49 protein-coding genes and 7 pseudogenes (1 of these 56 running past the window's edge) are annotated in these 57671 nt (G+C 55.7%); 20 read left to right on the top strand and 36 right to left on the bottom strand.

Annotation, left to right across the window (positions count from 1 at the left end):
* Positions 1-123, top strand: the final stretch of a protein-coding gene (locus EGH21_RS24285; RefSeq protein WP_220620537.1) for a DUF5797 family protein. It extends 2634 nt beyond the left edge of the window; the window shows 123 of its 2757 coding nt (coding positions 2635-2757); its start codon lies beyond the left edge, outside the window; it ends in the stop codon at positions 121-123.
* 187 nt (positions 124-310) lie between these two features.
* Here the strand turns inward: EGH21_RS24285 and EGH21_RS21910 are convergent, their stop codons facing one another.
* From EGH21_RS21910 to EGH21_RS21900, 3 genes are all read right to left on the bottom strand, one after another.
* On the bottom strand, positions 311-1138 hold the full coding sequence (locus EGH21_RS21910; RefSeq protein ID WP_220620536.1) for an IS5 family transposase: 828 nt from the start codon (positions 1136-1138) through the stop codon (positions 311-313).
* A 417-nt stretch (positions 1139-1555) separates the two neighbouring features.
* Positions 1556-2431: a DUF6036 family nucleotidyltransferase gene (locus EGH21_RS21905; RefSeq protein WP_220620535.1), complete on the bottom strand. Its 876-nt coding sequence runs from the start codon at positions 2429-2431 to the stop codon at positions 1556-1558.
* Positions 2432-2493: 62 nt separating this feature from the next.
* Positions 2494-3534: a helix-turn-helix domain-containing protein gene (locus EGH21_RS21900; protein WP_220620534.1), complete on the bottom strand. Its 1041-nt coding sequence runs from the start codon at positions 3532-3534 to the stop codon at positions 2494-2496.
* 479 nt (positions 3535-4013) lie between these two features.
* Here EGH21_RS21900 and EGH21_RS21895 point away from each other — a divergent pair, with 479 nt between their 5' ends.
* Complete coding sequence (locus EGH21_RS21895) at positions 4014-4370, top strand: DUF8165 family protein (RefSeq protein ID WP_220620533.1); 357 nt, start codon at positions 4014-4016, stop codon at positions 4368-4370.
* 55 nt (positions 4371-4425) lie between these two features.
* A complete protein-coding gene (locus EGH21_RS21890; protein WP_220620532.1) occupies positions 4426-4695 on the top strand; it encodes a DUF8110 family protein in 270 nt (89 codons plus the stop codon).
* A 59-nt stretch (positions 4696-4754) separates the two neighbouring features.
* On the opposite strand, the gene EGH21_RS21885 is transcribed toward EGH21_RS21890, so the two are convergent.
* The gene (locus EGH21_RS21885) at positions 4755-5798 is read right to left on the bottom strand and encodes an HNH endonuclease (RefSeq protein WP_220620531.1); all 1044 of its coding nucleotides are present in this window, start codon (positions 5796-5798) and stop codon (positions 4755-4757) included.
* A gap of 219 nt (positions 5799-6017) precedes the next feature.
* Between EGH21_RS21885 and EGH21_RS21880 the strand changes: the two genes are divergently transcribed.
* The gene (locus EGH21_RS21880; protein WP_220620530.1) at positions 6018-6824 is read left to right on the top strand and encodes a DUF8081 domain-containing protein; all 807 of its coding nucleotides are present in this window, start codon (positions 6018-6020) and stop codon (positions 6822-6824) included.
* A gap of 553 nt (positions 6825-7377) precedes the next feature.
* On the opposite strand, the gene EGH21_RS21875 is transcribed toward EGH21_RS21880, so the two are convergent.
* The 4 genes from EGH21_RS21875 to EGH21_RS21860 all read right to left on the bottom strand — a co-directional run bounded on the left by EGH21_RS21875 (position 7378) and on the right by EGH21_RS21860 (position 9635).
* The gene (locus tag EGH21_RS21875) at positions 7378-8244 is read right to left on the bottom strand and encodes a hypothetical protein (RefSeq protein WP_220620529.1); all 867 of its coding nucleotides are present in this window, start codon (positions 8242-8244) and stop codon (positions 7378-7380) included.
* A gap of 173 nt (positions 8245-8417) precedes the next feature.
* Positions 8418-8723 carry a hypothetical protein gene (locus tag EGH21_RS21870; RefSeq protein ID WP_220620528.1) on the bottom strand — a complete coding sequence of 102 codons (306 nt, stop codon included), beginning with the start codon at positions 8721-8723 and terminating at the stop codon, positions 8418-8420.
* Positions 8720-9034 carry a PadR family transcriptional regulator gene (locus EGH21_RS21865; RefSeq protein ID WP_220620527.1) on the bottom strand — a complete coding sequence of 105 codons (315 nt, stop codon included), beginning with the start codon at positions 9032-9034 and terminating at the stop codon, positions 8720-8722. Before EGH21_RS21865 ends, EGH21_RS21870 begins: the two co-directional genes overlap by 4 nt.
* 400 nt (positions 9035-9434) lie before the next feature.
* A complete protein-coding gene (locus tag EGH21_RS21860) occupies positions 9435-9635 on the bottom strand; it encodes a hypothetical protein (RefSeq protein ID WP_220620544.1) in 201 nt (66 codons plus the stop codon).
* Between the two features lie 675 nt (positions 9636-10310).
* Here EGH21_RS21860 and EGH21_RS21855 point away from each other — a divergent pair.
* From EGH21_RS21855 to EGH21_RS21845, 3 genes are all read left to right on the top strand, one after another.
* Positions 10311-10697: a MarR family transcriptional regulator gene (locus tag EGH21_RS21855; protein WP_236035756.1), complete on the top strand. Its 387-nt coding sequence runs from the start codon at positions 10311-10313 to the stop codon at positions 10695-10697.
* 150 nt (positions 10698-10847) lie between these two features.
* Positions 10848-11138: a hypothetical protein gene (locus EGH21_RS21850; protein WP_220620526.1), complete on the top strand. Its 291-nt coding sequence runs from the start codon at positions 10848-10850 to the stop codon at positions 11136-11138.
* Entirely contained in the window at positions 11135-11386 is a 252-nt protein-coding gene (locus tag EGH21_RS21845) for a hypothetical protein (RefSeq protein ID WP_220620525.1), read from the top strand. Before EGH21_RS21850 ends, EGH21_RS21845 begins: the two co-directional genes overlap by 4 nt.
* Before the next feature lie 543 nt (positions 11387-11929).
* Here the strand turns inward: EGH21_RS21845 and EGH21_RS21840 are convergent.
* Positions 11930-13096: a right-handed parallel beta-helix repeat-containing protein gene (locus EGH21_RS21840; RefSeq protein ID WP_220620524.1), complete on the bottom strand. Its 1167-nt coding sequence runs from the start codon at positions 13094-13096 to the stop codon at positions 11930-11932.
* 138 nt (positions 13097-13234) lie between these two features.
* On the opposite strand from EGH21_RS21840, the gene EGH21_RS21835 reads away from it, so the two are divergent.
* On the top strand, positions 13235-13711 hold the full coding sequence (locus tag EGH21_RS21835) for a YbaK/EbsC family protein (protein WP_220620523.1): 477 nt from the start codon (positions 13235-13237) through the stop codon (positions 13709-13711).
* 1673 nt (positions 13712-15384) lie between these two features.
* Here EGH21_RS21835 and EGH21_RS21830 read toward each other — a convergent pair.
* The gene (locus EGH21_RS21830) at positions 15385-16899 is read right to left on the bottom strand and encodes an aldehyde dehydrogenase family protein (RefSeq protein ID WP_220620522.1); all 1515 of its coding nucleotides are present in this window, start codon (positions 16897-16899) and stop codon (positions 15385-15387) included.
* A 206-nt stretch (positions 16900-17105) separates the two neighbouring features.
* Here EGH21_RS21830 and EGH21_RS21825 point away from each other — a divergent pair, with 206 nt between their 5' ends.
* On the top strand, positions 17106-18305 hold the full coding sequence (locus tag EGH21_RS21825) for an iron-containing alcohol dehydrogenase (protein ID WP_220620521.1): 1200 nt from the start codon (positions 17106-17108) through the stop codon (positions 18303-18305).
* 280 nt (positions 18306-18585) lie between these two features.
* Positions 18586-19104: pseudogene (locus EGH21_RS21820) on the top strand (transposase); the annotation flags it as partial.
* 273 nt (positions 19105-19377) lie between these two features.
* Here EGH21_RS21820 and EGH21_RS21815 read toward each other — a convergent pair.
* From EGH21_RS21815 to EGH21_RS21805, 3 genes and pseudogenes are all read right to left on the bottom strand, one after another.
* A complete protein-coding gene (locus tag EGH21_RS21815) occupies positions 19378-20193 on the bottom strand; it encodes an IclR family transcriptional regulator (protein WP_220620520.1) in 816 nt (271 codons plus the stop codon).
* A 41-nt stretch (positions 20194-20234) separates the two neighbouring features.
* Positions 20235-20496: pseudogene (locus EGH21_RS21810) on the bottom strand (IS5/IS1182 family transposase); the annotation flags it as partial.
* 151 nt (positions 20497-20647) lie between these two features.
* A complete protein-coding gene (locus EGH21_RS21805; protein WP_220620519.1) occupies positions 20648-21802 on the bottom strand; it encodes an MFS transporter in 1155 nt (384 codons plus the stop codon).
* Between the two features lie 291 nt (positions 21803-22093).
* Here EGH21_RS21805 and EGH21_RS24840 point away from each other — a divergent pair.
* Positions 22094-23350, top strand: a pseudogene (locus EGH21_RS24840) (MgtC/SapB family protein).
* A 78-nt stretch (positions 23351-23428) separates the two neighbouring features.
* Here EGH21_RS24840 and EGH21_RS21795 read toward each other — a convergent pair.
* The 7 genes and pseudogenes from EGH21_RS21795 to EGH21_RS24835 form a co-directional block, all read right to left on the bottom strand.
* Positions 23429-24157 (bottom strand): glycerophosphodiester phosphodiesterase, encoded by a 729-nt coding sequence (locus EGH21_RS21795; RefSeq protein WP_220620518.1) that lies wholly within the window; start codon positions 24155-24157, stop codon positions 23429-23431.
* A 534-nt stretch (positions 24158-24691) separates the two neighbouring features.
* Positions 24692-25816: an ABC transporter ATP-binding protein gene (locus EGH21_RS21790; protein ID WP_220620517.1), complete on the bottom strand. Its 1125-nt coding sequence runs from the start codon at positions 25814-25816 to the stop codon at positions 24692-24694.
* 4 nt (positions 25817-25820) lie between these two features.
* Positions 25821-26582 carry a carbohydrate ABC transporter permease gene (locus EGH21_RS21785; protein WP_425433326.1) on the bottom strand — a complete coding sequence of 254 codons (762 nt, stop codon included), beginning with the start codon at positions 26580-26582 and terminating at the stop codon, positions 25821-25823.
* Positions 26583-26709: 127 nt separating this feature from the next.
* On the bottom strand, positions 26710-27603 hold the full coding sequence (locus tag EGH21_RS21780) for a carbohydrate ABC transporter permease (protein WP_220620515.1): 894 nt from the start codon (positions 27601-27603) through the stop codon (positions 26710-26712).
* Between the two features lie 54 nt (positions 27604-27657).
* Positions 27658-29067, bottom strand: a complete 1410-nt coding sequence (locus tag EGH21_RS21775; RefSeq protein ID WP_220620514.1) for an ABC transporter substrate-binding protein — start codon at positions 29065-29067, stop codon at positions 27658-27660.
* 128 nt (positions 29068-29195) lie between these two features.
* Positions 29196-29872 (bottom strand): annotated as a pseudogene (locus tag EGH21_RS21770) (IS6 family transposase).
* A 235-nt stretch (positions 29873-30107) separates the two neighbouring features.
* Positions 30108-30308 (bottom strand): annotated as a pseudogene (locus tag EGH21_RS24835) (PhnE/PtxC family ABC transporter permease); the annotation flags it as partial.
* Between the two features lie 146 nt (positions 30309-30454).
* On the opposite strand from EGH21_RS24835, the gene EGH21_RS21765 reads away from it, so the two are divergent.
* The gene (locus tag EGH21_RS21765) at positions 30455-31723 is read left to right on the top strand and encodes an MgtC/SapB family protein (RefSeq protein ID WP_220620513.1); all 1269 of its coding nucleotides are present in this window, start codon (positions 30455-30457) and stop codon (positions 31721-31723) included.
* A gap of 95 nt (positions 31724-31818) precedes the next feature.
* A pseudogene (locus EGH21_RS21760) lies at positions 31819-32190 on the top strand (transposase); the annotation flags it as partial.
* Here the strand turns inward: EGH21_RS21760 and EGH21_RS21755 are convergent.
* The 6 genes and pseudogenes from EGH21_RS21755 to EGH21_RS21730 form a co-directional block, all read right to left on the bottom strand.
* Positions 32183-33186 (bottom strand): annotated as a pseudogene (locus EGH21_RS21755) (IS630 family transposase). The pseudogenes EGH21_RS21760 and EGH21_RS21755 overlap by 8 nt on opposite strands.
* Positions 33187-33470: 284 nt before the next feature.
* Positions 33471-33767, bottom strand: a complete 297-nt coding sequence (locus EGH21_RS21750) for a hypothetical protein (protein ID WP_220620511.1) — start codon at positions 33765-33767, stop codon at positions 33471-33473.
* Positions 33768-34851: 1084 nt separating this feature from the next.
* On the bottom strand, positions 34852-35445 hold the full coding sequence (locus EGH21_RS21745; RefSeq protein ID WP_220620510.1) for a hypothetical protein: 594 nt from the start codon (positions 35443-35445) through the stop codon (positions 34852-34854).
* Between the two features lie 107 nt (positions 35446-35552).
* Positions 35553-36494 (bottom strand): NmrA/HSCARG family protein, encoded by a 942-nt coding sequence (locus EGH21_RS21740; RefSeq protein ID WP_220620509.1) that lies wholly within the window; start codon positions 36492-36494, stop codon positions 35553-35555.
* Between the two features lie 142 nt (positions 36495-36636).
* A complete protein-coding gene (locus EGH21_RS21735) occupies positions 36637-37011 on the bottom strand; it encodes a winged helix-turn-helix transcriptional regulator (protein WP_220620508.1) in 375 nt (124 codons plus the stop codon).
* Positions 37012-37137: 126 nt separating this feature from the next.
* Positions 37138-37725 (bottom strand): SDR family NAD(P)-dependent oxidoreductase, encoded by a 588-nt coding sequence (locus EGH21_RS21730; RefSeq protein ID WP_220620541.1) that lies wholly within the window; start codon positions 37723-37725, stop codon positions 37138-37140.
* A gap of 786 nt (positions 37726-38511) precedes the next feature.
* On the opposite strand from EGH21_RS21730, the gene EGH21_RS21725 reads away from it, so the two are divergent.
* Both EGH21_RS21725 and EGH21_RS21720 read left to right on the top strand, forming a co-directional pair.
* Entirely contained in the window at positions 38512-38949 is a 438-nt protein-coding gene (locus tag EGH21_RS21725) for a helix-turn-helix domain-containing protein (protein ID WP_220620507.1), read from the top strand.
* A gap of 819 nt (positions 38950-39768) precedes the next feature.
* Complete coding sequence (locus EGH21_RS21720; protein ID WP_220620506.1) at positions 39769-40656, top strand: hypothetical protein; 888 nt, start codon at positions 39769-39771, stop codon at positions 40654-40656.
* Positions 40657-40763: 107 nt separating this feature from the next.
* Here the strand turns inward: EGH21_RS21720 and EGH21_RS21715 are convergent, their stop codons facing one another.
* Both EGH21_RS21715 and EGH21_RS21710 read right to left on the bottom strand, forming a co-directional pair.
* Positions 40764-41729 carry a metallophosphoesterase gene (locus tag EGH21_RS21715; RefSeq protein WP_220620505.1) on the bottom strand — a complete coding sequence of 322 codons (966 nt, stop codon included), beginning with the start codon at positions 41727-41729 and terminating at the stop codon, positions 40764-40766.
* Positions 41730-41925: 196 nt separating this feature from the next.
* Positions 41926-43113: an orc1/cdc6 family replication initiation protein gene (locus tag EGH21_RS21710; RefSeq protein ID WP_220620504.1), complete on the bottom strand. Its 1188-nt coding sequence runs from the start codon at positions 43111-43113 to the stop codon at positions 41926-41928.
* Positions 43114-44127: 1014 nt separating this feature from the next.
* Here EGH21_RS21710 and EGH21_RS21705 point away from each other — a divergent pair.
* Together EGH21_RS21705 and EGH21_RS21700 are read left to right on the top strand one after the other, a co-directional pair.
* Positions 44128-44379: an AbrB/MazE/SpoVT family DNA-binding domain-containing protein gene (locus EGH21_RS21705; RefSeq protein ID WP_220620503.1), complete on the top strand. Its 252-nt coding sequence runs from the start codon at positions 44128-44130 to the stop codon at positions 44377-44379.
* Positions 44380-44814, top strand: coding sequence for a PIN domain-containing protein (locus tag EGH21_RS21700; RefSeq protein WP_220620502.1), 435 nt, complete (start codon positions 44380-44382; stop codon positions 44812-44814).
* A gap of 37 nt (positions 44815-44851) precedes the next feature.
* On the opposite strand, the gene EGH21_RS21695 is transcribed toward EGH21_RS21700, so the two are convergent.
* Complete coding sequence (locus tag EGH21_RS21695) at positions 44852-45775, bottom strand: MarR family transcriptional regulator (protein ID WP_220620501.1); 924 nt, start codon at positions 45773-45775, stop codon at positions 44852-44854.
* Positions 45776-45912: 137 nt separating this feature from the next.
* On the opposite strand from EGH21_RS21695, the gene EGH21_RS21690 reads away from it, so the two are divergent.
* Both EGH21_RS21690 and EGH21_RS21685 read left to right on the top strand, forming a co-directional pair.
* Positions 45913-46236 (top strand): DUF6788 family protein, encoded by a 324-nt coding sequence (locus EGH21_RS21690; protein ID WP_220620500.1) that lies wholly within the window; start codon positions 45913-45915, stop codon positions 46234-46236.
* Positions 46237-46614: 378 nt separating this feature from the next.
* Positions 46615-49785 (top strand): PAS domain-containing protein, encoded by a 3171-nt coding sequence (locus tag EGH21_RS21685; RefSeq protein ID WP_220620499.1) that lies wholly within the window; start codon positions 46615-46617, stop codon positions 49783-49785.
* Between the two features lie 185 nt (positions 49786-49970).
* Here the strand turns inward: EGH21_RS21685 and EGH21_RS21680 are convergent, their stop codons facing one another.
* The 4 genes from EGH21_RS21680 to EGH21_RS24905 all read right to left on the bottom strand — a co-directional run bounded on the left by EGH21_RS21680 (position 49971) and on the right by EGH21_RS24905 (position 52158).
* The gene (locus EGH21_RS21680; RefSeq protein WP_220620498.1) at positions 49971-50363 is read right to left on the bottom strand and encodes a DUF7344 domain-containing protein; all 393 of its coding nucleotides are present in this window, start codon (positions 50361-50363) and stop codon (positions 49971-49973) included.
* Positions 50360-50569: a hypothetical protein gene (locus EGH21_RS21675; RefSeq protein ID WP_220620497.1), complete on the bottom strand. Its 210-nt coding sequence runs from the start codon at positions 50567-50569 to the stop codon at positions 50360-50362. Before EGH21_RS21675 ends, EGH21_RS21680 begins: the two co-directional genes overlap by 4 nt.
* Before the next feature lie 90 nt (positions 50570-50659).
* Positions 50660-51211 (bottom strand): HTH domain-containing protein, encoded by a 552-nt coding sequence (locus tag EGH21_RS21670; protein ID WP_220620496.1) that lies wholly within the window; start codon positions 51209-51211, stop codon positions 50660-50662.
* A gap of 794 nt (positions 51212-52005) precedes the next feature.
* Complete coding sequence (locus EGH21_RS24905) at positions 52006-52158, bottom strand: DUF7837 family putative zinc-binding protein (protein ID WP_483867070.1); 153 nt, start codon at positions 52156-52158, stop codon at positions 52006-52008.
* A 342-nt stretch (positions 52159-52500) separates the two neighbouring features.
* On the opposite strand from EGH21_RS24905, the gene EGH21_RS21665 reads away from it, so the two are divergent.
* Complete coding sequence (locus EGH21_RS21665; RefSeq protein WP_220620495.1) at positions 52501-53097, top strand: hypothetical protein; 597 nt, start codon at positions 52501-52503, stop codon at positions 53095-53097.
* A 184-nt stretch (positions 53098-53281) separates the two neighbouring features.
* Here EGH21_RS21665 and EGH21_RS24830 read toward each other — a convergent pair whose 3' ends face one another.
* The 3 genes from EGH21_RS24830 to EGH21_RS21655 form a co-directional block, all read right to left on the bottom strand.
* Complete coding sequence (locus tag EGH21_RS24830) at positions 53282-53647, bottom strand: DUF7344 domain-containing protein (RefSeq protein WP_425433325.1); 366 nt, start codon at positions 53645-53647, stop codon at positions 53282-53284.
* Positions 53648-55450: 1803 nt separating this feature from the next.
* Positions 55451-56956 carry a phosphoenolpyruvate carboxykinase (ATP) gene (locus EGH21_RS21660; RefSeq protein ID WP_220620494.1) on the bottom strand — a complete coding sequence of 502 codons (1506 nt, stop codon included), beginning with the start codon at positions 56954-56956 and terminating at the stop codon, positions 55451-55453.
* A gap of 422 nt (positions 56957-57378) precedes the next feature.
* Positions 57379-57671, bottom strand: a 293-nt coding sequence (locus EGH21_RS21655; protein ID WP_268899102.1) for a phosphate acyltransferase, incomplete at its 5' end; no start/stop codon positions are given.

Genomic DNA, 57671 nt, shown 5'->3' with positions numbered 1-57671 from the left:
GACTCCGGAAAAGACGTGCATCGCTATCTTACCTCAACGCTCGACGAATACTTTTACCGGGATGATTCCGTGCGGATCCGAGCAACTCCCGAAGCAGAGCGCCTCGTCAATTCACAAACCTGAGACCCTACAGTCCAAGTGAGTTGCGCCGGCCACAAGGAACGTTCGGGCGTGACGAAGCAGCAACGTCGCGCCGGTTGTCAGCGGTGATCGAATCTGTATCATCGTTCAGCAATGTGACAATCTGGTCGTGCTCCTTGTGCGATTTCTAATCGCTGGGCCGTGGTGAATCGCCAGACGTGGCTTGATTTCACAGTTTCACTGCCTTCTTGGTTTTGTAAACCGCACACATCAGGACGAGTTCTCGGAATTCGCCGTACCAAGTTCGCGCACGTACAGCATCGCCGAGCGTGCGCTTGATCGTCGAGAAAATGGTCTCACACATCGCTCTCTGGCGGTATCGAGACCCATCGACCCGCGCGTTGTGCGCGTGATCGATGGGCCGGAACTCACGATGCTTTATCAGCGGTCTCACGCCCTCTTCGTGGAGTTTGTCGCGTAACTCCATCCAATCGTAGCCTTTGTCAGCGGCGAGACTGGCGAGGTTGTCCGCGTTGCGGCGGGCGACCTGCCAGCCGAGCTGTGTGTCGTGGCGTTTCTCGGTCGTACAGTGAACGTCCAGAATGGCTTGGCTTTCTGTGTCGACGAGAGCTGTTGTTTTGAGCGTCTGAACTCGGTAATTCGTCCGGCGGCAGTAGTGTTTGCTGGCGTTTTCGCGGTCGAAGAACGTCGCGTCGATAGCAGCGTGTTCGCTCGGCTCGTGCAGCTGCGCCGACAGGCGCAGCAGCACTCGCCAGAGTGCTGTCTTGATTCTGTCAAACCACTTGATTAGCGTGGAGTGGTCTGGGAGATCGGTCGCTTCGAGGCCGATCTCCCCGAGAATATGCGGCATCTCGCTCAGCAAATCAAGTGCTTCTCTGTAGGATTTCTCCAGGTAAACCCGCAGACAGTGCAGCGACACTACCGCATACTCAGCGAAGCAGCCACCCCCTCCGGGGGCGGCGACTTCGCCTCGCTCACCAACAGCATTTTTAGCTAACTGAACGACTTTGCTCGTGAAGCGGGAGATCTTCGACATAGAGCATCGGCGGTTTCCCGCTTCATCTTCCTAGTTCTGATGGTCGAGGCCGACGCTGTCTAGCGATTCACCAGAGCCTACTGAACTCGACACGGTCTCGAAGATACTCGACCTCAAGCAAATCCTTGACTCGGATATAGTCTGGCCGCGAGAATTCGTGGGTCCCGCCTGACCGTTTATGATTCGAGTACCAGTTACTTGACTCGCCAAAAAGATCACTGATCTCGCCCATATTCAGTCCGCTTGCTGTTCGAAGCTTCTCTAACTGGCTGATATCTGTCTCACGAACCTCATACGAGTCCCGACTGGCAATCGTGACAGCCTTGTTCTGAATCTGGCGTTCACGTTTATTCACCATCTGCTCTGATTGGCGAGGTGACAATCAATTAATGCACCGGCTGTCCAAGGCGGGAGACATTACTCCTGCTCTTGGAGTGGATCGGTCACGAAAACGACCTGTCCACTATTCACTTCGACTAATCCCTTCTCTTCAAGTCGTGTGAGTCCGGCGCGTAGCTGTTCCTCGGTCGAATAGGTGTCTGGTGCAAACTCGGCGATGAAGCTCGCCTTCTCGACTGACTCTCGGCTTCGGAGTTCGTAGAAGAGAGCCCGTTCGGCATCAACGAGATCTGCCAACCGCTGCACTTTCTCGACAAGATCGTTCGGCAACCCTTCGATGTCTGTAAACGTCGATTCGAGCTGGAAAATCGGATGCTTTTTTGCATCCTGTACAATCCATTCGTATTCGTCGACACCGTAGTTTAGCGGCAATTGGTCGTCGATTTCTGCCGCGAGTACGTCGAAGTCGATTCCACGCGCGATCAGTGCTTCCACGTCGTTTCGGTCATCGTCCCGCGGTGTCATCGATTTGAATAGCGTTATATCGACCCAACTGAGTCGATACACGGTCAAGCGTTCACCCTCGAATACAGACTCGGAACGTGTTTGCATACCCTCAGAGAGCGACAGCTTCGACATCACCTGCCGGTCGAAGAGATCGATGTGGCCCTCGTTGTATTTGAGAACACTCGTAGCGCCCAGCGAGTCATAATCCGGTTCGGTGTGTTCCTTCGGCTCGAAGCCAAGTTCGAGCAGTGTTGCTCGGATACGCCGGTAATATTCGTTTGTTGGCGTGAGCAAATCGATATCTTTGGTAGCCGGTTTGACTGTTTCGAGCGCCATCGCACCACCCCCAAGAAGATAGACAACCGCCTCTTGTTCCAGCTGTCCGTCGATCTTCTCTAACGTCTCCATAATGTCGTCCCGACTTGAGTATCGCTGCTCGTCGCTCATCGTCTGTTTTCTCTGCATAGATGTTGAAAAGAGTACTGTTGACCTGACATCGGCCCGGTTCGCTACGATTCCCCCGTTTCTTCCGGCAGCTGGCTGACCGCTCGCTCAACATCGAGATCGTACTGTGTCCCTGTATCTACTACCCGCTGCCACGAGGGAAACGAACTCGACAGATCTGTCGGCAGTACGTTACTGTCACCACGCTGTTCGACAAACGTGACCAGCGCCTCGATTTCACGTTCCATACCGTAGATGCTTGCTGTCTCCTGCAGCCCCGTTAGTGAAATCTCCCCTCGCATAACCCCATCGAGTACGACAAGAATACAAAACCGGACTAATCGATGCTCGATACGACGGCAAAGTGCGTGACAGACCGCTTCTGCTGGGTGCACTTGCAGGTCACCGGTCTTCTCAGCGGTATTTCTGTAGAGTAGAGGGGCATCAGCGACGGTGAAATCAAATCCGAACTGTGGGAATGCAGCGAGTCCGGTAACTGTCCACTCAGTGTCGTCCACGAGTTCATCGGCCAGCCCCTTCGTCGACTCACCTGGAACGACCAGTGCCTCACAGGGGGCCGCCCAGACGATCGTGGCATCTGGAAAGACGGGTTTGATCTCAACTCGCTGTGTGTGGCGGGCGACAGCCTCTGCAAGTCTGCCGAGTTTCTTATATTCGGATTTCAATTCGTAATGTCCCCGATCTGGCTTTGTGACGAACTGTCGTCTGACTAATGTCGAGAGGAGCTGTTGTACACGAACACGGCTGAGGTCGACACGCGTAGCAATCTCTGAGGGACCAAGTGGTTTCTCTACCCAATAGAGAACCGTTAGTAGAGACGGCGTCAAAAAGTCTGGAAGGTCGACGTGTGGAACGGAGTCTGCAGCGGTATCGAGTGCTGTCGCGACGTCGCTTTGCTGACGCCGGTAGAAGATTTTCGACCCCTCCGTTGTTTCGAGTCGTTCTACAAGCTCCTGCTCACGAAGTGTCGCAACTCGTCGCCGAACTGTTCCGGATGCGAGCCCTGTTCGCTCACTGATCTCAGAACCCTCCAGCGACTTCTGTCGAAGACTGGAGAGGATTTTGAGATCGCTCTGCTGGAGCACATGTAAAATTTGGATCGGACTGTATATAATAGCTGTGAGCCAGGTTTTACAAACCTCTTTTTGATTGGCTATGGCGATGGGAGATATCTTTTGATTCTGATACACCGAAACAGTGGCTGTGAACCGCCTCGGGGTCAAGCGCTGAGGCACTCGCCATGCTTATTTTTGCAGCGACTGCAGATACGCATCTCAAGCGTTGGATCGACGAAGCTGGGTTCCATTCACCCACCCGCGAGTTTGAGACATTCCTTACCGATTGAGACTATTTTCACTCCCCCATTCCTGAACGAAGACGCTGTTCAATGTGTTCGACAGAGTGGGTTGCGAGTTCCGCCGCGGTGCAGTCGTAGAGATCGCGGAGGATATCGGCTTGTGGGGGAGACAGGGATAGTCAAAATGGGGGCATGCGGTGAGGTAGTCACGAACCGAGGCACCCACCACAATATTAATGACCATCGGGCATATATTTGAATTCGAATATGCTCAAAGGGCATTTTGAGTCGGCGGGAGCGAGTATCGAGTACGGTGCTGCTGGCTGTCTCTTCCCCGTCGAAGAACTGGATGCGACAGTGCTCCAGTACCGAGATGCTCAACTCGCGCTCGATGATGTCGATGGATCTGACGTCATCGTCGTCGCCCCGACGAGCCTCGCAACCAGTTACTTCCTCACCCAGTACGCACTTACTGCGATCCCCATCGACAGTCTCTCCACCGCTGTCCGGACACAGATCGACGCTGCACTTGACGTTCGCCTCGACACGTTCGAACTCATTCAAATTGGTAAGTGGAACAGTGACAGCGCAAATCATTCACTCGCAGAATTCGCGGACGCCTGACCGCTAACGCTTGGACGTACGGATACAGACAGCCTCCAGCAGTACACGACGACCAATGACCGAGACACTCGCCGACAGATACCCGGAAGCTTCCCCGTACATCCAGCAAGCCGTCGACGAACACGGCGAAGACTGGGTGCTCGAACACTATTACGAGCAGCTCTATCCGCTCGGGCAGGTGATGGCGATGCCCGAAAAGGACGAACTTCCGTTCTACGACGCGGACGAGCACGACACGCTGACAGAAGAAGAACGGGTGGAAATGTACCGAGCGTGGGCACAATACCGGGAGAACCTTCGTACCGGGACGAAACCTGACGAGTGACTCCCCGCCCTACATTTTTCTCAGCGGTAGGTCTTGAGTGAGTCGGCAGTCCTCACAGATCACAACCACGACAGACCTGTGTTGAGCTCCTCGAGAAAAGAGGGCTGAATCTGTACGTTGGGTGGGAACGATAGCTCCTCTCCCGCTCTTTCCGAAATAGTTTCCCGTAGGAACGGGTGCGCTGGATCGAACGACGGGCTCGTTCGGATACGATAGTCGCTGTCGATGGTGAACAGCGCGGCGTCGAATGCCCGGTGGTGCAGCGAGTTCAACACGAGGACGTTCTCCGGGTGCTCGGCAAGATCAGGATGCTGGCTTCGCGGGAGGATGTGCGCTAGGTCCAGGAGATCGTCTTCTTGAATCCCGGTCATGGTGCAAGTATGGCCATAGCGATCAAACGTTTTTTCGCGAAAGGCGTCACTGACGACAGTTTCGGTGGTTTCGTAGCGTCGGACTCGGCCACTCTGGTCAAGGGTTTCGCCGGTTGGCCACTGGGCGACCTCTCCGGTCTGGATCCAGTGCTGCCAGACGTCAGGTGCCTCGCTATCGTCGTTCTGCTGAGCGCGCTCGTGGAGCCACGTGACCGGGACAGCGTTGGTATTGAGTATGGAGAAGTGGAACTGGTAGTTCGGGATCTGCGTGCCGCCCTCAGCATGGTACGGCCCGACTTCGAAGTGGTCTGGGACGCAGAGCCCACAGAACTCGACGACGCCTGATTCAGGTTTGCGGAAGACGAGGACAGGTGGGACGTCCTCTCGCCGCCCGGCCGCGGCCCTGTCGAAGGCAGTCTTGATTTTCTGGTTCTGTGCGGACTCGTCGTAGGGGTTCGAGGCCTTTGCGTCGCCCCAGTAGCTGATGTAGCCGGCGTTGACCGCGAGCGTGTCTTCCCATGGGTCATCGTGCTGGGAGACGCCACTATCGTTCGAGACAAGTACCAGCGCCGCAGGCGTATCGGACCGATCCGCTCCGAGATCACGGATACCGCCGGTGTTCTTGATACCGCTGTCGAGGGGGCCACGAATCCACCGCAAGAACTGGTCGTCTGAGTTGCGGTAGCTCCCCGTGTCTCGGTATTGTTGGCCGACCTGGAACGCATGTTGCATGATACCGCGGCGTTACCGCCCTCAGTTAATAAATGCCAGCGTGACAGGCCCTATGCGCGCGCAGCAAACGCATGTCCGGCGGGTTTGAAAGATTCCTCTGCATGGAAACCGTTGAGGCGTTCGTCGACGAGAGACGGAACATTCACGGCGACGCGGAGGGCTTCAAGAGAACAGAGTGGTTCGGTCTGACGTGGCGAGGCCATACTGGAGGACGTTCCGATGACTAACAACGAACAAGAGACATTTCAACTGCGGTTCGAGGACGGGGCCCTCGTCGAAGACCCGACAGCTAACGAAACGACCAGCGCCGACCATACTGCCGACCCCATTGAACCAGGAGCCCGAACAGGCTACACTGTCGAAGCGAAAGCTGGTGCACTCGAGGTGAATGCACAACTTCGGGCGGTGACCGAATCGCACGGAGGTATTCTTGCATTCGGGTCGAGACACCACGCAGAAGCGTACGCCGGTCAGTTGTCGGCGTCGGACGGGTCGCTCAGAATCCAAGCCGTTCCTGAGAACGAACCAAAAGACATCGACGCGTACCTCCTCGCCGATCATAACCCGTCAATCAAGGAACCGGCCGACGTCGACGGGGACACGTGGACGTTCGACGTCGGGGCAAACCTCTACGGTGCGCTCGGCGAGGCAATCCTCTTAGAATCACCAAAGCCACACGCACTTGTCTACTTCGTCCGGCAAGACCTGGACATCGACGAGGATAACCTCGAGTGGGGACTGAACGTGGATGTCAATCGCGGCCGACTGCTCTCGGTCGATTGTTCGGACGGGAAAGAACGGTGGACGCCGGACTGTGTCGTTGAGGCCAAGGACGGGTGGGACGGTGCGCTGCTGGAGCGGTACTACTGTGAAATCAAGACCGGCGGGGCGTCATTCGAGCGGTCGCAGGTCGAATCGATGGAAGCACTGGCTAGGAATGAACGCATCCTGAAGATTCGGGTCAGCATTGAGGAGCTACCCGATCAATATTCGCTCCGGATTCGCGAGGTAGCACCATCACAATAGAACGCCCTGTTGAAACCGTCAGTAACCGATAATGGGCGCGCTGAATACAGCGGATACAGTCATCGCAACCCCGAACATGGGTAGACTGGAGTCAGGCGATTATTCACCGGTTTGATCGAGGGAGTCGTTCTGTACGAGATAGCTGCGAAGGACGGCGTATGCAGTGCTGGGGGATCTGGGCATTCAGTAATCACCCGGAGAGGAACCCACTTCGGGGAAGTGGCTATTGACCTCAAATCGATCAGCCTGTTTAACCAACAAATCGGAGAATGCTCTCTAGCTGTTGGTTAAGGTAGCCAGACATGCCATCGACCGTGCTCTAGTGAAAACTGCAGGCTGGACACTGCACACGTCACAGCTGTTGTGACGGGGAGATTTAGCATGAGAGCGTTGCGTGCGTTACGAACACACGCACCGACTCTGTACAGAAGGAGGTGCTGCCGGTTGCTGTAGCTAGCATAGCCGGGCGTCGGCGGCGGCAGGGCACGTGCCACCGCGTCCACCTGCAGTGAATGTGTACGGTTACCTGACTATCCAGTCACTGTCACAGGGCTCAGGCGGGTTCCCCCGTCACAACGGGCGTGACACCACCGATGGACGCTTTCTGGTCTGAACCGTCGATCAGGTCTAACCCAACGTAGCGCTTCTCCAACAGCCCTTCAGCGGTATCCATGTCCATCGCGAGGATCAATGTGGCCTCTTGCGTACTGTCGATGCAGCGGCGTTTCTCGACGAGGTCGGCCCCACCGAGGTCGATAAGGGTATCCCAGACACGAGCGACCGTCTGTCGATGAGGTTGGCGTCCTAATGTGCCGACGAGGGCCGTCTCGACGTCGTCTTTGGTCATGAACACGCCACTGCCGTCAGTCCGTTCGGTGGCGAACTCCGGCCAGGCTTTGGCGACCTTGATGGCGCGGTAGGTGTTCTGCCGGTTCGACTCTTCGACGAACACGTTCTTGACTTTGGTCTCCCGGCAGTTGGCGAAGAAGTCCAGCGGCGATGAACTCGGCTCGGCCCCAGACTGGTCAGCATCTGTCGGATCTGTGTCGGCGTCCATCTGGGCCACACGAGCGATGGCGCTTTTCGCAATCTCGTGTGTCTCTTCTTGCTCCTCTTCGAGGTCGTCCAGTCGGGATTGGTTGGTCGCCGCCTGACCGCTGGCACTGGTCGCGATTTCGTGGGTCTTCTCTCGTTGAACTTCGAGTTCCTCGACGCGTTCCTGCAGGTCCTCGATGGTCCCGACGAGTGTCTCACAGAGCTGCACGACGAGTGGGTTGACGTCCGCGTCGTCGAGGGCAGCAAGCAAGTCCGCGGGGTCGTCGTCGCTCTGGCTGATATCCATCCCGAGCTGCTCGGCGAGCGCACTGTCTCGGTCGTCTGCGTCGGTACTGTCGTCGTCGCTTGTCGTAGATCGTGGCATTGTAACCACAGTGCCCGTCCCGGAATCGAACCGGGCGTCCCGACCACGGTACGGGCGACGGTCTAGTGCGGGTACTTGCCCCCATTCGGCACAGCGCCGCGGCTCGCGAAGCTAACAGAGTCGCTGCGTGCTGACTCGCGACCGCCGTGGGAATCCCCGCTCGGACTGTCTGGTCAGTTCACCGGTGCTGGCGACGAACAGCCCTGAATGCCCGGCCCACCTCGGTGGCGATAGTCCCGAACAGGCACTTCGAGCGTGCGGAGGTCCGCACGACGAACGGCTTCGGTGAGCCGACGTCGGCGTGGTCGGTCACCGATAGACGCGGCTATCCGGAGGACAGTCTCGTGGGCGAGGTCCGCGAGGAGGGTCCCAGTGATGGTCTGGGCGTCGTCGTTCGTCGCACAGACGAGGAGCCACGGGTCGGACTCGTACGTCTTTAGAACGACCACTTCGCCCACTTCCGGCAGTGTCGTCGTCATCGCCGTCGCCTCCCCTGCAAGGCGTCGGATGGACAAACTGCCTGCAGGTCGCGAGCGTGTCGGTAGAGGACGGTGCGGCCGGCGTCAGTCAGTCGGTACGCGTTCGTGCGCTCGTCGAGTTGCTCGGGGGAGAGCAAGCCCAATTCGGCGAGTTGGCTGAGGTTCTGGTAGAGCCGACTGTGGTTGATCGGGTCGGCGTACCGGTCGTCGAGATAGTCCTTGAGCGCGAGGCCGTAGGGTTCGTCGTCGACGGCGGCGATCGCTTCCAGCAGGTCGCGCTGGAAGCCGGTCAGGTCGTGGTAAGACGTCATGCCAAATCACCATCGTCAGCATCTCTATCGTGTCCACCGACTGTGAATAGCCGGCCGTCGTCTATCTCGATAAGTTTGCCAGCGAGATGGCCGGATTGAGACGGTGCTCTGCGCTCGCGCTCGATAGGCTCAGCAAAGACAGCGAGGCAGTCCTGACAACAGTAGTCGTGTTCAGCACCGCCGGCATCGATGTCGGACCCGACACACGTTGACGAGTGCGGTGCGGGTCGGTCTGTCGCCATCGTTTCTGTAGAACGAACCGGGGTAGAGCGTCCGGTTTCCGGCCGCTTATCAGTAACTGGCGTGGAGGTGGAGACCGGTCGGCGGACGAGTACTTTGTCACCCCCAACGCTCCACCGGCGACCGATTCCCCATTTCGTCTCTTTGGTGCCATCTTTGGTCACGTGTGTAGCACCTCCCGTCGTTGGAGTGTGACCTCCGTCGGCTCGGTGACCCGGCGGTACAGGTCGTACTGATTTTCGACAATCGCGAAGTCGCTACTCCATCCGGTGTAGTGAGCGAGGCTGCCGCGGTAGCGCAGCAGCAACTCGTCGGGTAGCTCGGCACTGTGTGGGTTCGCACGCGGTTCGGCGTCAGCCATCAGGCACACTCCCCGTTTCTCGGACGGCCGCTGCCAGTCGGCACGTATCGCGTCTGTGTCCGGATGGCGAGTGTGTGGGTGTCAGATTTGGACCAAGCCTTTTCCGTGTGAATTTCTGACACACGTCTCGGGCCCCGGTCGTTTCGTTCTCCCCCCGCCATGGCCCAAAGCCCACCCCCCGGGGTCCTGCCATGTCGCTTTGTCATCGTCGCTTGAAGCCAGCTCCAGTCGTGCTTATCCAACTGGTGGGCGAGTGGATAGGGAAGACTAGTTCGTGTCGGTGATTGAAAGTCGGTTTTCGCGATGTGAGTTTCGTCTGCGAGGCACTGTGGCGGGTTTGCAGCTGTCTCAGGCGATGACCGAATGTTGACCGAAAGTGACCGAAAGAATCGTCGTCTGGTGGTTTGAGAATCGGCGAATCGTGACCGAAAGCGCTGGTGCTCGGTGGGCATGGTGGCATGGTGGGTAGTCAACGGGCGATGCGGCGCGGCCGGTGGCGAGGTTTCAAGCCTCCCCGTATCGAGTGCGTTCATGCGGTGCGTTACCGACGCGGCGCCCGTGTTCAGGCACGGCGTCGCACTCGGTTTTCCAACGACGCCCAAGGAGCGACGCGTCGGCCGTGCTAAGACTGTGCAGTGCGCAACCACTTAGTAGTTTGCGTCTATTGGTGCAGTTATGAACCACATGGCGTCTGATAGCACCAGTAGGGGAGAAGAGAGTATTACCGGGATAACTAATAAAACAGCGGGCGATGGCGGTGATATGCCCCCGGAGGAACGCCGGAATGTAGTTCTTGAATTCATGGCAGAGCACGGGATAGCACTCCCTCCAAAGGCGATATTCCGGGGACTTAAAATCGAGAGGGGAATTACATTCAGCTACCGAACCGTTCAGACGATTCTATCTGAGCTTGAGGATCAAGGTCTAGTTGCGAGAGTTGACAAGGAATCTCTTGACGAAGGTAACATTCAACCCATCCCAGAGGATGAGGCCGGAAAGCGGGCATACTACATGATTACGATGGATGGGCGTCGTGAAGCCGGAGCTTCCAACGGCGACTAATACCACTATTCTTCGCCAACAAGCGAAATTACTAAGTGGGCGTAAGCCCTGAGTATCAACTGAGAACGCACGCGTCGCTGGTCGATTTCCGCCGTTCAGGAAATCGCCCCGGTGTTGGAGCACCGAGGCGCGTGGGTTCTTGGACAACCCATGTCGAAATCCGAAGTCAACCCTCAAGAACGTACCGCACGCGAACTACTCACCCAGCGTCCGCTTTTCCTCGGCGTTGACGGCGTCGGTGATACCCATTACTGGGACAGCTACGACAAAGCCGTGGTCGTAGTAGCAGGCGACGACGCCGAGAAAGTCAAGTCGGCTGATACGCGCTTCTGGATGCTCGGTGAGTGGTGCGAATACACTCGTGAGGAGCGCGGTTGGGACGAAGGCCCACATGTCGGTGGGTCACTGGTCGGCGATCTCGTCCGAGGTGTCGACGCGTGAGTTGTACCGTCGAAGAACGGAAGCGGGTACTGTGGGCTGCGCGGGCGATTCGGGATTGTGTGCCGACGGTCGCCGTCGACGTCGTCGCGCCGAACGCGAGTCAGTACGACGCGTGGACGCTCGACGCCGTGTTGTGTGACGCTGAGGGCATACCACCCGAGGTGTTACGGGAGTTGGCGCTGGTGGGATTGACGCTCAGGCCAACGCCGTCGCAGCCGGAGTATCAGCACGTGGCGGCGACGGTGTAGAGAGGCAGGGAACTAACCGACAGACTTCTGCATACGGCCCAGACGTTCTTCGCCGAACCCGTATAGAGTGGTATTCGCTTGGAGAGGGGCGACACTGCAAACGAGGAACCTCATTAGATACCATCATTGGTCGTAAAATAACTGGTTCAGCACGATGGCGGTGGCGGTGATAGTTTCTTCAAAAAACTCGATTTCGCGGGAGGTAAAGCTACGGCGTGTGTATAACGTATCCAAAATGTAACTTGTTTTCTTGCTATTAACTCACGTCGTCGATGGTGGATGGCAGATTATTCCGGCAATCCCTCCGAATACAAGGTGTACTGGTTTGCACGGGACCTGATCGCCTCCAGTTACGGGAGTTACGCCAAAAAAGAAAAAGCAACACTCAAAGAGCTATCATCCGACTCGTACAGTCCCGAAGGCAACTGAGTTTCTCCTCCTGAGCCACCAATCGCGCCATAGTCTCTGGCTGGTGTCGAATCTTAACCAGTGAGCACAGGTATGCCCCTCTGTTCCATCCGCGCAAACCACCACCCGGTACCTTCACCGCGAGGCGTTCTCGATCGACCGTCGGAGCCACGGCTCGAACGCGACGTCACCCTCGATATCGTCGCCTTGCCCGACCTCTTCTCCATCAGGATTGCGTCGACCATCGGGCCCACCTGGTCCACTGGCGTGGCCCCACCAGTTGTCCGTCGCATCTAGCGTGGTGTCGTCACGATTGAACGCCCCCAGGCGCGTGTTCCCCGCAATGTCGTTGAAATCGACGGTCGTCTCATCAGCTGCCACCTTGACCTCGATTCCCAGGTTGTTGTCTTCGATCACGTTCTCGGTAGCCAGATAGCTCGTCCCGTCAGCCTCCACTTCGAACCCGACGCCGTCGAACTGTGAGTTCGGATCCGACAACACATTCCTCAGTTCGTTGCCGATTACCTCGACATCCTCGGGCACCTTGTCGTGGTTCCCAGTTCCCCGAATGACGACACCGAATCCGTAGGCAGTCACCTCCTCAGCAATGTCCGTTGCGACGTTGTCCTCGACGACGGCACCGGTGACGTTCCCCTGGATGCTGATGGCAGCAGCGCCCCCAACGTCCTCGTTGCGTATGTTCTGTACCAGATTCTGGCGTACCGTCGGATCCTCGATGGCATCACCGTCGCTTCCACCGAAGATGTTGATCCCGTCGACGCCGTAGAAATTACCACCAGGGTCGTCCCGCTCGAAATCCTGAACGACGTTGTTCGCGATGATGACATCGTCGGGCGTATTGCTGGCCCTGACAGCCTCGGAGGTCGTAGTACCCGTCGCCGCCGGTGGCGTGACCTCGAACCCGTCTAGCACCGTTGCATCAGCGCTGAGGATCACCTGCCCTTCGATAGTCGCCTCGTCGTTACGGTCGCCGTCACCAGGTGTCCCACTGTTGGGGCCATCGAGTGTGAGTTCCTCGACGTCGACTGTGACATCCTCGTCGTACGTGCCCGCTTCGACACAGATCGTGTCGCCAGTACTCGCACTGTCTATCGCCGACTGGATGGAGTCACCATCACTTACAGTCGCGTCGCAGTGTTGACTCGCGCCTGAGAGTCCGGCATACGCTGTACTTGCTACGACAGCGCCGCCGAGTGATTGCAGTACTGTCCGTCGTCGGAACTGATGGGTATCTCGGGTCATAGGTGGTTGAGACCGCCCGTGCTCGGGCGGACCGTACATATCGGTGTCACGACTGGGGCATAAATAACTGTAGGCAAGCTAATCATTAAGTGGGCCTCAGACGAAGAGACGCAGTTCGACACGCAGATGCACGACGGCCCCGGAGTGGTTTTCACCCGGGGGGACAACAGACTCGCCATGCACCCGAGTGCCGAGACATTGGCCGAGCGAGCGCGCGAGCAGTACGGCGTCGAGATAGACGTCCACGAGTTTCCTGAAGGAACGAAGACAGCCGCCGACGCTGCTGCTGCGGTCGGTTGCGAACAGGCCCAGATTGCCAGCAGCATCGTCATGACCGTTGACGGTGACGTAGTGGTGGTCGTGACCAGCGGTGCCAACCGCGTGAGCGAGGCGAAACTCGCCGCCCACTTCGGTGTCCCGGAGGATGCGGTGTCGATGGCCGACGCCGGCCGGGTCAAAGACCAGATTGGCTGGTCGATCGGCGGCGTCCCGCCGTTCTGCCACGACACGCAGGTTCCAGTCCTGTTCGACGAGACTCTGACAGAGTTCGGCACCATCTGGGCAGCGGCCGGCACGCCTGAAGCGGTCTTCCCGATTGCACCGTCCCGGGTTCGGGAGTTGTCGGCGGCGACGGTCCTGGACATCGCCGAATAGGCTCCCGCCCCCAAACGTTGTAACGGCGGCCGCAGAATATCAACATATATAACAATTCGACTCATGACCTGGAACGTCGACCAGTCGGCGAACAGTAGCGGCCGAATCAAGGGTCGGGCACACCTCACCACCAAAATCGATTCTGGACGGAGAGGATAGATACGATTATTATTGTAATCGGTGTGCACTGAGGATGAATGCGGACTATTTGGTCGAGTGACTGTCGCCTACCATAGCGACTCAAGAATTGGTCGACAACAGTCCGCAGACACCTCGACAATCACGCTTAGGGTGGACCGATTCCGAGTTGCTCTCCCGACAGTTGCCTCACCACTTCGATCCGACGACCTGTTGTCATTACGATCCCTTACGCGCTCTGAAAGCACAAACATAGCGCTGACCACTCCGCGCGGCATCCGGGCTGTCACGCCCATGACTCGGCTTCTTTCGCACACGGACCAGTCACAAGAACGTGCTCTGTGGCACAGAAATCCTCTCGGTCTCTTGCGCCCCATATCTTAATTCACGCTCTCATGGAGTAGCAGCGTTTCCATCGAGTCAACAGAGCCAGCATTTCATGTTCTGTATCGCTTTCTTCAGCGCTTCGACAGTGTCGAGGCTCTTTTTGCTGACGTTGAGGAATGCGTATTCTTTGAGGAGGCTTCGGACGCACCGGACCGATAGTGCATCTGTATGCTCCAGATCTTGGATTTACGTTTAATATCTCCACATTACGAGTTCGAATATTCCATATCTATATATTTGGGAGGTCAATATGAGATTTCGAGGATGGTTTTCCAACATATAGGCTCAAAATGGCACAATATGTCTATAGGTATCTGTAATATATCTACGTCTATTATATAGTTAGATATATGCGACGTATAGATTTGTAACAGCATCCTGTACCTCAATGTCTATGAACCATCTCGAGAGAGTTCGGCTGAGTCGAACTAAGGAGATAGTCATAAACTGAGGGTAGAAGTGAAATGTTTGTTCGCAAGTGTACCAAGACAAGCGGATAAGCTAAGCTCGTGTAGTAGTATGTGAGACCACTCCAAAAGATAATGCGAGTACTCATGTTATCCAAGACTTCTACTCGATCAACAGAGTTTCGATAATCCGAACTCAAGAGAATTATTGTGGCGACATCAGGACTGCCACTTAGTTTGGAGTAGTTCCAACCCCATTCTTGTAAAACGCTGGAGAACCAGTATAACCCGATGGAAGTCGATTACATGCGATGATCCGGGTGGATTCAAAACGCTGTCCGGGGGCATGCAGGCTCAAATATCGGTTCGGTAGAATCGAACTTTCATATAAACATTGATTAAGAACTGGTACACATAAATGCCTGCTAACACTGTGACCACCATCACAGTATAGCTAGTATTTCACGAGGATATTTGCAATTCGAGGTGATACAGTCCCTGCAGGTAATAGTAATAACCCTCGACAAAAAGAATGGGAGAAAAGCGAGTCATCATTCTTCCATCTCTACTGGCGTGGTAATATTTGAAACTTCAGAAGTGTCGTAATCGACCAACGAGAGCCCAATAATTGAAAAAGACTACCCCGGTACTCTGACCGACGGCGGACACTGCTGAGAGAAGGCATCGAAAGAAAAAATGAGAGCGCCACAGATCATCTTCCTGTTTTTTACGATAGACTGGTTACAACGAGGGTTCGTCGAGATTAACGTAGACGCTTTTGGTCTGCTGGTAGTGGTCAATCGCTTCGAGACCGAGGTCCTTCCCGAAGCCGGATTGCTTGAACCCTCCGTACGGCGCTTCAGGTAGGATCGGGCCGTACTCATTAACATACACCAATCCAGCCTCCAGATCGTCTGCAGCCTGGTGGACAAGGGAGGTACTTTCTGTGCCGATCCCTGAAGCCAGCCCGTACTGCGTGTCGTTTGCGATCTCAATCGCTTCGTCGTAGTCCTCGAAGGTGATGATGGTCTGAACCGGTCCGAATATCTCTTCTTGTGCGATTTCCATATCGTTTGTTACGTTCCCGAAAACGGTCGGTTCGATGTACCAGCCATCAGATAGTTCGGGATCATCGGGACGGCCGCCGCCACAGAGCAGCTCTGCCTCTTTCTTTCCGGTTTCAATGTAATCAGTGACTGCTTCGAACTGGCTTTCGGATGTCAGCGGCCCCATTGTCGTCTCTTCGGATAGCGGATCCCCGAGAACGTACGATTCCGCTTTTTGAACGAATCGCTCGGTGAACTCCTCGGCGATCGATTCGTGGACGAGCGCGCGGGAGAAAGCGTCACAGATTTCGCCGGTGCTGTAAAAAATGCCATTGGCAACCGCGTCGACAACCTTGTCGAGATCCGCATCGGGGAAGACGATAAACGGAGACTTCCCGCCGAGTTCCAGCGTCACCGGAGCGACACGGTCGGCTGCCGCCCGCATGACTCCACTCCCGACCGTGGTACTTCCCGTGAAGGAGATTTTTTGAACGTCTTCATGCTCTACCAGTGCTTGGCCAGCCTCACTTCCCCGTCCAGTGACGACGTTCAAGACACCGTCGGGGAAGACATCTTTTGATAGCTGTGCAGCACGGATTGTCGTCAGTGGCGTGTCGCTGGCCGGCTTCAGTACACAGGCGTTGCCAGCTGCGAGTGCCGGTCCGAGTTTCCATGCGGCCGCCCACAGGGGATAGTTCCAGGGGACAACCTGACCCACGACGCCGAACGGCTCGTGTTTTGTATACAGGTGTAAATCGTTCGCGGCCGGCACTTCACTGCCCCGTTGCGCTCGACAGACAGACGCGTAGAATTCCAGTGTGTCGATAGCGCCCTCAACCTCACCACGGGCCTGCGACATCGGCTTGCCACAGTCCAGACATTCCAATAGCGCGAGTTCGTCAACATGGTCTTCTAGTCTGTCGATCCACTCGAACATGAGTGCAGATCGGTCACGTGGAGTTGTCTCCTCCCACTCTTGATCAAACGCGTCCCAGGCTGCGTCAACGGCTGTGTCGACATCCTCGGCGTCACACTGTGGGACATCGACAATCGGCTCATCGATTACTGGATCGAGAACGCTTATTAGATTCTCTCCTGCGTATTCCGCACCGTCGATCCATGCCGCAAACTTGCGATCGGCCGTCGCATCTTCGTGTTTACTGATGTGGCTATCGAAAATACTACTCTTGTTTGGTGGTTGTTCACCCATAGCAAAATGATCAACCCGGGAGTCAATAAAATTCCCGTTTTTTCTGCCAGGATATCGTCTGTCTGTTAAAAATGACACTCATTTTGCCGAATCCAACAGTCTTTATAATGCGCCTGTCGGTCACTAGCATGGATGCGACAGAATAGCATTTGCCATTCAAGTACTGAGGCGTATGGGAATCAGATGCCGACCCGGGGGATGTTCCAATGAGCCTCGGCGGATATACACTCTCGTTCCCCATCTGGGTTGAGTTCGGGAACGGCAAGAGCGACAGAGCTGGTGAAATCATCGATGCCAAGGGATGGGAGAGCGCTCTCATCGTGACCGATCAGGGAATCCGTGAGGCCGGTATCCTCGACGGAATCGAGGCATCGCTTGAAGCCGAAGGCGTCGAATACGATGTGTATGATGACGTGGAACCGAACCCGACGGTTTCGATGGTGTCCGACGCAGTGGATGTATTGAACGCGGGCGGGCACGACGTGGTCGTCGCTGTCGGTGGTGGAAGCGTCATCGACACTGCGAAGTGCGCGACACTAATGACTACAAATTCGGGTGAGCTCTCTGATTACGAAGTCAATACGCCCGACGACGTCACCGCCGGTAACATCGAAAACCACACCCATCCGCTCATCACGGTCCCCACGACCGCTGGTACGGGAAGCGAAGTCGACTACTGGGCAGTCATTACCTCTGAGGAGCGCCAATTCAAGATGGCAATCGGCCAACCACCATTGTACCCTGATGGACCGTACCTCGGAGCCGAGATATCACTTGTCGATCCCGAACTGACTGCGTCACTTCCGCCACGGCAGACTGCTGCGACCGGCTTCGACGCGTTCTCCCATGCGCTGGAGAACCACGTTGCTGCGGGCGCGCCCGAACTGGTCAAGCCCTACACGCGCCACGTTATGGAACTCGTCCCAGAGTATCTCCCTGATGCCTACGAGACGGGTGATATGGAAGCGCGCGAGCAATTACTGTTCGGTTCTCACATGGCGGGCTTCTGCGAAAACTTCGCAGGGTTCGGTGCGATCCACTCCCTTGCCGAGGTTACAGGCGGAATGTATCCGGAAATTCCACACGGCGAAGCCATTGCCGTCTTCACGCCGCCAGTGATGCGATACAACCTAGAGAAGCATCCTGCTAGGTACGCCAATGTTGCTGACGCGATGGGGCTCGATATTTCTGGGCTCTCGGATGTCGAAGCCGCTCGAGCAGGTGTCGAGGCCGTCGAAGAACTGATAGACGAAGTAGATCTCCCATCGAGCCTCAGTGAACTCGGTGTCGACGAGGATGATCTCTCTGAAATCGCCGAGAAATCACTCGATACAATCGAAATCCATGATAATCCACGTGGCGCCGACGCATCGGATCTCCTCGAAGTCGCCCGCGACGCGTACTGATCACGGTTTGGGTGGGGCTGCCGACACGGCCGTTTTTTGTGACTAAATGTCGTTCTGTACATTGTACACTCCTGTCAGGATTCCCTGTATGTTATTTCTCTCAGCGATACGCAGTGGTTGAAACGGGACTGTTCGCACTCGTAAGTGACTACCGTGCCTTCGACTGTAACTGGAACTGCTCAACTAAATAAAAGAACGCTCTTGGGAAGGAGACTGTTGACGGGGAGAGTTGCGGCTGAAAGTCGAAGAGGGCAAGGGCACCGCGCCAGCGGTGCCCGACATGTTCCCAATAAGCCGGTTCGTGTCGGAATCGGCTGCAGCGGACCTGCTGCAACAGGTTCGTTGGCGTGATGGTGTCGAGTGCCCCCGCTGCCGGGTGTATCAGCGGTATTTGTGTAAGAATTGCGGTCGAACGTTCAACGACAAGACCGGGACAATCTTTGCCCACCCGAAGCTCACTCTGAAAGAGTGGTATTTCACGATCTACGTATTCTTACGGATCAACACGAGCATTCGTCAGATCGAGGCGGAACTCGATCTCTCCTACAGGGACGGTGAGACGGCGCGTCGAGCGCTTCGTCAGCATGCTCGACGCGCCTTCGGTCACGCTGTCCGATCCGATCTAAATCGACGAAGTATACGTCTCTGCCGGCCTCAAAGGCCGGGAGCGCGACCAAGAGTGCGCTCGCGTGGCCTGTCCACGCGCGGTTGAGAATCGTACGACGGCGACAAACCGCCGGTTTTCACGCTGGTCGATCGCGGTGCGGATGAGCGGTACGCCGTGACAGCGAAATCCGCGAAATCGTTGCTACCAGTGCAAACAGTACCGGAGTCGGTTACATAACCTCACAACAGCATTCCAAGGTATAATTGTATTGCCGAGTGTGACGGCTTCCAGATCGGATACTACGCGTTCACCAATAACTGGTAGTTAACAGGAGCAGTTCTGATGATTCAGCTATTGACTCCAGACTGTTGAAAATAGAATGCTATATCTCCGTTCAAAATTATCATCGCCAGTCATGTTGGTATATATCCGACCCGGGCCGAGACACAGTGACAGAAATCCCTATCAGACTGCATCAGTCTGTTTCGAACGGAGTTGTTCTTCGAGCTTTTCAGTTACCTCAATAAGTGCATTCGGAATCTCTCGTTGGAGTACGGAGCCGTCAACTCGGTAGACTGGTCCTGAAACGCTCAGTGCACCAAGTACCTTTCCATCCGGCCCATGAACTGCTCTACCGATACTCCGCATACCCTCAGTGTATCCTTGGTTGTCGACTGCATACCCTTGTTCTCGGATCTGTTCAAGCTCGGCGTATAGTTTCTCCCGAGTCGTAATCGTATGCTCGGTACGTGCAGGGAGTCCCCATTGGTCGATAATCTCTTCTATTCGTGATGGGGAATACGTTGCCAATATCGCGAGCCCAGATGCTGTCGCATGCATACAATAATACGACCCAATACGCGCTCTGTATTTTTCTGAGACGTCAGCCCCTGACCCGTCGCTGTGTTTTACCCACTTGTGATATGACTCCGCGATTGTAATTATGCGGCCCCGATCTGGGGCAACGAAATCGCACTCTTCCTCGGTCCGCGCAGTCAAGTCTCCAATTGTCTCCTCGATATATTGATACTCTGTCCACTGACTACGAGCCTGTTCGCCGAAGTTCAGGAATTTCAGGCCAACATAGTACCTATCACCACGCTTCGTCAGAAGGCCATTCTTCCGAAGCGTCGTCAAATGTTTATGAGCAGTACTTTTCGCAATGCCAAGTCGCTCGACCACATCGCGCAGTCTCGCACCATCACACTCAGAAACGATATCAAGGACATCCAGTGATAGCTGCGTTGTTTCGACCTCGTAGTCAGTATCGTTGGTAATCATAATAATACGATGCAGTCGCAAGTATTTATTAGTTCGGCAGAATCAAACCACTTGACTAGCGTCGAGTGATCGGGAAGATCAGCCTTGAGCCGGCCGATCTTCCCAAGTATTTGTGGCATCTCGCTCAGCAAATCGAGTACTTCTCGGTAGGATTTTTCTAGTAAACCCGCAGACAGTGCAGCGACACCACCGCATTCTCGGCGAAGCTGCCACCCCTTCGGGGGCGGCGACTTCGCCTCGCTCACCAACAGCATTTTTAGTTAACTGAACGACATTGCTCGTGAAGCGGGAGATTTTAAACATGAATCATCGACGGTTTCCCACTTCTTCTCCCTAGTTCTGACGGTCGAAACCGACGCAGTCCAGCGACTCACCAGAGCCAATCTCATTTAATCGTCGAAGTCGACATTGGCTCTCTTGAACCCTGATTGCCACTATCTCGTCCAACCACTACTCAACCTCCGCCGGACCGACGCCGCCGGTTGAGGGCGACGAGAAAGACACCACAGAGGGTAAGCGAGAGCGACGCGAGGGCGAGATACGCATACATGGCCTGGACGCCGACAGCGTCGACCGTCCACCCGATGACGACTTCACCGATCGATCCGCCAGCGCCGATCCCCACACTGGTGACGAGCGTCTGGGCCGTCGAATCGAGTCCATCTGGCGCACAGTCGTGAGCGAGGTTGACGAGTGCGAAGTAGACGAACGCCACACCCAGTCCCATTCCGACGTTGGCGACGAGGACCGGGCCGAGCGACGAGAACGTCGACAGCGTCGCGAATCCCCCCGCATAGGTTAGACCGGCAGTGGCGACGGCTAGCCCGTGCCACCTGTCGAGTCGCGACAGCAGCAAGAACACCACCACTTCGGCGACGGTCTTCGTCGCCCATGCGATGCCTGTCAGTCCGTCTCCCAGGTCGACCGCCCGCATGTACACTGAAAAGAAGGCGCTCCCAGTGAACGAGATAAACCCCATCGCGAACGCCGCCAGCAACACGAGCAGGTACCGTGGCTGTCGAACGAGTCCGATCGCTTGCACGCCGATCGACCCTTCGAACACCGTCTCCTCGACTTCCGGCACGCCACGGAGTAACGCCACGAGGACGACCATTCCGGCGACGTACACGTAGACGATGACACTCACGCCGGTCCAAACCAGTACTGTACTGAGCGTCAGGACGGTCGCGCCGAACGCCAGCGACCCAAAGCTCCGTGTCAGCGCGTAGTTGTACCCTCGTGAGACGACCAATGCGTTCGAGATCGGGACGATGGGTGCGCGTGTCGCCGCGTAGGCAACGGTCCCGACGGCAACGAGCAGAAACGGACTCCCCGGGAGCCCCATCGCTAACGGGTACGTCAAGATTGCGACCCCTGAGAGCGCTGCCGCCAGCATGATCACCCGACTCGGTGAGCGCGTGTAGTCCGCGACGACTCCCCAGACCGGTTGCGCGAGCACCCCACTCGCCACGAGCATGGAACCGAGTATGCCCATCTGGACCCCGTCCATGCCCAGTTCCTGATAGAACACGTTTCGGTAGGCGACGAACCCGCTAAAGGCCGCGAAGTAAACGAAGTAGATCGCCTGATACCGCCGTGATTTCTCCATTGCCTAGGTCCAGTTGGGGAGACGCCTCCCTAGTACGAATTTCTTCTGATCGCCCGACGTCTCACCCCGTCGAACCGCCCACGGTTCCTGTTTCCGTTCAGTGGACCCAACTCGGAGGCCGGGAGTCCTCCCGAAGAATTATATCCGTCGTCACGCCACCCATAGCGTGGTACATAGGACTGTATAGAATATAGATCCCACGCGGCTGCGACTCCGGAACGGACCGGAGTCGAGTCACTGCACGCAGTTGCCACGCGTGACCCGTTCGGAGAAGGACTGATGATATCCACTATGAACGGCCTCGACGTCGACCCCGCAGTGGTCCAGTTGTTCGTCGCAGCGGCGCTTGGGATGCTTCTCGGCCTCGAACGAGAGTTGTCGAACAAGTCTGCGGGCATTCCGACGTTCACGCTGACGAGCATCATCGGCGCGGCCTCGGTGATGGCCGAAGAGCCGATTCTCGTCGCGCTCGGTGGTATCCTCGTGCTCCTCCAGGGGGGCCTCCTCGGGGTCCAGGGACTCATCTCCGAGGTGGTCGGAGCTGACACCGACGGTGTGCGAGGACTCTCGCTGACGACGTCAACGTCGTTACTCGTCGCGTACGTCGTCGGGATCCTCGTCGGTAGCGGGGAAGGACTCTCCGGAGTCGTCATTGGGATATCCTCGTCGTTCCTCCTCGTCCTCCGTCGGGAACTGCACGGCTTCGCGAACACGCTCTCTCGCGAAGAAGTGCGGAGCGCCGCCGAGTTCGCTATCATCGCGTTGGTCGTCTATCCGATCCTCCCCAGTGGCACGTACGGCCCGTGGAACGCGATCGAACCGAAACTCGTGTGATTACTCGTCATCGCCGTCAGCGCCATCGGCTTCGTCAACTACGCCGTCATCCAGCGCTACGGGAGCCACGGTATCGCTATCACTGGCTTCTTCGGGGGGCTGGTCAACTCGACGGCGGTCATCGGCGAGATCGGGGGTCAAGCACGAGAGAACGCCGGGATACTGCAGGTCGCCGTCGGGACGATACTGATGGCCGACGCCGCGATGGCGGTGCGTAACCTCGCTATCCTCGTCGTCTTCCTGCCAGCGTCGGCCCTCGGTGTCGGTCTCCCACTCGGGTTCATCACGCTCGAAGGGATCGCGCTTGCACTGTACGACACGGACTGGGAGGGGAAGATCGACCTCGAGTTCGACTCGCCGTTCAGTAGCCGGAACGCGCTGAAGTTCGGCACGCTCTTCTTGCTCGTGTTGGTCCTCACGGCAGGGGCACAGGACTTCTTCGGAAAGTCCGGGTTCCTGTTGAGTAGTTTCCTGTCGGGTCTCGTCTCGAGTGGCACGACAACGACCACAGCGGAGACACTCGCCACGACCGGTCTGATCTCGAATGTCACGGCGACACGGGGTATCCTCCTCGGGATGCTCTCGAGCATCCTCGTCAAAATCGGCCTCGCAGCCAGCATCAACCGCTCGCTACTCTCACCAGTCGTTCGGAAGTCGGCGTATCTGTCGTTGATCGGCGTACTCGGTGACGCGCTCAGCGTCCAGTTACTCTGAGTCGCCGGCCAGTCGGCGACCGGCCGAATCTCGACGTCTCGTGTCCCGTTCTCTCGTCGACGTGTCTCGCACGACGGCTCAGACGATATCCCACCGATCGACGAAGACCCCATCGACACCCGCGGCTCGTACCCGGTCTGCGGTGGCCGCATCGTCGATTGTCCACGTGTTGACCCCGAGTCCGTCCGCGTGGGCCTTCTTGACGAAATCCGTCCCGAGAACCATCTCGTACCCGGGGTTGATCGCGACACAGTCGAGGTCCATGGCGATTGAGCGGTTGCGGTCGGGTTTCTCGTAGATGACCAATGCGAGCGCTGCCTCCTCGTCTCGCTCTCTGACCTCCCGCAACGCGGTGACCGAGAACGAGGATATCAGCACCTCGTTCGGAACCGCGCTCGCGGCTTCGAGAATCTCGCTCGCCATGCCCTCGTGTTTGAGTTCGATGTTGACCGCGGTGTCTGTCGGCACTGCGTCGAGGAGTTCAGACAGTAAGGGGATCGTCTCGTCACTGTCGAGTATCTGCAACTCCCGTAGCGTCTCCCAGTCGGTCGTCTCCACGGAGCCAGTGGCGTCGGTCAGTCGGTCGAGTTTGTCGTCGTGAAAGACTACGAGTTCCCCCGATTCACACCGCTGGACGTCGATTTCGATCATGTCGACGTGTGGTGCGGACTGCTCGACGGCGAACACCGTGTTCTCGGGGTACTGGTCGGCACACCCACGGTGACCAATGATCCGGAGGTCACCGCCGTCTGTCCTTGCTCTCGTTCCTTCGTCGCCGTTGTCGTCTTTCGAGTCGGTTGTATGCATTGTGTCGTCCCTCTCGGTATCGTTCCCGTCGGTGGTTCCTTCTTCGACCACACCGAGACATCCCGCCATCGCTGCCACGGCAGCCCCACTGACGGCAGGTATGAACTCTCGTCTCCTGTACGGAACTCTCGACATCTGATCGAACCTTCCTAACGAAAATACTCAAATCCGGCCCTAATAAAAGCTGTACCTGTGCGAACGATGGACGACACCGTCTAGCCTCTTCGAGTTCCCCCGGTTCGTGACTGACCCGATTCCCGCCGGGACAGCAGGTTCGTCTCCACCGGCCGCGACGGGACGAGTCGTTGAGTGTGTCGGGTTCGACCTACCGGATCGATGGCAACGTCCTGGAGTTCGAGATCCCAACCGCGCTCAGCGAGGTCACTGACGAACTGGAACGGGCGATCGAACGAAGTAGATGAGTAGTAGACGAGACAGGGATTCGGGTTCTTGGATGGCCCGACACTGGTGGTCGTCGGTCGAAATCTGGCTGCCGAGTACGACCACCGACGGAGGCCGTTCGGCCTACGTACCCTAGGAAATCGGCTCTTCGAGGGCGGGACTTCGTGCTGACGAGTGGTACACAGCGTCGCCGTCGGCGTCGTAGACGTGGAGTCGCTCCTCGTCGACGCCGATAGAGATGGTGTCGCCGGGGTTGATTTCGCTGCGTGCCTCGGCCTTCATCTGGATCTCGTCTGAGCCGACCGTACAGTGCAACAGGAGTGACTCTCCGAGGGGTTCGGTGACGGTGACGTCGGCGGTGAACGTCTGTGCGTCGTCCGGGAGATTCGACTCCAGCGAGACGTCCTCGGGTCGGACGCCGAGGTACGCCGTCGACGGCGTTGCGTCGAAGTTCTCGGGATTCGGCAACGGCAGGTCGAAGCCGTCGTGCTGGACTCGTACCGGTTCCTCGCCAACGATTTCAATCGGGAGGATGTTCATGGCTGGACTCCCGATGAACTCCGCGACGAACTGCGTCTCGGGGAAGTCGTACAGCGTCTGTGGTGTGTCGACCTGCTCGATCTGCCCCTCGTTCAGGACGGCAACCCGGTCGCCGAGCGTCATCGCCTCCGTCTGGTCGTGCGTCACGTAGACGGTGGTCGTCTCGAGGCGCTGGTGGAGTTTTAGCAGTTCCGCCCGCATCTGGACGCGGAGTTTGGCGTCTAGGTTCGACAGTGGCTCGTCGAGCAGGAACACTTCGGGTTCGCGGAGCAGCGCTCGGCCGATTGCGACGCGCTGTCGTTCGCCCCCGGACAGTTCACCGGGTTTGCGGTCGACCAACTCTTCGATGTCGAGCGTTTCGGCGACCTCGGTCAGCCGGCGATCGATCTCCTCATCGTCGAACGAGGTCGATGATTTGATACCGAAGGTCATGTTCTTACGCGCCGTCATGTGTGGGTACAGCGCGTAGTTCTGGAACACCATCGCGATGCTCCGCTCGTTGGGTGGGAGGTCGTTGATCACGGTGTCGTTGATCGACAGCGTCCCATCGGTGATCTCTTCAAGGCCGGCGATCATCCGGAGCGTCGTCGACTTGCCACACCCGGACGGACCGACGAGGACGAGGAATTCGCCCTCCCGGACGGTGAGGTCAATGCCTTTGACCGCTTCGACGTCGCCGAAGTGCTTCGTCAGTGTGTCGAGTGTAATCTGTGACATGGGCTTATTTTTGTTGGAGGGCGAAGGTTTCGAGAAGTGGGCGGTGCAGCGCGTAGAGCACGACTAGCGGCGGGAGCAACGCTATGACGGCGCCGGCCATGATCAGGCCCCACTGGGTGAGTCCCGACTGGCTGGCACCCTGTAGGAACTTGATACCCACCTGAATGACCTGTTTCGACTGGTCGCTGATGACGATGAGCGGCCAGAGGTACTGATTCCACGCGTAGATGAACGTGATAACGGAGACGCCAGCGATCATCCCCTTAGACATGGGGATCAACACCTTGAAGAGGAACTGGAGCGGGCCGACGCCGTCAAGTCGTGCGTTCTCGACGAGTGACGCCGGGATCGACATGAAGTGCTGTCTGAACAGGAACACCGCCGTCGCGCTCGCGATGTACGGGCCCGTGATAGAGAGCAACGTGTTCGCCCAGCCGAGGTCTGCCATCAACTGGAAGAGCGGGACGATGCGCACCGGGACCGGGATGAGCAACGTGAGGAGGATGAACATGAAGATGGCCCGCTCGTACGGGAGCCGATAGTACACCAGTGCAAGTGCGGCCAACAGCGACAGGGCCACCTTTCCGACGACGATGACCGTCGCCATCACGAAGGAGTTGATCATGTACTGCATCAGGTTGTACTCGCTGAGCGCCGTCTCGTAGTTCGAGAGGCCGGCGCTCCCGGGGCCGATGTTGGTAACCTGGTACACCTCCGTCGACGTCTGCGTACTCATGATGACCGCGAGTACCAGCGGCATCGACATCAGGAGTACCGACACGACGAGGCCCAGGTGGACGAACAACTGGTCGTCGAAGACGTCGCTCACCGATACGGCTCCGGGAAGATTCCCTCCCGCCTCGGTCCGATCCGTGGTTTCTGTCGCCATGATGTTAGGCTCCGTAGTGGGTGTGACTGTCGCTGAAGCGCAGTTGGAGGTACATCAGCACCGAGACGATGACGAACAGGATCACCGACTCGGCGGATGCCTTCCCCAGACTGTTGAACGCGAAGGCGTCACGGTACAGTTTGAAGATGAGCAGGTTCGTCGCGTTGTTGGGCCCGCCACTAGTCATCAGGTCCACGAGGGGGAACGTCCCGAAGAAGGCGTAGATGGTGTTCATCACCACCAGGAAAACGAGCGTTGGAGAAATGAGCGGGACGTACACTCGATATAGCATCGTCAACCGCCCGACTCCGTCGAGCTGAGCGGATTCGGTCAGGGTCTTGGGAACGTTGTTCAGCGCTGCGACGAGGAAGATGATGTTGTAGCCGAGTTGTTTCCAGATGGCCACGATAGCCACGACGAGGAACGCCTGCGGGCCGCTCGTGAACCAGTCGAGCGAGAGCCCGGTCAGCGCCTCGAGGTAATGGGTCACGATCCCAAGGTTCGGGTGGAGCATAAAGGTGAGGATCGTCGCAGCGACAGCTGTCGGCAACGCGTAGGGCCAAATCGCGACCAACAGGTAACTCGACTCCCAGGCCTCCACTTCGAAAAGGAGATAGGAGACAAACAACGAGACCAACAGTGTCCCGACCACTACGGCCGCGGCGAAGGCGAACGAGATGATTACGCTCGTCCGATACGCCTCCGAGGTCAGGAGCCCGACGTAGTTTGCCACTCCCACAAACGTCTGTTTTGTCCCGAGTAACAGCGTCTGGTGAAAGCTCAGCCGGAACGTCTCGACTGCTGGGTAGTACAGGAACGCGACAAGCACGACGAAGGTCGGCAGTAACAGCGCCCCCGCCTGAAGCTTCGAGTCGTATGGTTTGGTGTATTCTGCCATGGGTTGTAAAGTGGTGGTCGAGGATACGATGCAAGTGGTGTCGTCCTTCGTCTCTTAGTTGGCCTTCTGATTGTAGGACGCCAGCGCGTCCTCTGCATCGGAGTCGACCTTGTTGAGGACGTCAGTGACGCTCCGGTTCTCGTTCTGTATCATATTGACGTACCCCTCTTCGACCATCGTGCGGATCTGTGTGAACGGCCCCATCAGGGCACCGCGAGTCGCCGGCGAATCCTTTGTCTCTCGGAGCTGTTCTATCGCCGTCGTGAAGTTGGGGTTCTCCTCGTAGAAGCCCTCGTTCTCGAGTTCTGAGATTGCCTCCTCCCGGACCGGGAAGTAGCCAGTGTTGGTGTGCCAGCGCTTCTGTTGCTCGGGCTTGGTCAGCCACGCGAGGAACTTACCGGCGGCCTGCTTCTTGGCCTCCGAGATGTCCGCCGGTGACCACAGGGAAGCGCCGCCGATGACGACGCCCTCGCGCTGGCCACCGGGGGTCGGGAGTCGCATCGTACCGAGTTCGAAGCCGTTGTCTTTGGCACCCTGCTTCATCGGGGCGATACTCGACGTCGAGTAGCCGAGGATGCCGACCTTCTGTGTGAGGAACGCCTGCTGGGCCTCCGACCACGCCTCGATACCGGGGTTGAGGTACTGGTCTTGGTTGTAGAGGTCTGCCCACCAGTTGAAAATATTCTTCGAGGCCTCGCTCTCGAGGTGGATCTTGTCGGCGCGTCCCGTGCGCCCGTTCTTCTTGTTGACGAGCGTCTGACCCTGCTCTGCGAACCACTGCTCGACGAACCACGAGTGGTTCGGCCACGTCGTCCCCTTGTCGACGACGCCGGCCTCGGTCAGTGTGTTCGCCGCATCGGTGATTCCCTGGAAGGTCGTCGGTGGGTTCTCCGGGTCCAGTCCCGCCTCCTCGAAGGCGTTCTTGTTGTAGTAGAAGATGGCGTTCGAGGAATTGAACGGCATCGAGTTGAGTTTCCCGTTGATCCGGTAGTAGTTCAGCACCGAATCGAGGTAGTTGTCGAAGTTGACGTCAGACGGGATGATGTCCTCGACCGGGGCGAACACACCGCTGTCGATAGCGAGCTGTGTCCCGATCTCGAATATTTGCGCGATGGCTGGTGGGTTGCCTGCCTGGACCGCTGACGTCGTCGCGTTCAGCGTCTCCCGGTAACTCCCCTTCTGCGTGGCGGTCATCTCGATGCCGTCGGCCTGACTCGCGAAGTCGCTCACCATCGAGTCGATGAGTTTGCCGAGGTCGCCGCCCATCGCGTGCCAGAACCGGAGACTCACCGTCTCCGAACCGGTCGAGCCAGCCGTGGTCCCGTCGCCACTGCTACCGTCACCGCTGGAGCCGTCACCACTGCTGCCGTCCGACCCGCCGTCACCTGTACAGCCTGCTAGGCCGGCGATGGTTGCTGCTCCTGCGCCTTTGATGAACTTACGTCTGGACCTGTTTGCTGTCATTGCTAGCCGATCAATCATGTGTGATAGACTGTTATATTTCTTTTGCCAAGGTATTATATAGTTGGATTTAACCTGGCGGGCTACGGGGACGTGTCGACGTAGAGAACTTCACTTTCAACCGGCACTGTCTAGTTCTGAACCTCCTCAGCTGGCGTTCGTCCGTCAAGTGCCTGGTTCGGCCTTTCATGGTTGTAGTGATGTCTGAAGTGTCGTAGCCACTGTTTCGCGCTGGATTGACTGCTTCTCCAGGAGTGAAAGCGATCGATTCGCATGGTCACCGCCTGGAACCATTTTTCGATGTGGTTCCGGGTTCGGTAGTCGAGCCGACCGCTCAATCCATGACGAGCAAGGGCAGTCAGATAGCCGCCAGCACCGACGAGAAACACTGTATCGGCGACATCGTGTTTCTCGGTGAGCTGATGTAGGAACGCCGCCGCGGGGCCAGTCCCGCGGCGACTGAACACGTCAATTTCGAGCAGCAACTTTGATTCAGTATCGACAGCGGCGTACAACCATTTCTTTTCCCCGTCAACCGTGATTTGTTTCTCGTCGACCGCGACCCGCGACGGCTCCGCCGTCGGCGGGTCGCTCTGGGCTTCAGACAGTGTATGAACCCAGTTCCAGACCGCACCGTGAGAGTGATCGACACCCAGCAGGTCTAAGATCGCAACCGTCTCCCTGATCGACAGCCCCGCCGTATGGAGACGAACCCAAATCGCCGGACCGGTGTCGGGGTGCGCTCGTTCTCCCAAACGTCTTCGTTGTCCTCGTTCAACGTCTCGCTGAGGAGGTCTACGAGTTGCATGGACACTTCTCGCTACGGCCTCCTCGCTTCTCAAACTCGCTCAACTAAACAGTGCTTATTAGAATCTAATGGCATTTTTCGCATGTTTCAAAACGGAGTGGGGCACACCAGAGTGGCAGACACAGTGGTGTCCGACCCCATTCGTAGTATATACACATACACATATATAAAACTTTTGAACTATCTAATAGTATTAACAATCTCGTCCGTAACACGGTAGGTGATAGTAGAGTGTCTACATCACTTTCTTTCGCAGATATGCAGACACAGCCTCGCTCACAAGAACGAGGCCGAGAATGGAGATGAGGATAGTGAGAACTGCTTCCCAGTTGAAATAGTTGATTTGAGTCTGCAGTGGGACCCCCAATACCGCCTCACCGACGAAGCCGATAATCGTGGATGCGCGAACGTTGATGTCCCAGCGAAGCGTTGTGACGCATCGGTGAGTCAAGAGTAACACCTATTACCCATCACTATGTTTGTCCCTATAGACACAATAGAGCTACATATACTATATAAATATGACGGGTCGACAAGCAAAAATCTCGATTTCTAGCCGAGTACCGGATTGCTAATTCGATCATGGTCGTAGGAATAGAGGGTCTTACACTCGATACAGAGATTGTCAATCTCTTCATAGCTGGATTGCTGGGGATGCTGCTTGGTCTTGAACGGGAGTGGTCAAACAAGTCCGCGGGCATACGCACATTCACACTAACCAGTTTAATCGGTGCAGCAGCAATGTCACTTAATGATGGGGTGCTGTTAGCACTGGGCGGAGTACTAGTGCTAATTCAGGGTGGTCTGCTGGGTGTCCGTGGTTTAGTATCGCAATTCAACAAATCGATTAATGACCCTGAACTGGGGTTATCCCTGACAACATCTACTTCACTTCTGCTCGCGTACGCGGTTGGTATACTCGTAGGTGCGGAGCACGTACTCATCGGAGCCATCATCGGAATCACATCGTCATTTCTTCTCGTCCTACGAGGCGAGTTGCATGGATTCGCAAACCAGCTCTCGCGAGAAGAAGTACGAAGTGCGGGAGAGTTTGCGATTATTGCCTTCGTGGTCTATCCGCTGCTACCTGGGGGTACCTATGGCCCATGGGATGCAATCGATCCAAAGCTCGTCTGGATGCTGGTGATTGCAGTCAGTGGTATCGGGTTTGTTAATTATACTGTTATGCAGCGGTACGGAAGTATGGGCATCGCTGTAACCGGATTCTTCGGTGGGTTAGTAAACTCCACAGCTGTAATCGGTGAGATTGCAGGACGTGCTAAAAACAACGTAGGTATCACGAGACTCGCAGTAGGAACAATACTGATAGCCGATGCGGCGATGGCTATCCGGAATTTAGCGATTATCGTCGTGTTTGTACCAGAATCGGCTATCAGTGTTGGACTACCCCTCGGTCTAATTGCAATCAGCGGGGTAGCGCTTGCCCTCTACGATGGTGATTGGGAGGGCGAATTAGATGTCGATTTTGATTCTCCATTCAGCAGTACGAGTGCACTCAAATTTGGTCTCCTCTTCCTTGGTGTACTCATACTGACGGCAGGAGCTCAGCGCTTGTTCGGAACGACTGGCTTCCTCATTACCAGTTTCCTCAGTGGGATCGTCTCAAGCGGAACGACAACTACGACGGCGGTCTCGCTAGCTGCAAATGGGCAGATCACACCTGCAGTAGCAGCACATGGGGTTCTCGCTGGTACGCTGTCCAGTATACTGGTGAAAATCGGATTTGCAGCGAGTATCAATCGGTCGTTGCTGAAACCGGTAGTTCGAAAATCGGCGTATCTGTCGCTGATAGGAATTGCTGGAGTAATTATTAGCGTTCAGTTGATATGATGTTGCCCTGTTTTGCCGCTGATTGACGGGAGTCTCAGACGCTTTCACAGGAAGATTCCGTCAAGCTAACCGGGAAATGGACGCCGTCTGTCGATATGGCATCGCTCAGACGGCTCGCTCGAATGTGTCGTGATCTTGCCAAACAACACGTTGACAATCCGGACGTACCCGCCGCACCGGACGGCGCGGACGGGTACGCCGAGTGGGTGCAGATCGCGTTGATTCTGTACCGTGTCGAACTGGAGAAGAGTCTCCGTGAGACTGAAGAGATGCCCGATATTCTCGCCGTATTCTACCTTGATGAGGCACCGAACTACAGCTCGTTGTGCCGGTGGGAACAAGAGTACCGGATGCGTGAACTCCGCCGCCTGCTCCGCGCTTCGGCGGAGCAGGCGGGCTGAAGTGGTGAAGCCGCGATTGATGCGAGTGGCTTCCAGCGCTATCAAACTATAGTAAATGTTAGAAATAGTTGCTCACTTTTGGGATGGAAAGTTGGTCGAGAGCTGTATCAATCGCTGTCGTCAGCTCGTCGAGTGAGTCTAAGAAGCGGTTGCTAAGAAACGCTTGAAGCTGTCTCCAGCACTCCTCGACAGGATTCAGTTCCGGCGAATACGACGGTAACGTCACGAAGGCGAGGTCGTCACGGGCCGCTAGGTCCGTGACGGCCGACGCCTGGAAATATGGCGCTCCATCTAGGACAACAATCAAGTTGTCTTCGAATTCTTTGCATAATGCCAAAATGAAATGTTTCGCGTGTTCGGCGGTGACGTACTCGGTGAATCGGGAGAAAAAGCGATCACCGTTCTCGGTGATCGCGCCCAGCAGACACGTCCAGTCGCGTTGGCCAGACAGTTCGACGGTGGGCCGCGTGCCGCGCGGAAACCACGCGGCACGCAGCTCGACTTGCACGGATTTCTTGGTTTGGTCGATCCAGACTACGGTGGCGTCCATCTCCCGCCGCCTTTTTTGAGTTCGTCGTGGAATTCCTCTTGCTCGTCTTCGTCTGCTTCGGCGGCTTTCCGGCGTGATTTCTGATAACTCAATCCCGCTTCTTTCAGCAACCGCCGACAACTCGGGATTGAATACTCGACACCGTACGTTTCTTCGAGATAGTCTTGGACGAGCGCCGGCGTCCACGCCGGCGCGTCGATACCGACCTCGCCGGGTGGTTCGTGAACGGTTTCTTCGAATTCTTCTTGATGTGTTTCTGAGAGTTTTCGTTTTCTCCCAGTTCGCTTATCATCAGACACAGCCTGCTCAAGCGACTCGTCGGTATCGAGTCGCTTGAGCCAGCTGTAGATTGTCCGCCGCTGAACGTCGTACCACTCGGCTAACTCAGTTTGCGAAACACCGTTTTTGTACGCGATTGCCGCTAAAAGCCGTTGTGTCGGCTTCTTACCGTCCACGTTGTTGAGAGCGTCTTGCAATTCCTCGACGGAGATTTCGTCGAGATGATCCACCATCTATTGAAAGAGTGACAGAGTGAAAAGTTCTAACGGTTACTATAGCAGTTCTCAGCTATGGTGTCTGCACACCCGGAGAGGGACTCTTGGGGAAACGGCGTTCCACATTCAGCAACTACTAGTAGGCGCTATTGTGTCGAAAACCGCTATACTGGAGACGACTGTAGCAGGATAGTATACTACATTGGTCATCTCCATCAGGTCTGCTGGTTCAAAGGCGGTCTCACCAGAGCGCCCTTCATTTCACGGTGAAGTTACTGAACCTGCCGGCCACTATACACTGCTTATTGTCCGGTATGCCTCCAGATGACGGAGAGGGAGAGGATTCCGGCACCAATGAGGGCTATCCCGCCAAATAGAATAATCGGATGATATGTTATCTCACAGCCGTTCCCGTACGCGATACCGATGTTCTGCCACTCAAGGATGACATATCGAAACCCACGCGGCGGCGATTCGCCCGCTGAATACCCGACCGGCCCACAGGACACTACGAAATTGAAAAACAATAGTCCCGCTCCGATGAGTGGCCCCGCGATAGCGAGAATGTACTGTGGAGTCGCTGGGGCACGCTGAGCCATACTACATGCCTCACCAGCAGTTAGTATGAATCTCCGGATACCCCAAGTAGCAATTTGAGTCACCGCTGGTAGAGTGACCGTCTGTATCGACCGTTCAGCAGGTGTGCGTAGTTACCAGTCGTTGCACCAGCCAAACGATAAGCGACTGCTATTGATTACGGTGCCTCGCGAACTGATGGTATGCACGGTGGGACGACCAACCGAGGCGCGTTCTTTGTACGTTCGGTCTTGGAGCGCTGCTGGTGGTCGCAGGCTGTACTGCCCTTCCATTCAGTGGCTCATCCGTTCAAGAGCGCCCGGTTACGGTTATCCTCAACAACTCAGCAAGCACAAATCACACGTTCGAAGTGTCAGTGGTAGAACTCCCGGCTGAATACACCATTCGCTTTAATGACGGGCGTGTTGACACCACCTCGATTGACCAAGGAATCACCTCTCACAATTCCGGAGATAACCAGACACTCACGACCGTCGAACTACCCGAATCGGCCCGTCTCCATGGACGGTACACGCTTGCTTCTGGGGAAACAAATCAGACTTCCATTAACGATCTCCCTCAACGCTTTGCCGTGGTTGTTGTCGTCTCTCAGGATGTAGGGGAAATCGTGTGGTACGTCACGGCCAATTGTGATGATCAGGATCTTGCAGGGCTCAAAGTCATTCGCACCTCAGGTTGGGTTAGCGTCGCTCACTCGTGCATTTGAGACTCGTGTAGTCCGTGGCAGTAGTTCCCTCCCCTGTACTGAGCAAACTAGTCTCTACCAGCTCAGTCAGATTTCTGCTAGTAGACACTCAGTGTGGTGGCTGCACAGCGTGAGAGGGATTCTCCCCGAAACGGGGTTCCACATTCAGAAACTACTAGTAGATGCAGCGATGGCGCTGCAGGCTCTGGTTCGACTATCGAAGGAATCGACCTTCAGCCATGAAGCGTCCGAATTCGAGGGTTAAAAACGGGGTTTCTGGCAATATCTAAGCAATCTTCACCTCCTTTACGAGATACAGGACAGATAGTCAGTAGTAGAACTCCCCCAACTGAACCTGTTCAAAGCGGTTGTTCTGTCTGAAGTAGTCGATACCGGCCCGGTCAAAGCAACCCGCGGAGGCCAACCATCATCATAATGATAGCCAGCATGAACACGGTTTGGAGCAGTCCCCACTGCATGGCTTTGCTGAATAACGTGTTGAGTCGCTCGCCATCCGGATCATCGTTGTTGAGTTCCACGACCATCTTCGTCGTAACTAGATGGAGTGGTCCAAAGCCGTTTAGAAGCATGAGTATCCCGATGACGAGTGCGCCCCACAGCCAAATCGAGGGATCAGCCCAATACCCCAACATGAATGCGAGACCTATGCCAGACCCGATTACACCGACGCTGAGCGGTTCAGCCACCGCAACTATCTTCGGGATCAGTTGGTGATTGACTGCACCGGCAGCATCCTCCGGTGCAGCGTCAAGCGCGGGTCCGAGTACGAACTTGAAAAAGAAGTCGAGTCCAAACCAGAACGCTCCAAGTGCAACGTGGACGTAGAACATGAACGATGCGATGCCCGACAGGTACGCGACGACCGGTGCCCCGATTGTGACGAGGACGGCGACGATGGCAAACTGTTGGTCAGCGAGGTCAACGACCAACCCGAGTTCTTCACGATGCGACGTTGGCTGGTCAATGGATGCCATCGGTCACCCCGGTTAGATACCAATTGACGCCACCGATGCCGTTCCGATGAACTCCTATAGCGACCGTTCGATCTGGTTCGTTTGTAGTCATATTTTGCATACTAGCATCAGCCTTGCATCATGGCCTTCACGAGGCCGGGAATCCGGGTCGGTTGCTTCTTGTCAATCCAGCCGTTGTTTTCAAGGTACTCGCGGAAACTGGTGAATTCGAACCCCAACCGTCGCTCCATGTGCTCGATATCGACCGAGTAGCCCTCGTCGTTGAACCACTGGAACAGTTCGGCCATCGCATCGCCCATCTCTTCTCTGGCGTCCTCGATGGGAACGGTGTACGGTTGGACGTCAGCAACCGTTACCTCGGATAGGATCCGAGCCATCTCGGAGAGCGAGCGTTCGTCCCCTGCGAGATCGAAACCTTTCCCCGTAAACTCGTTGGGATCCGCGAGGATCTGCGCGGTCGCGCGGCCTACATCGTCGACATCGATCATCTGAAGAGTCACATCCTCTTCTACGGGCAAGGCGAGTGTGCCGTCGAGGATATCTTCATAGGCGGGTTCGAGGTTATGCATGAACCACACGGGCCGTAAGAATGTCGCGGGTACATTCAGCGACCTGATATACTGCTCAACCTCACCGGTTGGTTCGAGGGCGGCGATTCCGAGATTCCGGTCATGGTATCCAGCGCCGCTAAACACCACATGGTCGACCCCCATTTCAACGGCCACGTCGGCGATGTTCTTTCCCTGGAGAATCGACTCGTCGAATCCGGCTGACCAGATGTTCGTTACGATGACGACGGCGTCGATACCGTCAACGGCAGGTCGGAGCGTCTCCTTGTCGTTCAGGTTCCCTCGCCTGATGTCCACACCGCGTTCTGCGAGGGATCTTGCGGCCTCGCTGTCCGGCGTTCGTGTGAGGCCACAGACAGTGAATTCACTGTCGGCCGCTAACAGATGATCGATTGTGACGCCGCCCTGGTTTCCCGTCGCACCGACCACTAAGACGCTCTGTTCTTTGGTATCTGCTGTATCCACTGGCGTTTCTACCATGTGTATCAACTTCCCTGGCCGAAGTGGCCACACGACGATTTCGCCCCAGCCGAAATTATAATTTTTGTGATATATGTATGAGTCGGTTATGATCGTATAAGGAAGTAACATTTCGTAACCGGAAAGCGTCGATCAGAGCGAACTACTCGGGTAGCTCAACGGCAGGCATCTCCGCCGCAGTGTGTTCGAATGCCCATTCCTCGAACTCGTCGAACACGCCAGTGAGCGATTCCCCTCGTTCCGTCAAGTCGTAGTACGTGGAGATCGGTCGGTCCTCCAACCGTCGGGTAACGAGATCCTGGTTCTCTAAATTCTCCAGCACGCGCGAAAGGGTCGTCGAGTCGGCCGTTGTCGTTTCCTGGAGCTCACTGAATCGTTGTTCTCCGTACAGGTGGAGGCTCCGCAGCACGGTAAGTCGCCATTTTGAGCCGACTATCTCGAACGCCCGGGCAACCGGACACACCTCGAATACATCATCGTCGGGATCTGGTTTTGGGGGTAACTCATCACAACTCATGATGTTATTTGTTAGCACCCCACCCGAGAAAAACCTAGTCCGTGTCTCGCCAGAGACCTGTTAGATGGTCGTCTAACAACAAGCAGTACTGGAGCTTTGAGCCTGCTTCTCCGGGAAGCGTAGGATCTACTCAGCGGGTTCGACGAACCGTTCGGTCCCCTTTCGCACGAGATACGGCACACGCTTCGAGACGGCAAGACCGAGTTTCGTCTTCCAGTTAGCGTGGATTACCGGTTCCTTCGATTCGATCTTCCCCGCTAACTTGCGGCCAACATCTGCCGGGTCACTCAACAGTGATTCCGGGTAGCCGAGTTCGGCCGTGGAGCGTGTATTCGACAGTGGCGGGTGCATCACGGTACACGCGACACTCTCGTGTCGCAGTTCCAGTCGCAGAGAACGTACGAGCGCCTCGATTGCGCCTTTCGTCGAAGCGTAGCCGGAAAGTCCCGGGTGGCCGACAAGCCCTGCCCCGGAACTCACGTTGTGGATGATGCCCGCATCCCGTTCTCGCATGTGGGGGAGGACGGCGTGGATTAGTCGGACGTAGCCGAAGTAGTTCACCTCAAATTCACGTTTCGTATCAGCGAGTCTCTGGTCTTCGAACAGAGCGAAGTTGAATATCCCGGCATTATTGACGAGGATATCAATCTGGCCCCATTGGCTCGTGATCTCCTCGATCGCCGTCTCGACATCGTCATCGTCGAATGTCGACAGTGCGGGACAACAGTTGCTCCCGAGACAGACGAGTGTGACACCTGTGGTGGGACTGAATTTTGTCGATACGACATTCCAGCATAAGCTAGTCCGATGTCGTTCTGAACGGTCGCCCTACACTCACCCCCTGTGTGCAACCTGGATAACTCGACGGCGTCGCAAACCCTCGGTATGTCAGTGTAGTGGTAGTCAGTCGACGCAATCAACCCCGTCAGTCGACGCAATCAACCCCGTTTCAATGTAGTGGTAGTCAGATGACGCAATCCCACTTCACTGTAATGGTAGCGAGATGACGCAATCAACCCCGTTTCAGTGTAATGGTAGTCAGTCGACGCAATCAACCCCGTTTCAGTGTAATGGTAGTCAGTCGACGCAATCAACCCCGTTTCAGTGTAATGGTAGTCAGTCGACGCAATCAACCCCGTTTCAGTGTAATGGTAGTCAGTCGACGCAATCGACCTCGCTTCAGTGTGGGGTAGCGAGACGACGCAACACCCCCCGTTCTTCAGTATACTGGTAGACAGACGACGTTACTGAACCATGCCGACCCCACCCTCTGTTTATAGTTGCGGGTATAGAGCCGACGTTACCAAAATGGGAGCTACACACCCCGACAGATGCCTACTAGCGGAGAGGGGTAGCCCCATGATCAAATAGGACGAAGGCCAACTGACCACACGCCGGTCCTCGGCCGGACACACCGTTTTCAACGCCGTCGAAACCCTGTGGCCCCACGGTTCGTCCAGAGTCAGAATGCTCACCCCAGCGTAGAAATCCACTTGAACGGTGGCGTCGAGTCTCCACGCATCGATGTCCGGTGAGAAGCCACCAGAGCACGAGAGCGTGCTACCCGAGAACAGCGTCCTCTCCCTCGAAGCCTATCTCGAGATGCTCGCAGTGTTAAGTACACGATCACAGTTCGAACTCGTTCGGTACCTTTTACAGAACGGCGAAATGTCGAAAGAGATGCTTCAAACAGCGTTCGATAGCGAGCACGACGCGGTAGAGTCACACCTACAGGCACTCACCGACGTCGGCTTGGTGGAGACACGAACAAAGAATCGGCCGTCCGAAGGAGCGATCGAGTATTCGTACCGTGCGACAGTGTTCGCAGAGGGACTCTTCAAGGAAGGTATCGAAGAACTGCTCCAGCGTGAGACCGATAATGAAGACGCCTATAGTAGCTCTACCGAAGTCGACTCGCCAGACACATCTGAGGAGTAGGGCGCGCCGACAGTATTCGGAGTGTCATCGTTGCTACGATTCGCCGATAACTACTCCTCCAGATGTCGCCATCCGCGAAACCCGCATTCCGGGCTGGCGAGTCACAGATACCGTATAGATGGCGAGCCACGAGCACGCAACGACAATCCGACGTCGGTGATCAATCTCACCGGCCGAACGACTGCCGTCCGGGGCACTCTCTGATCCGATTCAAACGCCAAAACCGCTATCCTTCATCGGCTATCCTCTCGATCACGTGGGATCCGATCACAGTAGCGGAGGTGGTTGTCACGATGGCCGACGTCTACCGTACGATCCCGAATACGTACAGAGAGCCGTGTCATGGATGGTCGTGGATCGACGTATACGGTCTCCAGAGTAATTCGTCAAGCGCGTGTGAGGCGCGTCGTCAGTCTGCCTCTATCTTGAGTCGTGACGAGCACCATGGTAGCACAGTGGAAGTGTGTTTGGACTGTACCGACGTCGTGACTCTGCAGTTGCTCAAGTCCTCCCACCAGGGCTCGACGGCGCGGGACTGCGGCGACGTCGCCCCGTGATCCGTTTCTGAGAGCGGGCTACGCCTATCCCGGCCCCGTTCGCTTTCGTATATAAGGGACAGGCAGCCAGTGGCTACACTCGTGGGACAGGCAGGGCAGGCTACAAGCGGTCGGCACCCCTCCCCGGGGTCTTCGCTCCGCGGTGGGGGGTCCCCCCCTTATAGGGTGTCGCTGGGTGGAGGGGGGCAGCAAATAGGCCGATTCTCTTGCGAGGGTCAGTGGTAGCGGTAAAGCTTTCAAATATGACTCACATTTGCGGGCCATGGGCGATACGGACCACCACAGGAAGGCTGAACGGATTCTACTCGCACTGGACCAGCAAGACGGCCCAGTGCTGACGAGCGACGTCGTGTCAGCGGCAGGCCTTAATAAAACCCAGCAGGTGCACTATCGCTGCACAGGTGGGTATCATAATGCGCTCGTCGACGCTGGACAGGTCCAGAAAATCGCCCCGGAGCCCGGGGGCGAGGCGAAATGGCTTATTACAGAACTCGGCGAGCGCTGGGTCAAGGCCAACTACGACGACATCAAGATCCCACAAACCGAGGAGGAAGCTATCAATGTGTGCCAGCGCGCTCTCTCGACGGCGAAAGCCGCCAAGTCGACAGCCGCGACGGTGCAGGGTAAGTTCACACCACTCAAATCGGAGGTGCATGAGGCACTTGAGACCATCAAGGAGGTCCAGGCTGAGACCGAAGAGATGGTCGAATCAACCGAAGACCGGGCCCAAGACGCTGCGGAGGAGGCTGCACTGACAGCGGTCCAGGATCTAGAGGAACAGATCAAGTCAGTCAAGGAGTCGAAGGAAGAGGATCTGCAGGATGTAAAACGAACGCAAAGGGATCTCGAAACTGATGTGGGCAAACTCCAGGAGTACGTCGATGAGGTCAAGGTCCGTGTTCTAAAAGACTTCGCGACAGAGATGCGAGTCGATGTCGAGGTGAACAGTGGGAAGATAAGCAATTTAAACGATCGTGTCGACGAACTTGAGGAAGAAATTAGCCGTCACGACAGACAGATATCTCGACTCGAGAATAAGGTCGACAAGTTGGACAGCACTATCGAGGACCTCAAACGCCGGCTGGACAACGTCGAAGACACCCAGGAGGAGTTGGCTGAGGCACAGGACGCCAGTCTTTTCGGACTGTAGGATAACGCGTATCTTAGTATATCGCAAAATCATCCAGCACACGAAAACGGGTTTGGCTAACCAACATTCCCGCCAAAATGGACTGGCGTTGGTTAGTGAGCAGCGGATTACTCCAGCGTCACCGGTTGTTCCGTGACATCACCGGTGGCATCTCTTCGAAGAGAAGCGAGGCCAGCTGAGTCTTCGACAAGGACGGCCTCGCCACCGGGTGTATCGACTGTGTTTCGGATCACGTTTTGACAGATCACCTGGCCTTTGTGCGTAATCGTATCATGTCGAGTATGTCCAACGACTTGCGGGGGTGCATCTCGTTGGAGATGCTGGAAATCCAACCAGATTAATCCAGCGTCAGGGCCTTTCGGATGGCGCGTGCCCATGCCCAACACGAGTGGGTTGTCCTGAACAATTTGCTGTTGGATCGTCACATCGTCGGCACTGCCGATCGTACCATGAAGTTGGGAAGCTGCATCAGCCAGGTTTCGATTCACAGTCGTTACGTCATATGGATCGTTGTGCCCGGCATGTGCATAGGTGACAGTGTAGCCCTTGTATGCAGCTACAACGTGGCCGTTTCGAATAGCAGTGACTAGCGAGCGCCGAGCATCTGGTCCAACCTGTCCGGAAAACCAACTGCCCCAGCTGAAGAGTGCCTGTGTGAGAATCCCCATCTCGTGATTACCGAGTGTTACTCGTACGCGCCCACGTGGAGCTTGCTCGATGAGACGAGCAACCATCTGTATTGTTTCGACGTTAGCTGGACCACGGTCAACGAGATCGCCATTGAACACGAGGACATAATCGTTGCTCGCCCAGTGAAGGTTTCCAGCCTCGTCTTGTTCGACGATTGGGTCGTAGTCGGGATGGTCTCCCAACGTCAGTAATGCACTCCGTGCAGCATCGAGAAACCCGTGAATATCGCTAATACTCACGATCAACGGGCCGTTGTCTTCAGACGAGACGTGTGCGTCGACGCTGTCTCGGTAGTCGCCTGAGACAGCGTCAGCGCTGTGGTCAGTAAGTGGGAAATCTGTTTGTCGCGACCTGTCGTCACTACGTGTTCGCTCAGACTGCATCTAGTGACGACAGTACACTGGAGGTTAATGGGTCTGACGAGCATTCTGAACCATGTTTGCCTACTTGGTCATTGGGATCGCTGATTCGCTTGCCATGGGCGAGATTCCTCTCAGCGCTAACAGCGGAACTGGTGGGGTTGTTATGGTCGCTATCAGCGGAACCAGTGGGGTTGGAGTTAACAGCGGAACCGGTGGGTCAGGGTGTCGCGTCTAAGAGTTCAGACAACCCCGTTTTAACCGAGCTGATTGATTGCTCGAGGTCGTGTTCTTTGTACTTGCCACCTCCCTTACCGCGATTGTACTCAGTTGAGGAGATGATCCCGAGCTGATCGAGTTCACCGAGATAGTCTCGAACCGAGCGTAGGGAGACTGGATTCATGCCGTTCTCGTTAGCGACCTGCTCATACGCTGCGAGGATATCTTTGGTTCTCGCAGGAGTCTCCCCCTGTTCGGCGAGAAGGGTCAATGCATAGAGGACCAGTTGGCCGTGGTCTGAGTAGTTCCGGATTCCCTCGACTACTTGATCCGTCTGCAGGCGACGGCGGGCCTGTTTGACGTGATATTCGGTGACGAGTTCATCGTTATTCTCGCGAGCGAGGTCACCGGCCTCCAACAGGAGATCGAGAGCTTGCCGAGCGTCACCGGAGTCTTTCGCTCCATACGCAGCACACATCTCGACGACGCCGTCGTCGAGTACGCCATTCTGGAATGCAACTGCTTCACGCTGCTGGAGAACCAGTTGTAGTTCGCCAGCGTCGTATGCCGAAAAGGAGACTTCCTTCTCACAGAGACTCGAGCGGACTTTCGAAGATAACTGAGCGCGGAAATCGAGGTCGTTGGAGATTCCGATAACTCCCAGTTTCGCATCAGTCACGTCACCGTTGGATCGGGCGCGTGGAAGTTTGTACAGGAGGGAGTCGTCCCGGATGTGATCGACTTCGTCCAACACGATGAGGACAGTCCCACCAACCTTATCGAGTTCTTCGAAGAGGAACTGATAGACCGATGCCTGTGGATAGCCGGTGTTAGAAATCTGGTTTGCCGGGTCTCGAAGTTCATTCACCAGAGCGACGGCGGCCTGATAACTGGAGTTGAGCCCATCACAATTTATTTCGATCGTATGTAGGTCAAGGCCGTCGACGTCCGCCGCATCTCGTTCGAGTGCATTCAACAGATAGCGTGTCGCGGCAGTCTTTCCAACACCACTCTTGCCATACAGGAAGATGTTCGAAGGACTCTCGTTATTGATGACTGGCTGAAGCGCTGCGTGATAACGATTCAGCTCGTCGTCGCGGCCAACGAGCTCATCAGGCGTCCACTCCTCGAGCAGTGCCTCACGCTGTTCGAAGATTGAAGAGGTCGGCGTAAATGAGAGATCAGACATTACTACCACCTTGTGACACGAATTGACTTAACCTTTGGTTCCGCTGCTTCCGTTGTTCGGCGTTACTTAAATATAGATAACCCCACTATTTCCGCTGTTAGAGTAACAAGATGGGGGAGGGACCCACCCCACTACTTCCGCTGTTAGAGAGGGCAGGTACGAAGCTCCGTTCTTCCTCGGTAGTTTGGATTGGGTCCCACCCCACCAGTTCCGCTGTTAGCCGAAGATCATCTATTAGCATGGTGGGGTGGGGATGACCCCCACCCCACTGCTTCCGCTGTTAGATCTTGCTGGTGCTTCGAAGCCGTCCCCGTTTCGTCAGGTATGTTTCTAGAGCTAGTGAATAACTTCAAGTGTATTCACTATAAACTATATCCGCACGCTGTTTTGCACCGAACAACAAGACACCCCCTCCCATGGGGGTGGTGCTGTCTGTTCTGTCGCTAACAGCGGAAGCAGTGGGGTGGGGGTGTCCTAGTCGATATGGAACCGCTCGGGTTTGATTTCCGAGGCGCTCGGCCTGTTGTAGTCGGACGCTCTCCATCTCGTCGCGAGTGGCTCAACAAATCAGTATCAAGTCGGAAGGAGTTATCGACGTCCTCGAGGATTGCCAATCCCCCCAATTCTATTAACCAACATTTAGCCGGACACACTGAATTGTTGGTTAAGATATCCCGCGCCAGCCGATCTGCGGAAGCCATTCCCGCCGCAGGTCATGTGTACGCACTTCCGGGCGTTCTTCCCCGGACGACCATCTGACCGTACTACGGAACATCGTCGACGTCATCGACGAATCGTGTACCTGTCCCGACTGGCAGCAGCGCTCACCCAAAGGCGGCTGCAGGCATCTGCGTCGCGTCGACCACGAAATCAAACGGGGCCGTGTTCCCCGACCAGGCGGCCGGCTCCCAACGACCCCAGGGTAGGTTACCATCTTCTTCGGAATCCCTCTCATTCCACTGGGTAGTGTGGCGGCACACTAGACTTTTCACGGCGGGTCACGTAGCCAGAGCTATGAGCAGCGACAGAGTCGACGCCGAAAGCAAGGTGTCTGGAAACCAGGCGAACATCCCTGCCCGGATTCGGCGTGAGCTCGATATCGACGATGGGGATCACCTCCGATGGCATCTCGAAGACGACGGGAGCATTCGGGTGCACGTCATCCAACAGCAAACAGGTACCTTCGCCGACTTCGACGGCTACGACGGAGCGGAATCGACCGATGTAACGAGCGATCACGACGCCTGGGGCGTCGACGTCGAGTAAATGTCTCGGGCACTCATCGATACGACAGTCCTCTTTGCCGCCGCATACCGGGGGGACGGATCCCACGATGCCGCGCTTCCGGTGCTCCAGGGCATCGACAATGGTACGCTCCCGGAGGCAGTCGTCCTCGACTACGTGCTCGCGGAAACACTCAACGGCCTCACGAGCCACGCCGGCCACGACGCAGCCGTCGATCTCCTCGATCGCATCGAAGAAAACGCCCGCTTCCACATCGACTCACTCACCACCGACGCCCTCGCGACAGGGAAGGCCCTCTTTCGCCAACACGAACCACTCTCCTTCGTCGACGCCTGCATTGTCGCGTATATGCAAACCGAGGGGCTCGGCTACCTCTATGCGTTTGACGACGATTTTGACGCTGTCGGGGATGTCTATCGGCTCGATACAGCAACGAATCCCTACGACCCGAACTGACGCTGGCTGACGCCACGGCTGGCGACGAAGTTCGGTCTCAGGAGAGCCACACCTCGTAGTCAGCCGCCAGCTCCTGGAACTCGTCCCACTCCGGGAGTCGGTCGTCGTCGACCTCGCCGTGGGTCTCAAGGTAGCGGAGCAAGGCGTCGGCTTCGTCTTCGAGGTCATACTTCGCCGCCTGCTCTCGGAGGTCCTCCTCGTCGACGTCGACGTGGCTGAGCAGGAGGAGACAGTACGAACGGTGACGGCTGCCGTCGTCGATTAACAGCGTGTGACAGCAGAGCTCCGCCGGCGAGACTGCGTCGAGTTCCTCGGAGTAGAGGTAGTAGCGGTGGCCAGTGAGCATGAACTGGAGGTCAAAGGCCGCGAATCGAGCGAGGCCGGTTTCGTGGAACTCCTCTGCGTCGATCTCCGTCTCGATCTGGGTGAGGAATTCGTCATAGTCCTCCCAGAGAATCGTGCCCTTCGGGACAACGGATTCGAGGCGTTGGCGATGAAGATGGTGTGCGAGTTCATGGACGAACGCGTGGAGACGGTCGAAGTCGGCGTTGAAGTCATAGCGGCCGTCGGCCGTCCCGACGAGGCCCCGGTCGCGAAACCGCTTGAGGACTCGGTTGACCGTGTTGCGGTAGTTGTCGCTCCGGTCGGCGATCTCGGAGACGGTCCGTGGCTGGTCGAGGTAGTACAGCACTTCGAGTGTCTTGCCGGTCAGCAGCTCGGGAAAGTCGATGTGGGAGTGCTGGCGGACGAGATCCCGATAGAGTTCGACGGCGCGAGCATCCGACGGAACGACTCTTTTGCGCCGGCCATCGCGTTCCGTGTAGACGAGCCCCTTTTCAACGAGGTCGGCGACGGCACGGGAGAGGTAGCTCTCGCTGTGGTCGAGCTTCGTCGCGAGCTCGGAGATCGTGTCGCCGCGGGCGACCGTGGCGAGGACCTTTAGTTCGATGCGCCGGAGCACAGTATAACATAGCACGAAACTACTATATAAAGGAGTTTCGAGTAATGTTACAGCCAACGGAGTGGGGGCCGCTCCCATCGTATTAACCAACAAAACTATGCATTAGCGAGTTGTGTTGGTTAATACGAGAGTAGCCGATGTCCTACGAACCCCCGACCCCACCGGCGAACCTCACGACGGAGATCGTCAATACGCTCAGCGAGTCAACCCCGGAACGACTCCGAGACATTGCTACGTACGCCGAAGCACTAGCCGAGCACAAGGAACGTGAGGCCCGTATTGAGGAGTCGGCTGACCAAGAAGAAGTGGAGGAGCGACCAGACAACCTCCCGGACGACGTCCCTGCCAAAGCGACGATCACAATCAAGGAAATCAACGACAACCAATACCACTATTGGCAGTGGCGGGAAGGTGAAAAGATTAAATCAAAGTACATCGGCCCAGCCAACCTCGACGGCTGAGCTTAATGGTGTAAAGAGAGCCTGATACTTGCAGTCAGCCGAGATACACTGTCTACTCATACTCCGCGTCAACCGTTCGTGGTCTAGTTTTGAGGTGAAATCAAAGAGCAAAACTGCGTGTTGCCGGAGCTACTGCTCGATGGCGACGTGTGCCGGGTCGGGGTTCATTTTGAATACGACGCTTGGTTTCCAAAGAAAGGTGCCATGTTGGAGGCTGGTAAGATTGGCAGAGGACACATACCTGATCCCGAATTAGTGCTAGGACGATTGTCAACCAGTCCGAGCCAGCAGTCTCCTTCGCGGATCATCGCTGTAAACACCTATCGTGTTAGTAGTCTGATTCGAGTGTGTTAAGTTGCCGGAGCAGGTGACGTTCGTATGGTTTCGAGCCTCCCGAATGGAGGTCCTGAGCGACAATTCTTGGTTTCTGCTGTCGAGATGGTCCCGAATAGCGCCGCTATTCTCGGCGCCGACGGAACGGTTCTCGCGACGAACTCTGCGTGGGAGGACGGTGCCGAAACAACCGATGATTGGTTGCATTCCGCTGCCGCCGGTGAGGATTATTTGACAGCTCTGGATACTGCCGAGACGACGTCTGCAGACCGTGTGGCTACCGGAGTTCGCGAACTGCTGCAGGGGACCCGTGAACAGTTCGAAATCGAGTTCACCGTCGAATCCTCTGACAGACGACGATGGTTTTCGACGCACGCGACCACCGTCATACATGACGGAGCAAAACACGCTACGGTCACTCACCGTGAGACCACCGCCCGGAAGGACGGTCAACGGGTCTTACGCGAGGCGTGTGAAATCAGTACTGCGCCCGACCGTTCGTTCGGTGAAAAGATTACGACGCTCTTAGAGCTCGGGCAGAACGCCATCGGAATCGACTACGCAACCCTCTCTCGTGTGCAAGACGACCAGTACATCTTCGAGTCGGTCGCTACACAATCATCGGCCGACCTTCAGGGCACAACGGTCCCGTTAGCGGACTTACCCAATTGTGAGCGCGTCGTCGAGCAAAACCAGACACTAGTCCTTAGGGATGTTAAAGCGCAAGCCCCTGAGCTAGTGGGTTCTGAGTGGGGAATCGCGAGTTACCTCGGAGCACCCGTCACTGTCAATGGAGAGGTGTACGGTACCTTCTGTTTCTATAGCATAGATCCACGTGCCGAAGCGTTCCCCGACTGGGCGGTGACATTCGTGGAGTGTCTCAGCAATTGGGTGGGACACGAACTCGAACGCCGGGAGCGTGAGGAGAGACTCGAGCAGATCAAGACAACCGTTTCTGACGTCGTCTGGATAACCAGCCCAGAGAAAGACGAAATCGAGTTTGTTAGCGACTCGTACGAAGATGTCTGGGGCCGCCCGACTGAGACGCTGCGTACAGACGCTAAATCGTTCGTTGATGCCATCCATTCTGACGACCGTGAGCGAGTACAGGAAGCACTCGGAGCGCAGCAGACCAACCCCGATGCATACGAAGAGACCTACCGCGTCGTCCAACCAGACGGAGAGATACGGTGGATCCACGATCGATCGTCTGGCATCTACGACGACAACGGGACACTTCGAGCCATCGTCGGTATCGCTAGCGACGTGACTGAGCGCAAAAAGCGTGAACAAAAGTACCAGCGGCTGACCGAGCGGATTACTGACGCCTACTACGCTTTCGATTCCGACTGGAACGTCACCTACTGGAACGACACTGTTGCAGACCGTGGCGATATGCCGGCTGCGGATATCCTCGGCAAAGATTTCTGGGACGTGTATCCCGAACTCGAGGAAACCGTATTTGGGGAGACGCTCCGGGAGGCTATGGAGTCACAGGAGCCAAAGTCGTGTGAGTACTACACCGAGGCTGAAGACTACTGGGTAGAACTACAGGCGTATCCTGATGAGGGGGGGCTCAGTGTTATCTCACAGGAAATCACGGAACGCAAGGAAGCCCGAGAGGCGTTACGCGAGAGCCAAGAGCGACTGGATGCGTTCGTAACGGCTACCTCGGATGTCGTCTATCGAATGAGTTCAGATTGGTCCGAAATGAGGTATATGGATGGGCAAGAGTTCATTGCCGATACGGACAACCCCCGACAGACGTGGCTGGAGGAGTACATTCCACCGGACGAACGGCCGCGAGTAACGGCGGCCATCGAAGAGGCTATCGAGACTAGAAGCAGGTTTGAACTGGAACACCAGGTGGTGCAAGTGGATGGAACGCGAGGCTGGATACACTCGCGAGCAGTGCCGATTCTGGACGACGACGGCGAGATTGTCGAGTGGTTTGGCACAGCTACTGACATCAGCGACCGGAAAAAGCGCGAACAGACGCTCGCACAGCAACGGGATGACCTCACCCAGCTCAAGCGACTCAATACGCTCGTTCGGAATCTCACACAGGCACTGCAAAACACGACTACGCGAGAAGGCATCGAGACTGCCGTCTGTGAGCGGCTCACCGATTCCGACCTGTATCAGACAGTCTGGGTCGGAAGGCGGAGCCAATCGGGCTCGAACGACCCAACCATCGTTCCACAGACGAGTGCCGGCATCAACGACGCCTATCTTGATCGGATTTCGGGCGGAGAACCGGGACCCGCATCGGTCGCGCTTCAGGCGGGTGAGCTACAAGTTATCGACAATATATCCACTGCGGATCGATTTCCGGACTCCAGACGAGAGATAGCGCTTGAGAGTGGGCATCATTCGCTTGCGGCAGTCCCCATCGCCACTGACGAAACGACATACGGTGTGCTGGTCGTCTATACGCCAGAGGAACACACGATTAGCGAGGCCGAACAGGCAGTACTCACTGATCTTGGCCGAAGTATCGCGCTTGCAATTCAGCGAGTGCACAGTCAGCGCTCGCTTACAGCTGAGACCGCTGTTGCTCTCGACTTTCAGATGCCTGACGCTGCGATCGACTTCGCTGAAGTAACGACCGAGTTGGGATGCGAACTCGAACTCGAACAGCGTGTTCCGATCAGCGACGGCGGCCACATCTATTATCTCACGGTGCTAGGAGGTGATCCAGCAGAGGTATGCAACCACCTGGACGATGGACAACTAGACGCAGAGAGTGAAGTGGTACGTCCGGTAAAAAACAGCGAGCCGGCACTCATCGAAACTCATCTCGAGGAGATACCTCGGCTGCCACTTGATGTCCTCACTGACTATGGCGCGTCCATGACGAGAGCACGTGCAGAGGACGGTGACATCTCGCTTAGCGTCGAACTGCCGCCGGGAGTGACAGTCGGCCCTCTCCTTGCTGATCTCCGTGAGATTGTTCCCGGGATCGAAGTTGTCAGTAAACGGCACGTCGACCGGCCGATGAAAACAGTAACCGCCATGCGAGAACAGGTCAACGAGCTGCTGACACCGAAACAAGAGGCCACGCTCAAAGCGGCCTATTCACGGGGATATTACCGGTGGCCACGCGACACGACAGTGGAAGAGATCGCCGATACGTTCGATATTTCCTCGCCAGCGCTGCACTACCGTCTCCGGAAAGCACACGACACAGTAGTTTCAGTCCTGTTAGACGAGTAGTGGCCGCTCACAACAGATTCGGTCGTGTAGGTTCCGGTATACAGCCACAGAACAGGGTCGGATAGCGAACCGGTTTGCACTGTCGGCGATGCGTCACTCATTGATGCCAGCAGCAGGTCGATGAGTGGGTTGAATTGGCCATGACGTGCTCTACAGTCAGATGCACGGAAAACTGCTGTTGTGGCTCAGATGCCTGTAAATAGCTGCTTGTGTGCCTCTTGCAGTTCTTCGTCCCGCAGGCGATCAAGTTCGAACTGTAGTTCTGCCGCTTTCGACCCGGGTTCGAGTGTGTCAGTCTCTTGATCGTAGTTGATGGCGCCGGCGTTGACGAGGTGTGGGAGATGATCATGGTACAGCGCCATGTATACTTCGAGGCGCTTGTCTGGGAAGTCGTCAACAGCCACGCCGAATTCCCACTCCGTGACGTAATCTGCAACTCGGGCCAGTGTCACTGGAGGTGTAAACACCGAGAGGCTGTATAGCGTATACCGCCGGTAGCGCGACGAAAGTAGATCGTGTATTTCGTCTACCGTAAGCGACTGGAGATCAGCGGCATCTACGGTCTGTGGGGGCGTCATGGCGATTTTCTCCGTCGCCACGGATCTGTGGTGTCTTTGTGCGTCTCCTCTACCATCTGACCAACCGCGTTGACCTCACGGCGTAGCTCGGCAATCAAATCGATTAATTCGTTGTCCTCCTCGGCCAGTGCCGATTGGGCCTCGCTCAGATGATGTTCTGCTTCGACGATCCGAACATGTGGTGAGAGAGCGTCACGGTTAGTCATCACGACCACCTACCGTGGGACAGCTAACAGTACCTGTGTGCGATAACCGGCTGTCGCGTTCGATGTGTGGCCCTGAAATGGTGGATCTGTTCACGCTGTCACACCCCCGATACTGGAGCCGTCAGTCTCTGATTCGAGGCGGTCAAGACCGTCGCCGACTGTGTGGACGCAGTCACCGTCAGCGTTCGGAAACACAGATCTAAGCTTATCATTTTTATAAACAGCGAGACACAGCATCGGGGGGACGATTACTTCCTGCTCCTCTTCAGCAAACAGCGAGCTGATTGGACGTGTTTTGAACCCCGGCGTGAGCGAGCGGCTGTGTTCGTTCGCCCAGGCCTTGAATTCCGATAATCGCTCACGATAGACAGCGGTATGCTCTTGACTCGTTTTTTTGGGCGTCGTCTCGATAGGGTTCCACAGGTGACTGGTGACCGAGGCGATACGACCTGCCTCCTGAAGACATTGTAACCGCTCGTATGTTCTCTCTTGTACGTCATGGACGCAGTATGGTGTATCCTCACGTATCCAGAATTCAACGCGAGTTCCCGTCTCGACATACTCTGGCTGTTCGTCTGACTCCGCCTCCATTCCGTTCGACTGGTTCTCATTGGATTTCGTCATTGTCACCTCTGTGGGCATAATCTGTTCTTGTCTGTCCGACTGGAAGCTGCAATTGCCGGTCGCTGGTATCGATTCCTCCCGCTAACTGTAGTGGCTCCATTGAATACCCGTGTGGGACCTCCTCAACCGATTGCCCCATCATTCAGTAGCTCTCCTCGCGTTGAACATGCACATATGTTCCTGATGGTTAGCGGGTAGAAAGGTAACCTAGAGTCTTCTAGAATACTCTGTATACCGTACTGATGGAGTCAGTCGAATATCACACAATACCAAACATTCCCATCAACCACGACAGTGGTGGCCGGCACCACCATCTATACGCTCACCGATCATCGGTCGCGGCCTGTCGACAGACCAGCCGCTGTCTCCGACGAAATATTTGACATCCTCCCCGCGCTGAAGCGCGAGGCTTTCGCCTCGAATTTTCCGTAATCCCTGCCTCGCCGAAATCGACGCTAGAAAGTCAGCAATGTCGAGCGACACGGTTTGGATCAAAAACAGGGTCCGATCAGGATAGGGGCCCCGTGCATATTCACACGGCTCCTGACTGTCATCCCCTGCAGCAAGCAATAGCGATCCGAGAAACAGAGCGACTGAAACTGCCGGATAACTGGCCTGACTGCTCGCTCTGTGCAGGGACAGCAGCTACGGACGGCGTCCCCGAAGGCGAAAATACGTATGCACGTCAGAAATTTCTCGAAGAAACTGATCCAGATACTCTCCGTAGTGTTGTGACGACCGGCAGTGAACCTCCCTCGGTGGCGACGACGTAGCAACTGCTGTTTCGGACCGGTTATGAACCACCGCTGCTGCTACTCAGGACAGACAACATCTGCACAGGCCGGGCACTCAGCCCAGACCCCAGTCGTGCCATCGGCTTTCTCGTATTCAACTAACACCCATGCAGCAGAGATGCTCTCGCCACACTCTGGACACCGACCGAGCGTCGACGCATCACGGTTCATGGGAGTGGGAAGGAGCGTGTGACAACTGTCCTTCCACAAAATCGTGGATCACCCACAAAAATAAGCGTTTGGTGATGTAGGGTCGCTATGTCTGCCGATTTCGAGCAACATTGGTATCTGGAAGAATTACATCGATAGAGGGTGTCATAGAACGATTCACACGATGTTGTTTGCACCCGAGATTCGGCGAATTATCCGTTAGAGTGGGTATGCGTATCTTGCACTGGGCGCTCAAAGATATCGATAGCATCTACTCTGGTCGATTTAGCAAGTATTCTCCCGAAGGAGGAACAATATCCTTTTTGACAATATTTATGTAGGTTGGATTTCAGGAGATAGCATATGGCATCTACATATAATAACCCTACATCCCATGGGGAAGAGATCGGTTTAGTTGTTGAATTAGCTGATAGGCAGTTCACAGTTGTCTCCATACTTATCACCCTCGGGATGCCGGTTCTCGCGTACTTATCCGGGAATACGGCACTGATGTTTTACACGCACGTGGCTCTGGGCGCTTTCTGGTTTGGCCTCGACTTCTTTTTCAAATTCGTGTTGGGGCCGTCTCTTGATGCGGCTCCTGACGAGGCTGCTGGTGCAGTCAATCAGCAACTCATACCGAAAATGGTTGCCGTGGCCGAGCCACTCAGTCTCGGTGTGATCGGTTCGGGTATCGGTCTTGCAGCTATGTTAGGCTACTGGACTACCCCGTCAATCTGGCTGTGGGGTGCCCTCGGAATCGGCATACTAATGCTGATTAACGGATTCGGCCCATTGCACCTGGTCACCACGAAGATGGTCGTCGAACTCAATCAGGACGCTCCTGATGGCGACCGACTTGATGAGTTATTCGGCAAAGCTATGCAGTGGGGACTCCTCCAAACCATCTTCATGCTGGCTATTATTCTGATGATGCTCGGCCTCCGAGGCGTACTCTGACCAGCCCACCTTTGTGGACTCCGCCAGCCATAATTACCTATCTGCAACGTGTTCTCTCTGTATCTCGCACGACGTTACTGACAGGACTCGAGCAAATCGGTTGCGACCCTGCAAGATACAGAGCGCTTAATAACCAGTATCGCAGTTGTGAGGAGGGCCGAATAACAGAGCGAAATGGCTGAAATCAAAGGAAATCATCCGGAAGTCGGTCTTGGTTCACGAAGAGGAGTCTGAGAATGGCTTCCAACTTATCGAATTGCGGGCCTCGTGAGACGGTTTGTGTTTCTCGTTCCCATTCGATAGCACCTCCATCCTCTAATTTTGGGAGATGCACGTGATGAAGCTGCATTTCGAGTTGTTGCACCGACTCTCCGTTGATTTGGGTGGAAGAACTGTGAGGAGAGTGCGGTTGAGTGTCTCGTGATTGTACCTGACCGCGTGAGAGGATACCTTCTGGAATACGGATCGACGCATTATCGCACAACGCATAGAGTATGCGTCGGCGGGTGTCGTCGGCCAACAATTGGAATAAGGAACCGGTATCCACCATGCTACAGTACTGAACGCACACCCATATGTAATTTAGGCAACTATACCTCTCGTCTACAAATTACTAAATGATAGGTATATTCTCTGTATTGAGTGGTTTTGCGACTTAGTGAACAAGTCGTTACTGCCGAAGTCACTTCGTTTCAGGCCCCGATGAGAGAATACGCCGCTCAGTAGATGTACTGTACTGAACGAATCACTCTGTGACGACTTGCGGGGTATGCGAACTGTTCTATGACACCCTCTCGATACCCTATGCAGGCTAGGATGGGTTTCCGCACAGTTCTTGAGCACCTCCTCGGCAAGGAAGTGACCGTCGCTGTCGAATGTCGACAGTGCGGCACAACGGTCGCTCCCGGGACTGACAAGTGTGCTATCTGTGGTGCGACTGAGTTTTGTCGGTACGATATGTCAGAATACGATCTCGGTTGTTTCAGAACCCCTTCGGCCAAGTCAGTTCCTCAAGAATCGAGATCACAGTAACATTCGGGACTTTGCGAGAAGAGTCCTGTCACGAACGTATGGAGTTTCTGTTGCAAGGTAGATGGTCAACTATCCATCGGCTGGAGATTCTGTGATACCTTCAGTCGCATAGAAGAGACACTGCCGCCCCACAGTAAGAATCGCCCGAGATCAGGAGTTACATCGGTCCGCAACGGCCGTGGACTGCGGTGGATAGCCACCGGGCCGGTGTTCGCTGCTGTTCTGACTGGTCTCGGGTCCAGAACTTGCCGCTCCTCGGAGGTCTACGAGTTTGAATAAAGGGCTTCGACCGGCCATATAATTTTGGTCATCCATTCATAGCGGATGTTCATGCGGCTTTCGACGCGTAACAGCCTCTCTGCTACGAGTATACAAGTATAGAATATCATTTTGTAGATAGATACGGCATATATCATCTCATTTGTATATATTGTGAGGCTATAATTTTCTATATTCCCCAGTTTGCGAGTGATTCTCTAAATTCTTTGACGGAAGAAGTGTATTTGACTTAGAGATACTAATGCTCTCTGTCACACAATCTCTGTAATTGTGCAGCACTGTTTCGGCCAGGTCCTGTTTTAGAATGTGCGCATCTGGTAAACTCAAATGCGATCAAAGATATATCCTAATATATAAGTACATGCCACTCCGGCTTAGAGATGGCGGGTGACGAGTAGCAGTTCTAAAGGCGCTGTTTCACCCTGTGTTATCATCGTCTCCGGGACTGTATCTCTCACCTGTCGGTCTGAGTATCGTATGGGTGTACAGGGACTCCCCCCATGGGTCGCATACCATCCCTTGCACCATCATTATTTCACTCACCTCAAATGCCAGAGAGTGACGGTTATCAATGGTCTCAGAATAAATACTACTGGTAGCTCAATCAGTGTGCTGCGCGACAGGGAATTCACAGCACTCGCTGGTCTTCTTTCGCTCGCAGCCAAATCAACGACGGTCACCGCTACACTCTACGCTGATCTGGTCGAGAAGACGGGAATATTGAGGAGAGGATTAGCACTGTATCCACTTCGCTCAAGTGTTAATCCCGTCTTCGTGCGGACACCAAATTAACCGGTAACACAAACGGTCTCTACCCGTGATTTTCTGGTTCATGATGAGGCTGTATTTGCGGTCGAATACAAATGACAGTGCGACAGATGCACATTCTGAGAGGATCGAAATCTTCCAAACCAGTTGTCCGAGCTAGTTCTTTTTTGACTTTCGTTTAGTTCTGCTTTGTCAACAATACTTGAGAGAAGAGAGCTTCGAACTGCTATTGGAAATTTTTGATTATATCTCAGGATTATTCAGTACCCTTCAATCAGTACAATGCTTCCTTGATGTCATCGTCAAGGTCGTCGAACTTTTCGAGGTACTGTTCCCGGTCTCGACGGAGGTCATCAAGAGTGGCCTCGCAGTCCTCTAAATTCGCTTCGACATCGAACTTGATCACATCCATATCCGGGACATCGACAGGAACTGTTAGATTTGTTGTCATATCTGTTTCCCACTGAACGTCTTGACGTACAATAGCACGCAATAGGGTGATCGTGTCTTGAACACCAATATCTGTTGACCCAACACTCCCTGTGTTCAACACATAACATTCCACGTCGAGATCTGCGATGAGATCCCGGAACCGGTTTCCTTCTTTGCCTTCCGATCCGATTATAAACGGGTTCGTCCCGACAACGCGTATCGACTTTCCTGCGGCCGTTGGATCTCCCGCGCTTGTCTGGACCGATTCGCCGAGCATGAATGCGATGGCACCCTCTTCAGGACTCAATTTTGCGACTGGAGGCATAGCCGGATTCCGTGTAATAAAGAATACTTGATCTACCTTTGGCAAGTCAATCTCCTCACCGGCAGACGCCAACTGTTCCCGCTGTATAATTGCACGTCCGTTGGTAGTGTACCTGTCGCTGTCGAAATAAACCGTTCCATCAGACGCAACGTCGACGTTCTCTAGAATCGCAGATTCGTCTGTCGCCGCGTTGTAAATTCCCGGTTCAGTCTCCTCGTCAAGGCAATGTGTTTTGATGAATAATCCTCTGCCTTCGCTCCCAGCAACGATGCCGTCTGGTCGGAGAGCACAGACATCATCTTGAAGCATCGTTGCGTCTTCTGGATCATCAAGCCAGAGCCCGTGTGCTGTCAGTGTCGACTTACCCGTACCGGACAGGCCGAGGAATAGTTGTCCAATGGTCTCCATTCCGTCGTCGGTCTCCAAGCGGACTTGCTTGCTCCCAGCGTGCAAACCGAGTCCTCCTTGCTGTTTCGAGTAGTACATAAACAACCGGAGGAACGATTTTTTTGCTTCACCAAAGTAGTCACTTCCAGCGACGACCGTGAACCCCTGTTCTGGGAGAATTCGAATCTGTGTCTCTTCCCAACTCGGGAGCTGTACCGTGTGGAAGTCTGGTTCGCGAGTAAGATCTGCGGGTTCCAGTAGTTTAGACAGGCTGAGTGCGATACGGCTGTACCATTTTGGGACATAGTACCTGCAAACATAGCTATTCTCTGGGTGTCGCCCCACTTGCCGATCTACACAAACGAGCTCCGACTCGTTTGCAGACTCGAGTGCTTCGTTGATGAACTTCCAGTCTGCGGCATCAAACTCGTCGTCGATTCGGTTTTTGGTCTTTTCAGCATTTCGAGACTTTTCGATGCTGACGTACGACGGAGATTCGAATTCCGTCGTCGTCTCGAGGTCTGCCGAGAACGCACGTAATTCGTCGGTTGGAGGGTTGTGAATGATGTTCTCGCTTTCTTCTGGATCCGGTAATCGTGATACTAACTGCTGTTTATTAATCTCTGTTTCTGACATTACGTGCATATCTCGACTCTGTATAGACTAATAAATGTGTGCGGACTCAAATGGTAGTAAATCGATATAGTCTGCTATGTTCTCGACCGCTTGTACCTCCTCTAAATCATCTGTAACACCGACCAGCGAATATTTGTTGTTTTCCATGTTGTCAATTAATAATCTGACTTAGTACATGAGTTATATTTTAATTTTTCAATGAGTGGATCGAATTGCGACTCCAGCTTTCCGGTGTTTTTATAATTCGGTTACTCGTCGCCGAGGGCGACGTACGTCGTCTCGATGATTCGGTCGTCCCCGGCCACTCGGTCGGTGACTTCGGCCGTCGGCGGTTCGTCGAGGTTGTACACCGACATGGCCTTTAGTGTGTTCGTTTGCGCGGTCCTCCGTTCCTCGGTAATGCGCCAACGCTGTTGCCCTGACTACTCTTGCTGAGCGTCTACGACAGCGACGCCAGCGAGGTTGACGATGTCCTTGACCTCGTCACCGCGCTGAATGACGTGGACCGGTTTGTCCATGCCGACGAGCATCGGGCCGATGGCCTCGGCACCACCCAGCCGCTGCAGGAGTTTGTAGCCGATGTTGCCCGCTTCGAGGTTCGGGAAGACGAGGACGTTCGCAGGGTCCTCGAGTTCGGAGAACTCGTAGGTGGTGTTGAGGATGTCCTCGACGACGGCCGTGTCGGCCTGCATCTCCCCGTCGACCGGGAAGTCCA

Origin of the sequence: Haloarcula rubra, from assembly GCF_019599465.1 — an archaeon.
Taxonomy (GTDB): domain Archaea; phylum Halobacteriota; class Halobacteria; order Halobacteriales; family Haloarculaceae; genus Haloarcula; species Haloarcula rubra.
Note: the sequence above shows the minus strand (reverse complement) of the source record. Positions and strands in the feature narration are given on the sequence as shown.

Bases quoted from the DNA above. Each gene is read 5' to 3' on its own strand.
- EGH21_RS21880 (WP_220620530.1), top strand. From the start codon at position 6,018: ATGACTAACAACGAACAAGAGACATTTCAACTGCGGTTCGAGGACGGG.
- EGH21_RS21765 (WP_220620513.1), top strand. From the start codon at position 30,455: ATGGTCGTAGGAATAGAGGGTCTTACACTCGATACAGAGATTGTCAAT.
- EGH21_RS21735 (WP_220620508.1), bottom strand. From the start codon at position 37,011: ATGAGTTGTGATGAGTTACCCCCAAAACCAGATCCCGACGATGATGTA.
- EGH21_RS21840 (WP_220620524.1), bottom strand. From the start codon at position 13,096: ATGTACGGTCCGCCCGAGCACGGGCGGTCTCAACCACCTATGACCCGA.
- EGH21_RS21905 (WP_220620535.1), bottom strand. From the start codon at position 2,431: ATGAGCGACGAGCAGCGATACTCAAGTCGGGACGACATTATGGAGACG.
- EGH21_RS21705 (WP_220620503.1), top strand. From the start codon at position 44,128: ATGAGCAGCGACAGAGTCGACGCCGAAAGCAAGGTGTCTGGAAACCAG.
- EGH21_RS21875 (WP_220620529.1), bottom strand. From the start codon at position 8,244: ATGCCACGATCTACGACAAGCGACGACGACAGTACCGACGCAGACGAC.
- EGH21_RS21815 (WP_220620520.1), bottom strand. From the start codon at position 20,193: ATGATTACCAACGATACTGACTACGAGGTCGAAACAACGCAGCTATCA.
- EGH21_RS21855 (WP_236035756.1), top strand. From the start codon at position 10,311: ATGAACCACATGGCGTCTGATAGCACCAGTAGGGGAGAAGAGAGTATT.
- EGH21_RS21720 (WP_220620506.1), top strand. From the start codon at position 39,769: ATGGGCGATACGGACCACCACAGGAAGGCTGAACGGATTCTACTCGCA.
- EGH21_RS21870 (WP_220620528.1), bottom strand. From the start codon at position 8,723: ATGACGACGACACTGCCGGAAGTGGGCGAAGTGGTCGTTCTAAAGACG.
- EGH21_RS24905 (WP_483867070.1), bottom strand. From the start codon at position 52,158: ATGAACCGTGATGCGTCGACGCTCGGTCGGTGTCCAGAGTGTGGCGAG.
- EGH21_RS21805 (WP_220620519.1), bottom strand. From the start codon at position 21,802: ATGGAGAAATCACGGCGGTATCAGGCGATCTACTTCGTTTACTTCGCG.
- EGH21_RS21690 (WP_220620500.1), top strand. From the start codon at position 45,913: ATGTCCTACGAACCCCCGACCCCACCGGCGAACCTCACGACGGAGATC.
- EGH21_RS21780 (WP_220620515.1), bottom strand. From the start codon at position 27,603: ATGGCAGAATACACCAAACCATACGACTCGAAGCTTCAGGCGGGGGCG.
- EGH21_RS21670 (WP_220620496.1), bottom strand. From the start codon at position 51,211: ATGCCCACAGAGGTGACAATGACGAAATCCAATGAGAACCAGTCGAAC.
- EGH21_RS21865 (WP_220620527.1), bottom strand. From the start codon at position 9,034: ATGACGTCTTACCACGACCTGACCGGCTTCCAGCGCGACCTGCTGGAA.
- EGH21_RS21685 (WP_220620499.1), top strand. From the start codon at position 46,615: ATGGTTTCGAGCCTCCCGAATGGAGGTCCTGAGCGACAATTCTTGGTT.
- EGH21_RS21715 (WP_220620505.1), bottom strand. From the start codon at position 41,729: ATGCAGTCTGAGCGAACACGTAGTGACGACAGGTCGCGACAAACAGAT.
- EGH21_RS21775 (WP_220620514.1), bottom strand. From the start codon at position 29,067: ATGACAGCAAACAGGTCCAGACGTAAGTTCATCAAAGGCGCAGGAGCA.
- EGH21_RS21785 (WP_425433326.1), bottom strand. From the start codon at position 26,582: ATGTCGATGCCGCTGGTACTCGCGGTCATCATGAGTACGCAGACGTCG.
- EGH21_RS21710 (WP_220620504.1), bottom strand. From the start codon at position 43,113: ATGTCTGATCTCTCATTTACGCCGACCTCTTCAATCTTCGAACAGCGT.
- EGH21_RS21830 (WP_220620522.1), bottom strand. From the start codon at position 16,899: ATGGGTGAACAACCACCAAACAAGAGTAGTATTTTCGATAGCCACATC.
- EGH21_RS21885 (WP_220620531.1), bottom strand. From the start codon at position 5,798: ATGCAACATGCGTTCCAGGTCGGCCAACAATACCGAGACACGGGGAGC.
- EGH21_RS21860 (WP_220620544.1), bottom strand. From the start codon at position 9,635: ATGGCTGACGCCGAACCGCGTGCGAACCCACACAGTGCCGAGCTACCC.
- EGH21_RS21675 (WP_220620497.1), bottom strand. From the start codon at position 50,569: ATGACTAACCGTGACGCTCTCTCACCACATGTTCGGATCGTCGAAGCA.
- EGH21_RS21890 (WP_220620532.1), top strand. From the start codon at position 4,426: ATGACCGAGACACTCGCCGACAGATACCCGGAAGCTTCCCCGTACATC.
- EGH21_RS21680 (WP_220620498.1), bottom strand. From the start codon at position 50,363: ATGACGCCCCCACAGACCGTAGATGCCGCTGATCTCCAGTCGCTTACG.
- EGH21_RS21700 (WP_220620502.1), top strand. From the start codon at position 44,380: ATGTCTCGGGCACTCATCGATACGACAGTCCTCTTTGCCGCCGCATAC.
- EGH21_RS21895 (WP_220620533.1), top strand. From the start codon at position 4,014: ATGCTCAAAGGGCATTTTGAGTCGGCGGGAGCGAGTATCGAGTACGGT.
- EGH21_RS21745 (WP_220620510.1), bottom strand. From the start codon at position 35,445: ATGGCATCCATTGACCAGCCAACGTCGCATCGTGAAGAACTCGGGTTG.
- EGH21_RS21660 (WP_220620494.1), bottom strand. From the start codon at position 56,956: ATGTCAGAAACAGAGATTAATAAACAGCAGTTAGTATCACGATTACCG.
- EGH21_RS21835 (WP_220620523.1), top strand. From the start codon at position 13,235: ATGCACCCGAGTGCCGAGACATTGGCCGAGCGAGCGCGCGAGCAGTAC.
- EGH21_RS24830 (WP_425433325.1), bottom strand. From the start codon at position 53,647: ATGGTGGATACCGGTTCCTTATTCCAATTGTTGGCCGACGACACCCGC.
- EGH21_RS21825 (WP_220620521.1), top strand. From the start codon at position 17,106: ATGAGCCTCGGCGGATATACACTCTCGTTCCCCATCTGGGTTGAGTTC.
- EGH21_RS21795 (WP_220620518.1), bottom strand. From the start codon at position 24,157: ATGCATACAACCGACTCGAAAGACGACAACGGCGACGAAGGAACGAGA.
- EGH21_RS21740 (WP_220620509.1), bottom strand. From the start codon at position 36,494: ATGGTAGAAACGCCAGTGGATACAGCAGATACCAAAGAACAGAGCGTC.
- EGH21_RS21850 (WP_220620526.1), top strand. From the start codon at position 10,848: ATGTCGAAATCCGAAGTCAACCCTCAAGAACGTACCGCACGCGAACTA.
- EGH21_RS21750 (WP_220620511.1), bottom strand. From the start codon at position 33,767: ATGGCTCAGCGTGCCCCAGCGACTCCACAGTACATTCTCGCTATCGCG.
- EGH21_RS21665 (WP_220620495.1), top strand. From the start codon at position 52,501: ATGGCATCTACATATAATAACCCTACATCCCATGGGGAAGAGATCGGT.
- EGH21_RS21910 (WP_220620536.1), bottom strand. From the start codon at position 1,138: ATGTCGAAGATCTCCCGCTTCACGAGCAAAGTCGTTCAGTTAGCTAAA.
- EGH21_RS21790 (WP_220620517.1), bottom strand. From the start codon at position 25,816: ATGTCACAGATTACACTCGACACACTGACGAAGCACTTCGGCGACGTC.